This window comes from Coleofasciculus sp. G2-EDA-02 (assembly GCF_040226375.1).
Classification (GTDB): Bacteria; Cyanobacteriota; Cyanobacteriia; order Cyanobacteriales; family Coleofasciculaceae; genus Coleofasciculus.
Genome location: NZ_JAVKEW010000095.1, coordinates 1 through 48,949, shown reverse-complemented (window position 1 = coordinate 48,949; position 48,949 = coordinate 1). Strand labels below are relative to the sequence as shown.

The following is a 48,949-nucleotide window of genomic DNA, read 5'->3' as shown; positions in this document are numbered from 1 at the left end:
AGTGGTGATGTCTTAGTTGAGGGTGAGGATATGGATACACTGTTTCCCAGTGCTCTGAGAACGGATACTTTTGGTAAGGGGGATGCAGGAAGCTTAACCGTGAACACACCCGTACTGATTATGGAAGATGGTGCTTTGATTTCTAGTAGCACTTTCCCTGGTAGTAGCGGTTTTCCTGGTAGTACAGGTGATGGAGGAGATATAACTGTCGTTGCCTCGGAATCGGTGCAACTGAGCGAGAGCCGTTTAACCTCTCAAATGGGAGGGGAAGGCGATGCGGGTAACGTGAGGATTAATACCGCTCAACTACAACTCGATAGCGGTGGACAGATTGAAAGTGGTACGTTGGGTGAGGGGGATGCTGGAGACATTTTATTACAGGTGGAAGACAGCTTAACTATCTCTGGAGATTTCAGTGGAGTGTTTGCTGATACAGGAGGAGACTCGAGTGGTAATGGCGGCAGTATCATTATTGATTCAAAAAAAGTAGTGGTTCGGGATGGAGGGCAAATCGCTGTTGAAAGTCAAGGAACAGGCGATGCAGGCAACTTAACGGTAATCGCTGAATCTATTTATTTAGAGAATGGACGACTAAATGCTGAATCGGCTAATGGAAGAGGCGGAAACATCCAGCTCAAAGTAAAAGATGTACTCCTGTTACGTGGCAATAGTCTAATCTCTGCATTTAGTGGTGTTGAAGGCAACGATGGAATTGATGGCAATATCACTATCGACACAACCTTTTTAATCGCCATACCCAACGAAGATAGCGACATAGTTGCCACGGGATTGGGGCGTAGCGTTGGCAGTAATATTCAAGTCAATGCTCAACGAATTTTTGGCACGCAATTCCGCCAACAACTCACCCCCGACAATGATATTGTGGCGACGGGAACTGTGGTATTAAACACCCCGGATATTGACCCCACCCAGGATTTAGCACCCCTCCCCATCACGTTCATCGATATGTCCAATCAAGTTAACAACAGTTGTTCACCGTATGGCAGACTAGCATCTGGAGAGAACAAATTTATCATCACTGGACGCGGTGGTATACCCGCATCTCCGAGTCAGAGTCTCAATCCTGAGGCGATTTGGGAAGACTGGCGCTTTGTCGATGAAACTGAGGGAACTGAGCCGATACAATTGTCACCGAGAATGATAAACAACGAATCAATTTCAGGTGACAAACCCCGGCAAATTGTTGAGGCTCAAGGGTGGTACAGAGATGCTCAAGGTAATGTAATTCTTACCGCAGATTCAACGATGGTAACGCCCCACGAAACCGGGTGGAATTCAGCGAATTGTCTGTCGGAAAAACCTTGATAAATGGTGCCTGGGGCGAGTCGAGAAAATTCATGGATTTCCTCTTAACGATAGTGCAGCGACTCGCCCCTACAGGACAGTAACACATAGAATAGGTTCCCAAAAATAATAGAATTAGGGCTTGACTTTTACGATAAGTTTAAGTAATTTTATATTATGAAAAAATGTACCGTCCTATAGACCCCGTTCAACCTTAACCTATAGTGGATTGACACATCTAAAATTGTGGAGTAGATTTTACCATTGAATAGGGCGCACGTCGGTCATGCGTGTCAACTTAAGCCACAACCCTTGCCAATTATTGGTTCGAGCAGTTCGATACAAACTGGGGCGTGTTGCTTGCTCCCTCTACTTCCCCTGCTCCCTCTACTTCCCCTGCTCCCTCTGCTCCCCCTGCTCCCTCTGCTCCCCCTGCTCCCCCTGCTTTTAGCGCTTAAGTTGACACCAATGCACGTCGGTGCGCCCCTACGGTTTCCGGGCGTAAGATTAAATGAAGGGTTCCCTACAGATGGTGGTTCAATAAAATGGCGTCAATCCTGACCAGGTTTGAACGGTGCGCCCCCTAATCTTTTGCCCAAACCACGGTGTATTTCTAGAGAGGGATTGCAGGGTATCTTGTGCAATTATCCAACTCTGCTGCGGGTCAAATAAAACCAGTTCGGCGGGTTGCTCATTGGCAATCTTGGCGGGGGATTGACCTAGACAAAACGCTGGATTTGTGCTGATAGTTTGCCATAGTTGCAAAGCTGAACATACGCCAGTTTCAACCAAACCTTGCCAAAGCAAGGGTAACGCTAATTCTAAACCAATGACTCCTGGTGGCGCTTCGGCAAAGGCAACGGTTTTCTCTTCGTAGGTGTAAGGTGTATGGTCAATGACAATAGCATCAATCACGCCATCCCGAATTCCTTCGATTAGGGCGATTCGGTCATCGGGATTACCTAATGGGGGTTCGATGCGTAAATTGGGATTATAGTTACTTAAATCTTGAGTATCCAGCAGCAAATGCATCCAAGAGGTACTCGCGGTTACCGGAACCCCTCGTGCTTTCGCTTCTTGAATCAGTTCCACGCCGCGACGGGTTGATATACGCATCAAATGTACCGGAGTCGCGATCGCACCTACTACTTCTAAGATGGCAGATAATGCGGCTGATTCTGACATAGAGGGATTTCCGGGGATACCAAAACGGATGGAGTTTGCCCCTTCGCGCATCACACCATTTCCCTTTAACTTCAGATCACACGCCCATAACGCCACAGGTATTTGCAACGGGCGCAAGTATTCTAACACTCGCCTCAGTAGAGCCAGATTAGATAAAGGACGCCCATCGGCAAAACCCACGATGCCTGCTGCGGCTAACTCAGCCAGTTCCGTCATCTGTTGTCCTTCCACGCCTTGGGTTATTGCACCCCAGTAATACAGGTGAGGGGAAGATTGGCTAGGATGGGAGATCTCCTGCTGGCGCACACGGGCAAGTCCAGAAGGATTATCTAACGGCGGTACTGTATCCGGCAAAATGGCTAGTCGGGTAAAGCCTCCAGCAGCAGCCGCCGCCAGCAGTGATGCCCAAGTTTCTCGTTCTTCATATCCGGGTTCCCCCGAATGACTGTAAAGATCGACTAAGCCAGTCCCTAAAATTAGACCTTGGCAATCCCGCACCACAGTATCGCTTGACCACTCCGCAATTTTTGGTGCAACAGCTTTGATTATGCCATCTGTAATCAGCACATCAGCGAGTTGGTCGGTTCCGGAAACCGGATCTAATAGTCGGACTTGTTGCAGTAGTTCACTAGTCATGGGAAACACACAATGGGGGATTTAAGGACGGAGGGTTCAGTCATTCATCGTTCGGTTGCCAGACAGCCAAATACTTGACAAATCAGAAATCCTCGGATTTGATGATTGTTGGTTGTTGAACAAAGTCAAAAATATTAGCCGTGCGGAGAATATTTGTCAAGGCAAGTGTTCAAGGCAAACGTAATGATCGAGTAACAAAAACTCAGGCTCAAGAATGGCTTGCCTGGTTTCCATACCGAAAAGTATTGCAGCAGAAGACCGATAAATGGGTGAACCTTCCGGAAAACTACTGCTATCAACACTTCTGGAGTAGAGAATTTCGTCTAACGGCTGTAGACTTTAGTAAAAGTTCACAAAATCTTTGGTGTTATCCTACCCCGGTCTTTCTATTTGAATCTCTTATATCTCAAATTTAGGGAACGTCATTCATCATTTGTCCTTTGTTTGCTCCCCGGCTCGCCCTAGTTCCACGCCTTACGTTTCTACAACCTCTGCCCTGGAGCCTTGGAGCCTTGGAGCCTTCTTGGAACACGGGTATGAGATATTCTGACAAGGTAAAAGCATCCACACCTAACTCAGTGCGTTCCTGTGCGGCTAAAATTCCAGCTTGGGCATGGCACCAAGCCGCCGCTGCGACGGTGGCGTCTAGGGGAAACTTAGCTGTAGCAGGCTGTGCGACTAAACCACCGATGAGTCCCGTGAGAACATCCCCACTTCCACCACGGGCTAGGGCGGGTGTACTTTCTGGCACTAGCCAAACCGATCCCTGGGAATTCGCGATCGCACTTCTGGCTCCTTTTAATAAAATCACGGCTCGACTCAGCACAGACGCCTTTTGCACCGCACTCACGCGATCAGGAAGCAACTCAGCCGAATCGGGAAATAACCGCTTAAACTCACCAACATGAGGCGTTAACACCGTCGCCCCCTGACGCCGGATTAACGTGGGAATCGTTTTCAGTTCCGCTAAACTATTTAAGCCGTCGGCGTCTAAAATCAGAGGACATTCTACCCCCATTAATCCTTGTACCAAAGACTTAGCATCCAGAGTCAAACCCGGACCACAGGCGATCGCACTAAATTTACTTAAGTTTACAGAATCAGGAAGTTGTGCGATCGCGCCACTGTTCGTTTCCGGACAACCAATCACCAGCGCTTCCGGAACATGACTGACTAATAAAGGTTTCAGCGATTCCGGGACAGCCACAGACAGCATCCCTACCCCAGACGCCCGCGCCCCCAGTGCGGTTAAAATCGCGCCGCCAGAATATTGGGTTGAGCCACAAACCAATAGCAGATGCCCTTCTTTATACTTATAAGTAGCGGCTGGACGTTGTAGAGGTAGACAATCCCGCACCATGGAGGGAGTCACCCGCATTAGTCCCGGTGATTGACCCAAAACTGCCCAAATATCCGCCAAGGGAATACCAAAATCAATTAACTCCGCCTCACCCAGAGAATCCAATCCTTGATCTTGTAAAAATGCCTGCTTCCATAACCCCAAGCAGAACGTGCGAGTTGCCCGAATCGCTGTACCCAAGACTTCTCCTGTATCCGTGTGAATCCCAGAGGGTAAATCGATACTAAGGATGGGTAGGGATAGTTGATTCAATTGCTTAACCGTATCCGCCAGATTTCCTTCCAGCGATCGCGTTTGCCCAAATCCAAACAATCCATCAATAATTACATCACAATCCAGCAACGGCTGAATCTGCTCATAAAAGGGAATCCCCAAACTCTGAGCATATCGAGCATGTTGGCAGGTTAATTCCTTGAGCTTATTAATCGGACGATAAATCAGCACCTCATAGCCCTGACAATGTAACTCCCGCGCCACCACCAAAGCATCACCGCCATTATGTCCTGGACCCACTAACACACCCACTCGCCGTGTTTGCGGATAGGGATAAAGGGTTTGAATCCGCCTCGTAATCAACCCCGCCACCTTTTCCATCAATGCGGCGACAGGCATTCCCGCATCAAAGATACGCCCTTCAATCTCGCGCATCTGCTCAGCGGTAACTACGATTTGTTCAATTTGTTCGCGTCGCTTTGTCGGTTGCACAGCAGTTATTCCCCATTTCGCCATCTTTGATTATTGTGCCGTCAAATGCTGATTTGCATCAGCCCACTGAAAGATTAGCAACTTGCCAACCGAAGTAATCCCCTTTTTGCCCTGGAGCCTTCTGCCTTTTGCGATAAACCCGGATTGGGTGTGACAAGCAATTTTTTAGACTATCAATAGATTAGCTAGAAAATAACAAGATGAAAACAACCAATAAATCGTCTCCAGCTGAGGATATTTTTCTTGACTGTTCACGACATTGATCCTTCACGTCGCTAGTCGGACATGGTGCGTGACTCTTCACAACCTTCGAGGGAATCAAGCACGTTTGTAGGGGCGGGTTTTACTACTATCTTTTCGGTTGCACCTAGATGTGACTAAACCCGCCCCGACTTTCGCCGGTTTCGAGGCTTCCCGTGAAAAGTAAGCCATATAGGGGGTCAACAGTAAATTTGTGTAAGTCCTGATTTGATTTATGACACCGTGAATGGTATTAATTATCCCTTGATCCCCACTTCCCTCACTCGCTGTAAACTATCTGATACAATAGCGCTTACGTGTAAAAAGACCCTCGATCGCGAAATGCATGAGTCAGTTAAACAACGCCTTTACCCTTTTCTTGAGTTTGCTGGTCGAAGCCATCCCATTTTTACTCATTGGCGTCTTATTTTCCGGCTTGCTGCTGTTGTTCGTCGATGAGGGACGGCTGATTGCTTCCTTACCGAAGAACCCCTTCCTCGGGGCGGTTGTGGGGAGTTGTGCGGGTTTTTTCTTCCCGGTGTGTGAATGTGGGAATGTTCCTGTGTCACGGCGGTTGCTGCTACAAGGGGCACCTGTATCGGTGTCAATCGGGTTTCTGCTAGCCGCCCCCACGATTAACCCGATTGTAATTTGGTCAACCTGGGTAGCATTTCGAGATCAGCCGGAAATTGTGGTCTTACGGGTCTTGTTTTCCCTGGGTATTGCCATAGTTATCGGTTGCGTCTTCAGCGTTCAGAAAGATATGCGCCCCCTGTTGCAACAGACTATCACCCGTTCCATGGTGCTTCCCAAAGAACGCAAAGTCAAACCTTCTGTGCAAAATGAACCCCAACCCGCCCTCCTGCAATCAGGTACATTTTTATTAGGTCAACCGGGAACCCCTCTGCGGATGGATGCGACAGTTCTCCAAGCCTCACTCGCCGCTACCCCCCCCCGTAAGCCTTGGTCCGATCGCTGGCGTTTGTTCTTAGACAATACCGTGCAAGAGTTACGGGAATTAGGCGCGGTGCTAATAATTGGGAGTGCGATCGCGGCGACGATTCAAGTCGCCGTTCCCCGTGAAATCATCCTCAGTTTGGGTTCAGGTCCACTCACCTCAATTCTGGCGATGATGGTATTAGCCGCCGTCGTTTCAATTTGTTCAACCGTTGACTCCTTCTTCGCCCTCGCCTTTGCTTCCACCTTTACCAGTGGTTCATTATTAGCCTTTTTGGTATTCGGTCCAATGATAGACATCAAGGCAATTGGTTTAATGTTCTCCGTCTTTAAAGCTAGGGCAATTTTTTACTTATTTGCCCTCGCCGCCCAATTAACCTTTTTGCTCACCTTAATGGTTAACTTACATTTAAGCTAGTTATAAAGTTGTGAGTTTTCAATGTGTAGGGGCGGGTTTCACTACTATCGTTTCTCACCTAACCCAGATGTGACTAAACCCGCCCCGACTAAATTTTGAACGAGAGAATTATTTGACAAATGACAAATGACAAATGACAAATGACAAATGACCAATAACAAATGACGAATGACCAATGATAAAAAGACAAAATATTTGGCTACCCATACTCGATATTATCACCCTAGGCATTTGGGGGATTTTATTGATTCAATACTGGGTCAGTGGCGAGTTAAATTTACTCATTCACCCGAACTACTTTGCCTTAGTTCTGGGAACCGGGATACTGTTGCTAGTGCTGGCGGTGTTAAAAGCCATTCAAGTCATCGGTCAATTACCACCCCGAAATCCCAAAACTATGCCGATGATGCAACATATTAGCTGGTTTCCACCGGGTTGGAGTACAGGATTGTTGTTAGCCACGGCGATTTTAGGACTATTGGTGGAACCCAAAGTCTTTACCAGCCAGACGGCTATTCAACGAGGTGTCATGGACTCCTTAACCGCCACCCGCACCCAGCCCCAATCCTTTCGCAGCGCTAGCAAACCCGAAGCGCGATCGCTGATTGAATGGATTCGCACCTTGAGTGTTTATCCGGAACCTGATGAATATGCGGGTCAAGCGGTTAATGTTAAAGGGTTTGTAGTTTATCCTAAAAACCTATCCTCGAACTATTTATTAGTCACTCGCTTTGTGATTACCTGCTGTGCTGCGGATGCTTATCCAGTCAGTTTACCCGTGAAACTTCCGGGAAATCGTCAGGCTTATAAACCGGATACCTGGATACAAGTGAAAGGTAAAATGATTACGGAAACATTACAAGATAAACGGCAATTGGTGATTGACGCGAGTGAGGTGGAAAAAGTCCCTGAACCAGATAATCCTTACTATTACTAAGTTCCTGATTACCCCTCTTTTAGGATTAGTCATATTCGCTTTCCCAATCTTCCCCATCTAGAACTAAATGAACCTTTAATTGTCGTCACAACCTTTATTTTTGTCTACGTAGGGGCGCAAGGCTTGCGCCCTATCTGGCAAGGCTTGCGCCCTATCTGGCAAGGCTTGCGCCCTATCTGGCAAGGCTTACGCCCTATCTGGCAAGGCTTACGCCCTATCTGGCAAGGCTTGCGCCCTATCTGGCAAGGCTTACGGCTTAAGTCGGTTGTCACCGATTGATATCCTCCCGTCCCCCTTATCTATCCCCCTCCCGTCCCCCTTTTTAAGGGGGAAGCCATCCGATTTGATTTTGTCCGACTCCTACGAATCAGTCACTTCAATAATTCCACAGCCAACTCGCCCACCAGCATTACCCGTAGGTTGACCGAAATCATCGGACTTTTCATGAAGAATCACCGCCCGATTCCCAATAGCATATTTCCCTTCAGTAAACGTGAGTCTCTCAACCGTCATACTTTTTGTACCAGTACCATCTTCAGCCATCGTAATATTGCCTAAATCTCCCGCATGAGCATTCTCAAACCCATCTTCGGTAATTAATCCATGTTTCACATCATCTGGATTAAAATGACCGCCAGCCGCATTCCCTTGATCCGCACAACTACCCGATTCATGGATGTGGAAAGCACGTTCTCCCGATGGAGCATTTGTCATCGTCACTTCAATCAACATACCATCCGCAGTGTTGGTAAACTCAGCCTCTCCCAAGACTTCTGAGGGATCAGTTGTGCTGTTGATGACGGCTGTGGCGATGCTAGCTTGTTGTTCCGCGACTTCTTCTTGGGGTTCTGTCACAGGTTCCTCAGTCACATTGTTTGTTGGCTGACAGCCGTACACGAACATCAGCAGCGTCGAAAAAAACGCGATCGCGATAATTCTTAGGGGTCTATTAATCAAGTTCATCTCCAGTTAAATGGTAATGCACTACAATTTGAATCAAACAAGTCAAATTCAAGCTATTATTAATCCTCAGCTATTTTCTAAAAAATGTCAATTTCCATAGACTCCACCTGAGTCACCCCGGCGGGCGGATAAAAGGTAAAGGTATCAGTAGCAACAATAGGAGATGGCACACGGCGAATAATGTTTTCGGTCATCTTGATATCCATTCCGTCAGCTTTCCCACTAATTTGAAGCTGATCAACTTCGGCTGTATTCGGTTCCACCAAAAATGTGAACGTAAATCCGGCTTGGCGATCCTTATAGCGATAGGAATAGTAGTCTTGTCCCTCTAAATTTAGGATATTACCCTGCAATGGCATATCATCTTCCGCCTTAAAAACCGATTCAAGCTGATCAATGACTCCCTCTGCCGTCACTACACCGTCAGCAAAAGCTTGCCTAAAAGGAGCAGACATTTCTAGAAATAACATCGAAGAAAAGCCAATAAAAAAGCTATCATTCGACTGATTAAAGCGTTCATAATCCATAACTGTGTATTGCTTTAATTCCGGCTTATAAATCCATACCTGATCACCATCAGAAACCAGAATATAAGTCGGTTGGGCAAATCCACCTGACTCAGGTGTAGAAATTTCGGTGCGAAACTGCTGAGGAGATTGGGCAATTGTTTTAACCAACACCGAAAATTGACCGGTAAAACCCTGCGCCTCAAAACTGAATTGCATTTCGGAATCAGTTTGATAGCGTTCGGCTTGAATAAAATTAGCAACCGTTTTAGCTAAAAGACTGACATCAAGTTCATCCGTCAATGGACGGCTCATTCCCGGTGTCGGATTCGACTGAGTGAGTTGATTGGGGACAGCTGATTCTGACGGAGAAACTTGAACCTCTCTAGATAGAGGCTTGACCCGAACTCCCGGTTCCCCATCTTGTCCCGTCTGAGCAGTAGCTATACTAAATAGTGTCCCGTTGTCGCAGAAAGAGGGAATGATACCCCAGGCATTCACCGTGGCAGTTATGCAGAAAATTGTAATGGCTTTTTGCAGTCGGTTCATTGTAAGAGTTAATCGTTATTCCTTTTACCCTAAACCAAAGCAGGCACGATGAATGATGAATTTCCTGTTTCCTGACAAAGGACAAATGACAAAGGACAAATGACAAATGATACCCTTTGATCTGCAAGCCCCCTTTGAAGCCAAGGGCGACCAACCCCAAGCCATTTCCCGCCTAACAACTTCTCTGACAGCGGGTCATCGTTTCCAAACCCTCCTCGGTGCGACGGGAACGGGTAAAACCTACACCGTAGCCAAAGTCATCGAACATACGGGCAAACCCACTCTGGTACTGGCGCACAATAAAACCTTAGCCGCCCAACTCTGTAACGAGTTGCGGGACTTCTTTCCCCAGAATGCGGTGGAGTATTTTGTCTCCTACTACGACTACTACCAACCGGAAGCCTATATTCCCGTCAGTGATACCTATATCGAGAAAAGCGCCGCGATTAACGATGAAATCGATATGCTGCGCCACTCCGCCACGCGATCGCTCTTTGAAAGGCGAGATGTGATTGTGGTAGCCTCGATTAGCTGTATCTATGGCTTGGGCATACCCTCAGAATACCTCAAAGCCGCGATTCCCCTGCGAGTGGGTACAGAATTAAATCAGCGTCAACTCCTGCGCGATTTAGCCTCCGTACAATATTCCCGCAATGATATAGAAATGGGGCGGGGACGGTTCCGAGTCAAGGGAGATGTACTCGAAATTGGTCCAGCTTATGAAGACCGAATTATTCGCGTCGAATTCTTTGGTGATGAGATTGATGCTATCCGCTATGTTGACCCCGTGACAGGTGGAATTATCCAAAGTCTCGACGCCCTCAATATCTACCCCGCCCGTCACTTTGTTACCCCAGATGAACGATTAGAAGAAGCCTGTAACGCCATTGAAACGGAACTCCAAGAACAAGTCACCCAGTTACAACAGGCTGGCAAATTACTCGAAGCGCAACGATTAGAACAGCGCACCCGCTATGATCTAGAACTCTTGCGCGAAGTCGGATATTGTAATGGTGTAGAAAACTATTCCCGTCACCTCGCCGGACGTAGGGCGGGAGAACCCCCAGAATGTTTAATTGATTACTTCCCCAAAGATTGGTTATTAGTCGTGGATGAATCCCATGTCACCGTACCCCAAATTCGGGGGATGTACAACGGCGACCAAGCCCGGAAACGGGTATTAATTGACCATGGGTTTCGCTTACCCAGTGCGGCGGATAATCGTCCCCTGAAGGCAGAAGAATTTTCGACAAAAGTTAACCAATGTATCTTTGTTTCCGCTACTCCTGGAGATTGGGAAATTGAACAGTCCCAAGAACAAGTGGTGGAACAAGTAATTCGTCCCACGGGGGTTGTTGACCCAGAAATATTTGTCCGTCCCACCGAAGGTCAAGTGGATGACTTATTCGCGGAAATTCAGGAACGGGCATTCAAAAAAGAACGGGTACTTATAACCACCTTAACCAAGCGCATGGCGGAAGATTTAACTGAATATTTACAGGAACGCGGCATTCGCGTGCGCTACTTACATTCGGAAATTAATTCAATTGAACGGATTGAAATTTTGCAATCATTGCGGGAGGGCGCTTTTGATGTACTTATTGGTGTGAATTTGTTGCGCGAGGGGTTAGATTTACCAGAAGTATCTTTGGTGGCTATTTTAGACGCCGATAAAGAAGGATTCCTGCGGGCTGCACGATCCCTAATTCAAACCATTGGTCGAGCGGCGCGTCATGTTCGGGGACAAGCCATTCTCTATGCTGATAATCTCACCGATAGCATGGCAAAAGCCATTGATGAGACAGAACGGCGTCGGGGAATTCAATTAGCATATAACCGGATGCATGGAATTACTCCGCAACCGATTGTCAAAAAATCCAGTAATGCAATTTTGGCATTCTTGGATGTATCGCGGCGGTTGAATCATCAACAGTTAATAAAGGTTTCTGAACAGGTAGAGGATTTACCCCTCGAACAGATTCCTGAGTTAATTAGTCAACTGGAAGCCCAGATGAAGGATGCGGCGAAGAATTTAGAATTTGAGGAGGCTGCCAAGTATCGCGATAAAATTAAACATCTGCGGGATAAATTGGTGGGTCGGTAAGGGAAAATGAAATGGTTAAACAATATAATCCTCAAATTCATCATCGACGTTCAATTCGCCTGAAATCCTATGACTATAATCAGGCGGGTGCTTATTTTGTAACAATCTGTGTTCAAAACCGTGAATGTTTACTTGGCACGATCATGAATCAAAGGCTGCAACTCAATGAATATGGCGAAATCACTTATCATGTTTGGAACCATCTACCCGATCATTTTGACAACCTAGAAATTGATGCTGCCGTTATCATGCCCAATCATTTTCACGGCATCATCATCTGTACGGGTTTGGTCTCCAAACCCCCCAATCCTCCCAATTTCTCCAATTCCCCGAATCCCCCCAATTCCCCGAATGCCTGTACGGGTTTGGTCTCCAAACCCCCCAATCCATTTTTTGTGCAAAAAACACAACTCGGCAAAATCATCGCTTATTTCAAATATCAAACAACTAAATTAATCAATCAAAAACGAGATTCAATCGGAGCTAGATTTTGGCAACGAAACTATTATGAGCATATTATCCGTAATGAAAAAACGCTCAACATTTTGAGGCAATATATAATTGACAATCCATTGCGTTGGGGAAATGATCAATTACATCCAAACAACCCATCAAAATGGTAATCATTCTGTAGGGATTTGGTCTCCAAATCCTTATATAAATCCCTACGGCGGGGTGGGGAAATCCGGGGTTGGGAAATCGGGGTTGGGAAATCGGGGTTGGGAAATCGGGGTTGGGAAATCGGGGTTGGGGGGTTTGGAGGGTTTGGAGACCAAGAGGGTTTGGAGACCAAACCCCTACGCCAATTCAAAATGTTTCGATGTTCTTATCGTTTAAATGCATAACTTCCTATTTTAACTTAGAATTTAATAAACCACAGATGCAACTCAACCCGCCCAGACCAAATTTTAAGTGGTAGAACTTTAAAAAGCTTAAGTGATATGAAACCCCTAAACATAATTATTTCCCTATTAGTTTTCAGTACACCTGCTTGTACTGGAGTGACAGTCGAACAGACAAACTCTGAAGTTCCAGCAAAGATAGCCAAAGCGAGAGATTGCCCTGGCTGTGACTTGAGTAATGTCGATCTCAAGGGTGCCAACTTAAAAGGTGCTAACCTCAAGGAGGCTATATTAGATGGTGCGAATCTGAGTAATGCCAATTTAGCAGAAGCAGATTTGAGTGGAGCCTCTCTAAATGGCGCTAATTTGAATGGGGCAAACTTCAACAGTGCGAACCTTAAAGGCGTCGATTTAAGTAATGCTTCGTTAATTAGTACCAACTTAGTCAACGCTAATTTACGCCAAGCCAAGATTAAAACCGCCAATGTTTATCTTACCAACTTTTGTGGAGCTACTATGCCAAATGGGAGTCGGTCAATGCAAGGGTGTAGTTAGCAAAAATTGTCATCGTTACTCTTTTAGCTAAAATCATCTGGCTGATCATCCTGTTTCAACTTTCTCCCACGTTCTTTTTTACCCGTGATTGACATGGGTAACTTGCAAAGCTGAAAGATAGGAGGTTTTTAGCTTTCCTGTACAGGTTCTCTCTAACACTTCTCTCATACCGGAAAATAAGGAGGTTCGTTGCAGCGAATCTAACTTTATGTAGGGTGATATTGTACTCAAAAGTGTCAAATACTCATCAATGCTATGAGTCGTATCACAAACTAACTGTTCTGACAAGAAATTCGGGAATAAACCTGAGTTGATAAAATCTTGTTCAATTTCTTTTAGGTTGGCTTGATGGGTTTCTATAGATCCATATCTGGCAAATTTGGGAATAGATGGCGCTTGAGTTTGATAAACTTCATCTAATTGATGACAAATTTCATCATTGGGGTGCGGCGGTGTATTCCACAACATAATTATAGACCCATTCTCTTGCAAAGCCTCAGCAGATTTTTGCACCCTAATTTCGGGTGAAACCCAGTGCATGGAAGTCGCGGCAAGAATAGCGTTGAATCGCCCAGGCTCTAGCTGCCATTCTTCAAAGGTTGTATTGATAATCTCCACATTGGAATAGGCTGAACAGTTGCTTTTGGCAAGTTTGCACGCTTCTTGGCTTGGCTCAAGACAAACCATGGAGAAGCCTAATTCAGCAAATTCTACAGTGGCAATTCCTGGACCACATCCTATTTCTAGAATGGTAGCTTGATCGGGAAGTCGAGCTAACTCAACAGCGCGATGGATTAAGGTTTTAGGATAGCGGGGTCGGGCTTGATGATAGATATTGGCAACCTCACTGTACCAGTGTTTTCGTTGTTCTAAGGTATAGGCGGCTGTGATTTCATTGCACCATACTTTGACTGATTCCGAATCTTTATCTGTCATAATACTCAATCTGTCATAATACCCATAATACCCAGGTGTGGTTAAAAAACCTACAAGGGATTGTTGAATTCATCCACTTTGACGACTTTGGGATGATGTAAAAGTGCTTCTTCCGGTGTCATCTGAGCGTAAGCAATCACAATCACGTTGTCTCCGACAGCATTCAGACGAGCCGCCGGACCATTCAAGCAGATGACACGACTTCCCCATTCGCCAGGAATGGTGTAGGTTTCCAGACGGGAACCATTATTAACATTGACAACCTGTACTTTTTCGTAGGGCAAAATATTTGCCGCTTTCAGGAGTTCTTCATCAATGGTAATTGAGCCATCATAGTACAAGCAGGCATCGGTTACTTTTACCCGATGCAACTTGCTTTTAAACATGGTAATCAGCATTATTAAATAATAACTCTAATTCAATTTTACAATATTTTCAGGTTTCTCGGTGACCTAGCTGCCCTACCGATAAGTACCTGAACATAAATTGGGTTAAGTGAGTAAAAAAAATCAATCCCTGTTCCCTATTCCCTAAAAATGGGATGCACCCGGTTTACCCTTACACCAGAAATAAAATTATGCCATTGCCAATTTAACCGCACGATTGAGTTGCTCTTGAGAAAAAGGCTTCGTCAAATAAGCTTTAGCCCCCTGTTTCATACCCCAAAGACGGTCAATTTCTTGGTTCTTAGAGGAACAAATTATAATAGGAATATTAGCTGTAGCCGGATGACCTTTAAGTTTTCGACACAACTCAAAACCACTCATTCCTGGCATGACAACATCTGTAATAATCACATCGGGTTGTTTGTTCGTTGCGTGAGTCACCGCCTCTTTTGGCTTAGACACTCGGATAACAGTGTGACCCCCTTGGCGCAGGTAGTTCTCGATCAGATCCATCTGACTGGCGTTGTCTTCAACTAGTAAAACTGTACTCATGTTGGCTGATTCCTATCAGAAAAGTCGGGACAAGTGAAACCTTAGCCTCCTGGTCAAAATGTAGGACTACGCGATCGCAGCATCAGTTTTCAACTCAGCCGTTTGGCTTGCGCCTCTGAATGGTTACCGACTAGAGTTGTAACCGGACAAGTGTAAAATGCAACCTGAGATTAACACGCCTACTGTTTCCATCGCGCCTCTTATGCTGCGTTTGGCTCGCTTAAAAATTAAGATGCATTCCCAAATGAAGAGATAATGGTTTAGGCTTCAACAGACAATCATAGCACTGGATAATCTTGTAGTGGAAGGGCATTTACGAATCTATTACAAAAAATGATCCCATCCTCATTTGTCCTTTATCCTTTATCATTGGTCAGGGGTTGAGGGACGTTTCCACAATTTATTATCGTTAAATTGATTTCGACTGACCAACTTACCTATCCTGCAAGAGTTCATCGATTAAGGATTGTAAGTCATCAAGGGAAGGTGTGTCAGTCTCCTGTGTTGACGCGGCTTCCCCCTTTGCAGACGACTTGTGGCGCGATCGCTGAATTAACCCTTTGAGGTGAGCCTTGAGTTGTTCCCGCTTCGACTCGGTTTTTGACATAATTTGCGTCACCTGCTCATCCGTTAAGCTAGAGGGTTCATTCATCGCCTCAATTAATTTTTTCAAGGCATAAAACACCTGCATTAACAAATCTTGCAGCCTTTGGTCAACCTGGAGTAAACCCTGCTGCTGAATCAAATTAACACAGTCCACCAAACATAAACCGATTTGATGAATGCCTTGAATATGAAGCTGACTAATCGGCAGTAGGTTCGCCCCCCCTACGATACCACAACGAGCCGCTTGGCACAGTTCATTCACTTGGTCTGGGTTTTTAAGCGTGCTTCGCAGATGCTGCAAATGCTGCTCGATGAGTTGCAGGTGTGCTTCAGCAGCCTCAAGATAGTAGCCTTTTATTTGCTGTAGCTGTTCTGGCTGCATAAAGAATGTCCTTGCTAGATGCCGGATTTTTAGTCGGAGATAGCATTGCGGCTAGCGGTCAATCATTAGGACTCCTCCGTTGTGGGAAACCCCGTGTCCCTTCGTTTCGCTTATCGGGCAAGCTTCAAACCGGGGAGGAAAACTCGGTAGCGGTTTCAACCGCCTACCCCTTTTTGGGGCGGAGGGGTATGGTTGCCCCTCCAATGAGGTATGGTTGCCTCAGTCTCCCGTTTCCGGGGTAAAGTTAGCTTCGCCAATGTTATCGGTCGGTAACTATCCAAAAAGCACTGTTTCAGTGACCTTAAAACTGTTTAACTTTTCGGTTCTAGAGCAGTAGACTAGCGGGAGCATCTACTGGTAGGTCTTGAACACTTGCCGATAACGTAGTCAGTGAAGACTTAGGCTGGTAAGCACAGCTTCAACTTATTTGGCTTTTGCTCCGTGTCTTTAGACCGGGGTTGCTTACTCTCAATCCTTGCTCAAATAAATAATCTTACTCTAAGTTTTAGAGCAGGTCAATCGCGAATTTCTGTTAAAAAATGATTGCTCAGCTTATCATAGTTCAGGGTGTTTTACGTTTCTTTTCTTCGTCAATACGGTGTGCCAATCTGGTATCGACGATACGGCCCTTGAACTCCCCCCAGTTCTCCTGAGTGAAACCAACCGCAGCCCTAAATAGCGGAGTTTTTCCGGTTTCAGGTATGGAGTCAGGGACTTCCATCCTTGTGTGCGAACTTTCCGAGCATAAAACAGAAGGCTGCGGAAAAAATCTTGAAATCGCCTTCCCCAATAGTTTTTTTGAATTCCTCCGGGATCAAGGCGTATATTATGGGGATTATAGTTATTTCGATTTAAGGGATTCAGTGTCGTGAGTCCTTCCTTTTGAGCAAACTGCTGGTATGTAATGCCCTGTTTTCGGGATTGGGGATGAGTGTGGGGATAAATCCATTCCCATATTGCCCAATCCAGACCAGAAAACAAAAATTCCGGCATATCTTTAGTCACTTGACAATATTTTAAGCGAATACCGATGGGAATTTCTGCCCAAGGTCCGTGCTGCCACACAAAGTCGGGATCAAAAAATGCTTTAAAGGCAAAATCTTTGCCATTGATCCTAAGACGAGCGACCCGACCAATCATCCCCGCCCCAGCTATTTTTAGTTCAATTTTCATGGCTTGCTTAAATAGGGTATGTGGGGAATACTCCCCTACTTTTCTAATTAATATTATTGTCTGAGTTTTGTGTTTTAGCCGGAGCCTGCCTCGTTTGAGGTAGAATATAGAGCGATCGCCCTCTTGCACAGTCCCCCGTACATATTGGGCTAAATAGTCGAGAAATCGTCTGATTTCCCGCGCTCCAATTCTGTTTTTTAAGTCAATGAACGTTGAATCAGGAGCATAGAAGTATAATCGTGTCTGTGTCTGATCGGATTGCTGACGCGCTTGTTGGCACAGACGATAGAACTGACGAGGCGCTAACAGTTCCTGCTGGGCTTGCCAAAGGATAGAGGCTGGGGCAGATGCATTCAAGGGAGGGCGATTGCTCATAGTATCTTCAGATAGTCCGCATCAGCGGATTTAGGTTAAGATAGTATGATCATCGCTCACAAACAGCCAATTGGGAAAGAGATAACGTGCTCAGCGATCGCTAGCCAGAATCGGGCATTTTTCAGGAGTAGCTTGAGCGCGGTAAGTCTGGCTGACTGGCGATCTAAGCCATTACCCAGAAAAATTCGGACTATCGAGCTTGGTGGTTTGCCTTTTGCTGATTACTCATTAGACTTAACCGATTCAGAATTCTCTTGTGAGAGATTCCGCAAATTGGCGCAGATACAATCAAACATCTGGCTGAGGTAAAATCGGCAAAAAAACCTTCACAATTTGAAATAAAGACTATAATACCATGCCATGGCAACGACAATCCGAAAATCTCCCTATTTCATTGAAAGCCGCTCATCTCGAATTGGATTTAAAGATAGAAAATCATTGGACGGGGGAAGTAGGGGAGTGAAATCAAAACTCAAAGTAAGGGCGTAATTTTCAGCTATCGCTCTTGAAAAAGAATCAACAGTACTCCCTAAACCCTCCCCAATTAACTAAAAGCTTGCCAGTTTTCCCTCTCTTTTCCTGGTCAATAGCTGTTTAGGCTGTATAGAGTTATAATGACGCTTTTAAATTATTCCCATGAGTTAAGTTCAGATTATGAATTTTGATAAGAATTATCAGAAATGTTTGCATAAGCTCATCTGGGCAACCCATAAGCTAGACGTTAAAGTTCCCCAAACTCAGCTTGCTCATATTGCCCGAATCATCGTGCAAACAATGATGGGTCCCTGGCGCTATTTTCATTCCGTAGAACATATTCTAGAAGTCGGTGGATCGACGGACGCTATTGAAGTCCTGGCGGCTTTGTTTCACGATATTATTTACGTGCAAGTTGATGGATGTATTCCGTTTAACCTGACACCCTATCTCGCTCCTTTTATTGAGGAGGAGAGAGGAAAGTTTTTTGTCCGAAAAGAAAATACAGGTGAACAGGATACCCTTTTTGAGATAGTCGCCACTCTGTTTAAAGTTACTCCAGGAGAGGAACTATTTCCATTTACCGGACAAAATGAGTTTTTAAGTGCGATTGTTGCGGCTAAACTACTAGAGCCTTTACTGACGCCGGGATTGATTGTGCAGGTTATAGCTTGTATCGAAGCGACTATTCCCTTCCGCACTCAATCCGATTTTGGGTTAAGTCCTAGCGAAGAATTATATCAGTGTTTGAAGTTTACAAATCAGCGATTTAATCTTAACTTAACGGATACAGAAATCATAGAAAGCGTGAAGCGTTCAGTAAGACTTGCGAATCGCGATGTTGGTGGGTTTGCTCATCCCAGCTCGGCTGTTTTTTTATCCAATACTTGGAATTTATTACCCGAAACTAATCATAATCTCAACAAATCCGGTTCCTATACGGTGCGGGATTATCGAGTTGCTATCCAAAAAATGGCAGTTTTTATGAAATTCCTTAACGCCGAACTTATTTTTAGACAGTTCCGAGGCGAACCCAATGATTTAATTTATCTCCATTTAGTAGAGCAAGCTCGCCGTAATTTAGAAGTGGCGCGGCTATATTTAGACAGTAAGTTGGTGGCTAATGCTATTTTAGAAGCCTTATCATTGCGTTTAGGTTCAGATGTTCCCTTAACCATTATGATGGGAGATTTTGGAGATGAACACAGTTCAATCGGTCGTTTGGGCGATTCGTTTCCCACTCTGATTAATCCTTATCGACCTAAAACTGTTCTGGAATGCGAAGTGTGGCAGTTATTGGTAGGGGGACGCGCTCAAGGCATTTCATTCGATTTCAAAACCTCTCCTTTGACTAGCTTTGTTGTCCAGTACATCGGATTTGAGGGGATTTGCCAGATGTGGCAACGCACCCAGGAGTTTTTTCAAGGAACAATAACGTCGGAAGAGTTTTTAGCTAGCTGTGATACTGATTTGGTGGATATTGTTATAAATGAAGTGGCTAAACTTTTGGAAAAGCGAAAAGTTGCCTTATGTCCTCTCTATCAACCTCTATCGATTAATAGGGTTAAGCAATTGCAACATGATTAGGCATCCGTTTTTTCCAGACATCCAAACCTTGTAGAGACGTAGCATGCTACGTCTCTACATCATATATAGAGAGATTTAACCTAAAAATTCTGGCGGTTGGCGATCGCACTCTCCATGCGTTCTAACACCTGCGCCACGGGAATCGCCCCTAAGTCTTGGGAGGGCTTAAAAGCGGTGCGAGTCCGGACACTGAGACTATTCGACTCAACCTCCTTCGCCCCGACAACCGCCATCACCGGAATTTTTTCCTTTTCTCCATTGCGAATCATCTTCGGTAAGCGATCGCCACTGGTATCGACTTCGACTCGAACCCCCACTAGGCGCATCTTCTGTGCCACTTCCTTGGCAAAGGGTAACTGCTCATCACTCACAGGTAACAGTCGTGCTTGCACCGGAGCTAACCAGAAGGGGAAGTCTCCCCCATACTCCTCAATCACAATGCCAATCAGCCTCTCCAATGAGCCAAAGGGCGCACGGTGAATCATCACAGGGCGCTGGCGCGTCCCATCTTCTGCCACATACTCTAAATCAAATCGCTCTGGCAGGTTATAGTCCACCTGTACCGTCCCCAATTGCCATTCGCGATCGAGGGCGTCATGGAATATGAAATCCAGCTTTGGACCATAAAACGCGGCTTCGCCAATGCCTTCAAAATTAGCCATTCCCAAGGTTTCGACTGCCCGACGAATGGCGTTCTCTGCCTTATTCCACGCCTCATCTGAACCAATATATTTGTCTTGGCTGGGGTCACGGAAACTTAAACGGGCTTTAAAGTCTTGCAACCCTAGGGTGCCAAACACCGATAGAGTTAAATCAACCACCCGCAAGAACTCATCATCCAGTTGTTCGGGGGTGACAAATAGATGAGCATCATCTTGGGTAAAGCCCCGAACTCGCGTTAATCCGCCCAGTTCTCCCGATTGTTCATACCGATAAACCGTGCCAAACTCCGCTAGGCGCATAGGCAAATCTCGGTAGGAACGCAGTTCATGCTTATAGATTTGCACATGAAACGGGCAGTTCATCGCTTTCAGGACAAAGCCCTCGGCTTCTGACTCACCCATCATCGGGAACAAGTCTTCTTTGTATTTCTGCCAATGTCCGGAGGTTTTAAACAAATCGACGCGACCAATATGAGGTGTAACCACCGGTTGGTAACCGCGCTTAATTTGCTCCTGCTTGAGGAAGTCTTCCAGGGTACTCCGTAATACGGTACCTTTGGGCGTCCACAAGGGCAATCCCGGTCCTACCGCGTCGGATAAGATAAACAGTCCTAGTTCTTTGCCCAGCTTGCGATGATCACGCTTGAGGGCTTCTTCTTTGCGCCGCTTATATTCGGCTAGTTGTTCCGGCGTCTCCCAGGCGGTGCCGTAAATTCGCTGGAGTTGTGCCTTGGTCGCATCGCCGCGCCAGTATGCCCCAGCGACACTTTCTAGGTCAATTGCTTTGGGATTAATGTCAGCGGTTGTTTCCACATGGGGACCAGCGCACAAGTCCCACCAAGCGTCTCCGAGATGGTATATCGTAATTGGGTCTTCTAAATCCTGAAGGATTTCTAGTTTGTAGGGTTCTCCAAGTTCTTTGATCCGGCGTTCGGCTTCCTCACGAGTGACTTGTTCCCGAATCAGGGGCAGTTTGCGCTTGAGGATTTTGACCATCTCTTTTTTGATGGCTTTTAGGTCTTGCTCCGTAAAGGGTTCGGGTTTAGCGAAGTCGTAATAAAAGCCATTCTCAATCCACGGACCAATGGTCACCTGTGTCCCCGGAAATAGCTTCTGCACCGCCATCGCCATGACGTGGGAGGCGGTGTGGCGAATTTTTTTTAAGCTCTCGGATTGACTAGTCCGAGGCAAATGGATTTTTTCGGGTTTTTGGGGGGCTTCTACGTTGGACATGGGTGAGTGTACCATTGAGTTGAGATTGAAAGCAGTTCTTATGCAATCGGGTTTAAGCTTATCCCACGAAAAGATGGGGGATGCCAGCGTATTCCGGCAAACAGAAGCAAGCTACATGGATCATGGATCATGGATCATGGTACTCGCTTCTCTCCGAGCCAGCTACATGGTTCATCGGGTGAACAAAACGATTAACAGTGAACCCAATTAGCCCGGTTTCCCTGGTTCCCTTGCTCCATTCCATGATACCTACCTTATTCAATCAATGCAGGTTGCTCAGTTGCTTGTGTATTGTAAAGAATTGTAACTAGCGTTAAGATAAGTTTACAGATGAATTAGCGCTTAAGATGCATGCCTCAGTCTCAGCCTCACGAGCAAGATCTGCTCAAGTCAATACTGCAACCGCTCTTGGATGATTTTCGATATTGGTTTTCGCGATCGCGTTTTTTACTCGAATCCGAGGAGATCAGCTTTTTAAGCCGACAGCAGCAGACGGATTTACTCGATCGAGTCAAAACAGCTCAACGGGAAGTCAATGCGGCGGTGACACTGTTTCAAGCAACGGATGGTCAAGTGGGGATTGAACCCGCTACATTAGTGCCATGGCATCGATTAGTCAACGAATGTTGGCAGGTAGGGATGCGCTGGCGCTCATTGAAATCGGGAGAATCTGAGTCGGAGGTTTCCAAAAATGTGAATATTGAGTCGAGGGAGTGATCAAATTTCTGCCGAGATTTGATAAGCTAAACGGATTACTGATAAAGACGTAATTCTTGACCCATCTAAGATAATCTATTAACACATCAACGGTTTAGTCTGGAGGATGATGCCATGTTACACCTACTCTATGTAATTGCCTTTACCGTTATTGCATTTCTTGCGATCGGGAATTTGATTCGCAGCTTGCTGAACTTGAGTATAGATGCTCAACGGCACTACTCCCCTGCGGGAAGACAATCATTTTCTGCGTCTGGCTTTCGTCACACTGGTGTACCCCATCCAGAACTGTTGGATGATGCAGGTAAACCGACAAGTGAGCCGCTGATGGTGATGAAATCAATGACGGTTGAAGACGCCCGCACCCAGCTTGATGCTTTATATAATGCCTCTCCCAGCCGTAGCGTGGATAAGTCGGAAGACATTTAGCTTAATCGCCAAGAAGCCCCACCTCATAATCTTTGATTTTATCTGGGATGACACAAATTATAGTTCCATTTTGAATCATCAAAGATAGGCAAATGAAAATAGGTAAGTGTTGACCCTTAACAACCGTTGAGGGAAACTTTGTTTCGGTGTTTAAATTAAATGATCCACTTTAAAGTCAATAATGGGTTTTATTTTCAATTGTTAGCTGCTTTGAAACTTTTCAACTTTTCCGGTTGGGTTTCTAGGTCAATATACAGGAAGTCAATGCCTTCTTTCTCCAAAAGTTCTAATATAGCTAGATTTAATTGGGTTTCTGCATCAAAGTAGAGATTATCATCATAAACAAAAGCCCTAATTTCTATCACCCGCGCATTCTGCTCAATGCGGGTAAACCGAGCCAACCCCGATGGAGACACGCCCTTAATAGTGGGTATTATCTCTCGAATGCCCTGGCAAATTCTCTCGGTTTGCTTAGCGGAAATCCCGTCAATTTTTAGGGTTAAGTTAAGCCCCCACTTCAACTCATCACCCGGATTTTGTGACCAATTCTCCACAATTCCGGAAATCATTTTAGAATTAGGCATTTTCACAATAGAACCCCAATTCGTGATATGCAGTGTTGTGGTTCTAAATCCAATCTGCATGATTTGGACAAAACCATTCACTCCTTGTATTCCTACCCAATCCCCTTCTCGATAGAGGTTATCGGAGTAGATAATAAAGGTGCAGAACCAGTCGTAAAGAATGTCTTTGAACAGTAAACCTAAAGTGATTCCGGCTCCGCCTAATAAACCAGCTATTGCAGCCGCCGATTGCCCTAACAGCATCTCACTGACTTTAATGGCGAGTAGAATAATGGCGACGGCTTGGAAAATCTTGGGGATTAAGGGTTTAAGAACCTCATCAACATCGCTTTCCGAATGGAACATTACAGCAGCAATTAAATTGCCAAAAAGATAAGCGCCTCGGTAAACCAAGTAGGCAATGACAAAAACCAAGAGTAAGTTGAGCGTCTTCTCTATTGTTTCAGTCAGTTTAGGTCCCAATTCATCCGCCAAAATGAGTTGTGATATCCATAACCCCGCCAGGGAAATTATCCAGCTTAATGCTGGTTTCAGAAACGCAATTAACTCATCATCAAGGGTAGTGTCGGTTTTTCTAGTAAAACGCTCTATGGTTTTAATGACGACTGAAATAAACAGCCGTCTAAATACCTGTATCAGTGTCAGTACGAGAATGACAATCACAGTTTTGACAACAGGAATGCCAGAGATATCAATATTGATATTGTTTAAGAATTCCAAAAATGATTCCATAATGACTTAAGTTCATTTGAATTTTGAGCGTAATTATCAATTTATTCTATTCTCATGTTTTGAGACAATAGATAGATTGAGTGTTTTGGCACAACAATACTGACAAAAAAAAGACTGACAAAAAAAAGACTGAATCCAGTTTGACTTCCCCTTTGCCGTCAACTTCACCAAGAGCGTCGGTCAAGTATTCCTAGAAACCGGGAAAAGGCGTGAGGATGACAACGCCATATCAACCTTTCACTTTGCTCGCAGTCGGTTTGTTGACTGATGTCCTAGGTAAACAGGAGGCAAGTGTGACGCCGTGACGTCCAATGGGTGGGGTGAAAAGAGGGCGACGAAAATGGATTTCGCCTGACTCAATATTATATGAGGTGATTAGGACTGTTTGTCAAGAGAAAAAAGTCTCTAAAATCATTCAATCAGAATATTGACAAATTAAACTAAATATGTATATACCATAACAAAGCAAAGGAAGCCTACACTCTAATCTTTGATTGAGTGTAGGAGACTCTCACATCAGCTCGGTTCAAAGCGGCTGTGTCAATGTACTGAACCGGACTATTTCAGTTGATGCTTCGCTAATCTTGATCACCCAGATGACTTCCGATTTTTCCAAATTACGGTTCAGCGCCGTTCCCCAGTAAAGATGCCTTTGAAGATATCCTGAATATCCTCCTGTTTATAATCCTTAAATTCCCCAGCATCAAACCAGATACCATAACAGATCGGGCATTTTTCATACCAAATATGGTGCTGTTTTAGGTCAACCATTTTGGTCATTCGGGTTTGGCATTTCGGGCAATTAATATCTTCGATGGCATTAAATTTACTGCCGATTTGGGGATCACCCGTATCGATGGCTTCAGATCCCTCTATTTCTTTGAGAGTTTGAGCCTCTTGAGAATCAAACCAGATGCCATAGCAATCCGTGCATCGGTCTACTTCAATATCGGCATAAACGACAGATTCTAGGTTTCCTTGGCATTTAGGACATTTCATTGAGGTCATTTTTCAACCATTCCATTTGAGATTCTTTTAAGATGGTTGTAGTTTAGCAATTTTATGGGCAACCTATAGAGTTTTATTTTAAAAAGTTAACGAAAATAAATCCTCAAATTGTAGGGGCGGGTTTAGGGAATCAATTGTAGGGGCGGATTTAGGGAATCAATTGTAGGGGCGGGTTTAGGGACTAAATTCAGCTCCCCACTGATAAATGAAAAACAAAACCCGCCATCCCCACTGATAAATGAAAAACAAAACCCGCCATCCCCACTGATAAATGAAAAACAAAACCCGCCATCCCCACCGATCAGATAGGGAGGCGAGAAAGTGACCAAAGTCTGTGGTTTCTCCACTTAACAAGACATCCCCATTGAGTTTTCCTTGAAATTCTCCTTCAATATACTCTTGGTGATAACCTGTTGCGGTACTCCATAATCGGCTTGTATAGTTTTTCCGGGTATAGCCGCGCAGGATATTGGCAATTTGATAGGCTGATTTATCAGGGTTTTCCCGTTCAACGTTTCGGATAAATTCTAAGGCGGTTTCAAGTTCAGACATAAATTCGTCATTTGTCATTTGTCATTTGTCATTTGTCAATTAGGACATCGCTTCCCCGTTGGATGTCATTAAATCTTATATTCAAAACGGCTTGTTGCAATCGTGGGGACAACCAATTATTATACTGCGGGTAAACGGGTAAGCGTGGTGATAGATGCCATCCGGCTGGTTCGACGATATTTTTTAGTCGCTGAATGTGAGGATGGGGATAATCGGGATTTACCTCGTCTTTGGGTCCAATTCCCCCCAAATCTCTCGCCCCTGCTGCTAAACAAGCGAGTAACCATTGATCATCTGAGATTAAATTGGGCGGAATTTGCAGGGTGATATCGGCGGGTAAAATTTGACGTGCTTTAGCAATGACTTGGGGTAACTGATGCGGATCAAAGGCGGGGGCTTGCCAATTTTGTTGATGACCGGGACTGTGGGGTTGTAAGATAACTTCTTGGATGTGACCATACTGATGATGAAGCTGCGCGATCGCATCTAAGGTTTCCCACCAGTCAACAGGTGTCTCACCAATACCCAACAATAAGCCTGTGGTAAACGGGATCTGCAACTCCCCCGCCCAAACCAGTTGTTGTAGCCGCACCTGTGGTATCTTACTCGGAGCATGACGGTGAACGGTTTGCTGGAGTTGAGGTGTTATCTCCTCCAGCATTAACCCCATTGAAACATTCACCGATTTTAGCGATCGCATCTCCTCAAACTGCAACGGTCCTACATTAGTATGGGGGAGAAATCCCATAGATAAAGCGAGTTCACATAGATCATAAATCCGTTGGAACCAAGCTTGACGGCGTGGTGAGTGGGGATGCACCTCACCACTGAGGATGAGGATTTCACAAATTCCCTGAGGTTGAAGCTGTTTTAAGCGCTCACCAGCCTCTGTTAAAGTCAACCATGGACTTTGACCCGGATTTGCGCGAAAGTTACAATAGCTACAACGGTTAAAGCATTCGTATGTAGGCACCAGGGTGTAAGCGGGACTATAGGTAATAATTCGAGAATCGGTCATTGCCATTGTGGATGACGTTAAACTTTATGCGATCTATATACACCTGGTTGGTAGGGGCGGGTTTGACTACTAACATTTTTTGTCACCTAAATGTGACTAAACCCGCCCTGACAAATGATGAATGACAAATGACTAATTACTAATGACGATTAAATCTCAACCATATCCTCGGAACGCTCCAACCAAATCGCTCTCAATCCCGCCGCTTTAGCCCCCTGATAATCCTCCCGCAAACTATCACCAATGTGCCATGCTTGTGAAGGTTCACATCCATGTTTATGTAAAGCCTGGGTAAAAATTTTGGGATCAGGTTTAGCCGCCCCCGCTTCTGTGGAAATGGTGATTGAACTAAAAAAATCATCCAGATTCAGGGCTTTTAATACTAAGTAAAGGCGAGAATCAAAATTGGATAAAACACCCAGTTGAATACCAACCCGCCGCCACGCCTCCAGGGATGGGATCACATCCGGATAAATAAACCACGGTTCGGCTGTGGCAAAGTGGGTGTAAAGGTGGTCAAAAAAATCGGTAAAGTCGGCAAACTGTTCCAGAACACCGACTTTTTGGAATGTGCGAAGGGCAATCACGCGCCACCATTCAAATTCACACTGAGGAATCTCTTGTGATTCTGTGTCTGGAAAAACTAAGGGATCAGCCGCAGCAAAGGCTTGAAAAAAGGCATCGTTAACCAGTTTTGGTGGTACATTGACGTTAAACTGACGAGCTACGCGGCTGTAAACCTGACCCACACTCCCGCGCACCCCAAACAATGTACCGACGGCATCTAGTAAAATGACTTTTGGATTGGTCATTTGTTATTTGTCATTCGTCATTTGTCATTTGTCAAATAGTCAGGGCGGGTTTAGTTGCATCCTTTGTGAGGTAAAAAACGATAGTAGTTAAACCCGCCCCTACACAACATTTAATCAGGGCGGGTTTTGAAAAAACATTATCGTCAACCGGGAAACGAAAATTCATAAACCCGCCCCTACATACCCTCATCTTTGAGCAGATTTAATAAAGGTTGTGCCATCCAATTTAAACCAACTTTGAGCTGATGGTCTAGGGTGGGCATACGATAAAGATAGGCAAGACGCCGTGCTACGTGGGCGAAGACCCCATCAAGTTTTAATCCTAACCCGGTCAGTGTCGCGTTGTCTGTCCCTAATGTCATCATCTCGCCTAAATGCTGGTAGCGGAAGGGAAGTAAGGGACGCCCAGTCAGGGATGCCCAGATATTCCAAGCGGCGTAATCGGCTTGCTGGAAGGCTGATTGAGCGGTGTTGGGGACTTGTTGACCTGTGGCGTCTCGACAATCGGCGAGATCCCCTAGAGCATAAAGTTCTGGATGATCAACTACTTGCAGGGTTGGGGTGATCATCAGCTGACCCCGGTGGTTTTGTTTAAAGGGGAGCGATCGCACCAACGGCGCTACTGTGGTGCCAACTGCCCATAGTACGATATCTACAGGAATGGTATCCACCTGTCCTTTGTATAGCAGAGAAATTGTGTCAGCGCTGATCGAGTCTACTGATGTTTCTAGGTCAATCCACACATCTCGCTCATTTAAAGCCTTCCGTGCAGCTTCACGGTTGAATTCGGGAGAGGTTTTCAGAATCATCTCACCCTGTTCAATTAACCGGAGGCGCCCTCGTTCTCCTAAGCGTTCAGCGAGTTTGCAGGCGAGTTCTACCCCACTGTACCCACCACCCACAACCGCGACACGAATTTTTTCCCTGTGGGATTCTTCCAGAATTCGTAACCGTTCTTCTAGACGATAAGCATCTGCGATCGCGCGGAAAGAAATAGCATGTTCAGCGACACCGGGAACGCTTTCCACAGGTGTAACTCCGCCTAAGGATAAGACCAGGCGATCGTAAGCAAACTCTACACCATCCTGCAATTGTACCTGCTGTTGCTCACTATCAATACCCATCACCGTGGCTTGGGTAAAGCGTACCCCTGTATTTGCCAGGAGTTCTTCAAAAGGTGGGGCAATTTCCCAGGTTTGCAGTTCACCTGTGAGGAGTTCATACAGCAGGGGCATAAATACGAAGCGATCGCTTTGATCAACGAGTATAATTTCTGGCTGCTGTAATTTGTCCCAAGGGAGTTGGCTTAAGCGCAGGGCAGTATAAAGCCCCCCAAAGCCTCCACCGAGAATACAAATGCGGGTCGGTTGGTCACTCATCGTTGAATGGGCAGATTAGCCATAGTAGGGCAACTCTCTTCAGGATAGCAAGATACCCAATGTAGAGACGTAGCATGCTACGTCTCTACAGGCAGGGCGGGTTTTGAACAAAGGTTATGATCATATAGTGAAACACGATTCCCTTGGCACCCGCCCCTCTGCTTTAGATATCGCCGCGAATTTCTTCGACTACGCCATCTCGCAGGAGAATTTCGACCTGCATTTTGCGAACTAGGTTATCTCCGGCTTCGACGCGGAAGAAGCTTTCAATCTGACCTTGATTGACTTCTTGGTCAAGTTCGAGCATCTGTACCTGTTGAAGTTGCTGGAGTTGCTGGTTTTTCTGTTCTAGTAGCTCACTTTTCTTTTGATTGACCTGTAGTTGAATACTGTCGATTTGCTGCTTGACTTGAGGACCTGGAGGTTGCACACTTTGCTTTTGGATTTCCGCGATCGCCCGTTGCCCCTGCATGTCTAACTGTTGAAGTTGAGAGTCAAGTTGGTTAATTTGTCCCTGAAGTTGTTGTTGCACCTCCTCCTTCCAACGGGGTGTGACAATGGCTTTAATATTAACCGGTCGCTTCAAGAGTAGATTTGATTTAGATTCTTCTGTAGTCATATAGCTCTTTCTCGGTAGGTCTGAAACATTAAAAGGATATGGGTTAATCCGGGTAATAGCATAACCCAAAGTTTGGGGCATGAGGATTAAGATCAACAGGCAACTTGCCAGCAGACTCTTTCACCCTATTTCCCATCAATCAGGCGAACATCCCGTTAATGATATCGTGATATCGTTGAGTAACAACGGGTCGCCGGATTTTCATTGTTTGAGTCATCATGCCATTTTCTATGGAAAAGGGTTCTAAAATCAGCACGAATTGACCAATCCGATCATCAGGGCGATAACCTGGTCGATTTTTGACTTCCCGGTTCAATTCTTGCCGGAATAGGTTCTGCACCTCTTTACTTTTGAGTTCAATAGTCGTCCGGAACGACTCGCTGTTCTCCTCTGTATCGGAGTTGGGCAAGTTTAGGGTAACATTTTCAGCGGCTGCCCACTGTTGCAGGGCTTCTAGGTTCGGCACAATTAACGCACCGAGCGATCGCTGATCTTGACCCACTAGCATAATCTGTTCAATATAAGGACTTCGCAAACAGGCATCTTCAATCGGTTGCGGCTCGATATTTTCGCCGTTGGTCAATACGATTGTATCTTTTGCCCGTCCCGTTAATACTAAATCATTGTTGGGGGTAACCCATCCCAAATCTCCGGTATCAAACCATCCCTCGGAGTCAATGGCTTTTGCTGTCGCCTCTGGGTTTTTATAGTAACCTTGCATTACTTGGGGTCCTTTAACCAAAACTAACCCCCGTTCGCCTGGAGGTAAGGGTTTCCGGTTTTCTGGATCAACAATCCGAATCTGGGTTCCGGGCATGGGTAATCCGGATGAACGGCGCAGATTACGTTCCATCCGGCGAACGTTCGTCACAGGAGAGGTTTCGGTGAGTCCATACCCCACCAGAATCTCAATCCCGGCAATTTCAAAGAAGTTTTCTAAATGCATTGCCAGGGAACCCCCACCACTGATAATGGTTTTGATTTGACCCCCGGTTGCCGCCCGCACAGTTTGATAAATTAGTTTGTCGGCTAATTTATGGGCGGGTAACAGGAGTGAGGCTTGGATGCTGGCGCTGATACGTTCTAAAGGACCAGGATTAAGCTGGTTCAAGTCTAACCCTTGAGCGATTCGCCGCGCCTTAATATAGCGCTGACTGATATCGAGTAAGGTGGACACCAGTTTTTGCTTGTTCGGCGGTTGCTCACGAAATTGCTTTTGCACCCCCTCATAAATGGATTCCCACAGCCGAGGAACACCGATCATGTAGATGGGTTTAAAGGCTTTGAGATCGGCTTTGACATGGCGAATGGTGGTGTAAATTTGGGTACAGCCTTGGGAGAGGAGGAAGTATTCTACGGTGCGTTCGTAGACATGCCAAGTCGGTAAAATACTCAAGATGCGATCGCCTCCTTTGGGTTGAAGGACGGTACCAAAGGTGGTGACTTGATGCAGCAGGTTTCCATGACTTAACATTACCCCCTTGGGTTTACCTGTGGTGCCGGAGGTGTACATTAAGGTGGCGAGGGTTTGACGGGTTGCCTGAATCGGTTGTAGGGTTGTTTTTGACCCCAGACTCATCACCTCAGAGAAATTAAGCACCTTGAGCTTGTCTTCAGCAGGTGGCTCTTCATCGGAGAGTAGGATCACAAACTGAATCGGCAAATCGTCAAAATAAGGTCTGAGTTTAGTTAGTGTTTTAGTATCTTCGACAACTAAAGCAATACTGCCACTGTGTTCTAAGATATACCGCAGTTCATCAGGATCAGCTTGGGCGCTGCGAACCACATTTGCCGCCCCAGCCGTCATAATCCCCTGATCGGCAATCAGCCAACGGGGGCTGTTATCGGCAATTAATGCTACACGGGGAGGAAGATCCGAAGAGTCTTGTTCCTGTTTGATTACTGGATTATCGAACAGGGTTTGTAACCCCGCCGCGAATTGTTGAATCTGGCGCACCAACTGGGTATACGTTAGGATCACCTCGGTTTGGGCATGGGGATCTCTCAGGGCAATGATTTGTCCAAATCGCTGCGCCGCAATCGACCAAATTTCTGGCAGAGACTGGATAGAGGAATAGTCAACCAGGTGCTTGAGCAGGTTACGCTCTTGGGAACTCATCGACAATGACATAGAATCAGCCGGATCTGTGTTTAACATCTATTACAATCCCTTGCTTTTTTTACCATACTCTTTTGCTGTAAGTCAGAATAGGAGTCTCAGTGGACAGAATGTCTTCTGTCTGTTGATAGATTTTCTGCCTATGCCCCCTCTCTGTGTCTCCTGAAAAATTATCCAAAACGATGTCGGAAACGCTGAGGTTCAGGTAGGGGAGGATTTTCCTCCATCAGAACTAGGGGGGTATCAAGGGAAGATTCAGGATCATCTATTGTTCAAAGGGGGAAGACAATGAAACTTTTATTTGTTGAGGATAATCCAACCTTAGCCAAAACCATTATGGCAGGGTTAACTCAACAAAACTATGTTGTTGATCTAGCAGATGACGGTGAGACAGGGTTGGATAATGCTTTAGCCTATAACTATGATCTGATTCTGCTTGATATTAATTTGCCTCATCTGAATAGTATTAGCCTTTGTCGCCGTTTAAGACAAGCCGGAAATACCAGTCCGATTGTTTTATTAAGTGCATCAGTAGCGACTCAAGATATGGTGGCGGGGTTAGATGCGGGCGCTGATGATTATATTATTAAACCCTGTCCCGTTGAAGGGTTAGCGGCTAGAATCCGGGCATTACTCAGACGTAACCGAGAGGCTAGCACCCCAACTTTGCAATGGGGAAAGTTAGAATTAGCTCCTAGTGCTTGTGAAGTGACTTGTCAGGGACAGCCCTTGCGTCTATCTCCCAAAGAATACAGTCTTTTATATTTGTTGATGTCATCTCCAACCCGGATATTTAGTCAAGATTATATTATCGAAAAACTTTGGCCCCTCGGAGAGCCACCAAACCGGGAAACGGTTAAGGCACATGTTAAAGGATTACGACGCAAGCTTAACCAAGCGGGTGCCGGTGACATTATTGAAACTGTGTATGGGTTCGGGTATCGTCTGAAGGAGCTCTCTGAACTTCAAACTTCGTCATCAACCCTCAATCCTATTCTGGAACGGTTTGTGGCAATGCGTCAGATGGAGTATTTAATCCTCAATCCAGATTTAACGATTCGAGAGATTTCTGAGCAGGTTAAGAACTTTTGTGATTTTCCCGAAAAGTTAACGGTTGGACAACTGGTGAGTGTTAGTTTTCCAGAGTTAATTGGTTTAGACGATATATTATTGGCTGTTTTGGCAGGAAAAACAGAAGATTTTAGGCTCGAAGGTGTAGCTCGTTCCCATAATCCTAATCGACCGGAGTATATTGATATCTATAGCATGAATGTTGATAATCAGTTATTTATCCTATTTGAAGATGTCTCCCCGGAAATGAGCTGGAGACAAACCGTTACTCAACAAGAAAATGAAACCTATCTTTTATTGGGATTTTAAATGCCTCTGATGTTGATGTCAGGGAGACACATCATACTAAATCCGCCTTTATTACCCCATGGAAGAGGAGGCGATTGAAATCGCTGCTACACTTGCCTTTCGTCCGCCTGCGCGGACTGGTTTATAACAGGGGTAGCGTTCCCCGGATTTGGTATCATTTGGTAGAGACTCCTCCGGCGGAACGTCTCTTGTCTATATCTAATAAAAAATTGGTCTTGTGGAAGATAACAAGACCAATTTAAGCAATAAAAACTCCGTTTGATATTGACGGAATATTTATTAATTTCTGATTAATTAAGAAGGGAGTTCTTCGAGGGCTAAATCGAAGGTAATCTCATGAACACCAGGAATGTCTTTAACCTTCTCAACGATCTTACGAGCCGTTGCTTGATCTTTAACGGTTCCGGTGAGACGAACCGCACCACTAGCAACGCCAGCGACTAGGTTCTCGGAAATATCGGACTTAATCTTATCTTGAATCTGGGAATCAGTCAGTTCGTTTCCACCTTTGCTCGATTCAACATATTCAATTCCTTGATACTGACTTCCCACGGCAGAGGTTGTCAACTTCTCCCTTTCTTGTTGCTGTTGTTGGGAGTTTTGAGCGGAATCAACAGCAGCTTGAGGGGGTGCGGCTAAGGCAGGAAAAGCACTATTAAATGTAAAGATGACAACACCCAGCAGCATCATAGCTGAGCGGAACAGGCGATTCGGCTTAGCCAGAACAAGAATCGCGATCGCGAAGGCAGTGATGACCATTAATAAGTTGATCATATTCATAACTATCATCGGAAATTGGGGTTGGTAAGGGGGCGAATGGAAACCCCTGTCATTTATGTATGGGGAGGAATTCGCCCTCTTACATAAACAGCAGTCCGACAGGACTTCCTTTGAGAAGCTGTTGGTATCCATTTCCCTTGTGTACACGACTGCATATTTGAATGGAAACCCCTACCGCCTTGGATTGACTTGCTGACGTTCGATGTATTGCGTTCACATGAAAGTCTGGGCAATTACAGACTCGTGCTTTTAATCTGTACGCATAAGGGTTGCTTGATTGGGCTTACGCCCATCCCGTTTCCGGGGTAATGTTAGCTTCGCATAAGTTATGCCTCGGTACTATCTCCAACACACTGGTTTAACCCTGTAAGCCTTTTTAATGCTGGAGTTGTAGAGCTACAAACTAGCTACGCATTTGTAGGTACGAACTTTAACTCTTGGGCATAACGTAGACCACGTAGGTCTTAGGCTGGTCAGGTATGGGCAATTTCGATGCCCCCGCCTAAAGGCGTGGGGTTCCTGACTTTCTCCGTACTCTACAGCTAACATTACCGACTTCTGCAAAAATAGACTTCATTCTATAGTCATAAATTACTTTTCTATCCAAAGATAGATACAAAATGAAAGAAACAGAGATACAGGGGAATCCCTGGAGACGCGCCCTGACGTAGAGACGCGCCATGGCGCGTCTCTTTAAGCAACACCTAAAGCCCCTGCACCTGCGGAAGCCAACGCCGAAACCAGCGCCGTAGCAAACAGCCACCAAGCAGCTATCGCAGCGGCTTTGCGAGTTTCTTCGGCTTGGCGTTGTGCTTGATACTTGATCTGTTCTAGACGCATTTGAGCTTGTTGTTGGATACGTTCTGTCCGTTGTAGCAAACGAGTGCGAACCTGCTCAATCTGGTCAATCATCCGATTAGCATCGGCTTCGGAGATATCATCACGGGAACTGATAATAGCGACTAGGGTATCCCGATCAAAGTGAGACAAGCGATCGCGCAGTGCATCAAACCCAGCTTCTGGGTCATCAAATAACGTCTGGATATCTCGCTTGATGCCATCATAATTCAGCTCAGGACGCTCTAAATTATTGAAGTAGTTGCGAATGCGCTCAAAAATACCATCAATAACCGACTGGATGCGATATTGCACCGTTCGGATTTGGGTGATCACTTGGTCGCGCACATTCACAATTTGATCGACAATTCGATTCACATCTTCTTCTGAAATATCCTCCCGTTGGGATAACAGCGCCACCAGCGTCGAGCGATCAAAGTGGGACAGGCGTTCTTGCAGACTTGACATCCCTGCTCCAGGTTCATTCAGCAGCAGTTGCACATCCCGCTTAATTCCTTCAGGATTGAGTTCCTCTTTGCCCGTAGAACGCAGATAATCAGCAAATGCGGCTTGAAAATCTTGTACAGTTTCCTGAGTCCGTAGCGCCCAGCGTCGGGGGGCTTTGACTACGCCGCGAACGGTGGAAAGAACTTGATCAATGATCTGATTCACCTCTTGTTCACTCAGATCATCCCGTTGGGCGAGTAACTGTACTAGGGTATCGCGATCCATTGAAGCTAACCGATTTGTGATTAAACGGACTCCAAGCTGTGGATTATCCAGCAGTCTGGTTAAATCACGCTGAATCCCGTCTGGATTGAGTTCTGGCTTCCCGGTGTTCCGCAGATACTGAGCGATCGCCGACATGGTTTTATCGTATTGCTCTTTAGTTGTATCCACCATTTTTTGGGGGATGCGGCGAACACGAGTCCAGGTACCCTCAACCTGATCAAGAACTTGGTTAATTTGCGTTTCACTCAAATCTTGACGCTGACTTAACAGTTGTACCAACGTATCCCGGTCAAAGCGTTCGGCGCGTTTACGCAGCAGTAGCCATCCCACCTGGGGTTCATCCAAGAGTAATTTGAGTTCCTGTTCAATGGCTTGAGGATTCAGTTGATCTTTACCCGTGTTACTCAATATAGACTGAACTTTCAGCCACTGAGCTTCAACTTTTGCCTTAAGCGCCTCTTGGGTTTCTCTGGCTGCATCCAACACGCGATCGCGGGCTTTTTCCAGCTCAACGATTACGGCTTCCTGTTCAATAGGCGTTAAATCTTGGCGTTTCTCGACCAACCGCTCAAATAAGCGACGGTCAAACTGAGCCAGACGATTGCTCAGGTGTTCGTAATCGGCGTCCGGATCACCGAGAATATCCCTGATATTCAGTTGAATTTTCTCAGGAGTGATTGCTTCTTTCGGCGTAGAGAGGAGATATTGCTCCATCGCGGCTAACCGTGCGATCGCCTCGCCGCGTTCTCTGGCTGCGATCGCCACAGATAATGCTTCTAAGCGAATAATATCCAACCAGGTAGAAATTTCTCTGATCCGTTCTTCTGTAAAAACACCCCGCTGTCTCAACAAATCAGCAAAATCTGACCGATTTAGCTGCTCTAATTCCTGCACCATGGTTGCTGGGTCAGCTTCTGGATCATATAGCACATCTCGGAATTCCCGCTCCAGCGTCGGTTGCTGCATTTGCCAAGAATATTTATTGAGCAGGTAATTTTCCACATCTGCTCGCACGGTACTGTAAACTTCATCCTTACTACCACCACTGATTTGAGCGGAAACTTTATCAACCTGTTCAGTGACTTGGCTGCCGACGCTTTTAAGCTGACTAACAATTTTCTCAACATCAAAGTCTGACAGATCTGTGCGTCCCATCACCAATCCAATCAGACTATGGAAACCTGTGGATGCAGCCTGAGCCAGAGGTCCTGGATTTTGGGCTTTGCGGCGCTTGCGGAGTTCTGCTATCAAATCATCTAGCTTTTGGGTAAACTCACCGCTAACGAGCTGATCCGGTGTGGCAGACTGAAGATACTCCCTAAATTCTGCCATAGCATCTTGAGAAGAAGGCAGCCGATTCACCGTTTTCTTCCAGACGTTTTCGAGTTGGTCAACAATCCGATTCACATCCCGTGGGGCTAAATCGCTGCGGCTGCTAACTAATTCAATAAATGTCTGCCGATTAATATCACGCAGGCTTTCACTACCAGCAATCTCTTGTAAATTTGGGTCATTGAGTAAATCTTCTAATTCCGTCCGAATCTTTTGCAGATTCAGTTCTGGAGGTCGTATAGACTGCATATAATCTTCTAGGTTCTCGCGAATCGTCTCTGGGTCAATGGCAGAACCCAGTTCTCGACGTACCGCCGCCGCCGCTGCTTCTGCAGTGTGCACCATTTCTTTTCTGACTGCATTACCCCCCATTGCGGCTGTGGCGGTGCCTAAAAGGGCTTGAAAACCAGAGGTAGCGGTACTAATTACTGAGCCGATTAAAGAACCAACCGTTGTCGAACTCACCCAAACCAGTAACGAAAAGTAAGTTGCCCAAATCACCAACCCGACGATCGCACCCAAGCCGGGACTCTCCAGCAAGCTTAATTCTACGGCAAATAGACAGGCAAAAAATAACGCTAGGGTAACGCTAATTAATGTTCCTAACCCTAATGCCATACCAATCTTGCGAATCGTCCCCTGCATAGTCTCTGATGACTTCTTATCAGACGAAGACGATGATGAGTCTCCGCCTCCAGCAAAGGAAATTCCCAACGCGACACCCAGATTCGTTAATAGCATCTGGAAAGCAAACGCTAAGACTACACCAGCGACTAATGTGGTAAAAAATTGGGGTCCGTCAAAGATGAGTGCAGCATCTTCGACGGTATCGAGTCGTGGCTCTATCGGTATCTGTGCTATCCAAGCTGCCCAACTCGTGAGTCCTATTACTAGTCCCACACTCTCAACCATAATCTTCTTCCTCGTTGTTTCGGTTGTGTTAACGATGACTGGAATACAACTGCCTGTTTCCTGGCAGATTCTCCTGTCCTTATGCCAGAATCGTTGTCTAAAGGCTGAAAATCATCTCCCCAAGGGGTGAAACTTATGGGCAAGTTGCAAATTTATGCCTACCGATAGAGTGACTTGCGAGTTCATTTAGATCTCTTGTTCCTGTTCCCTGTTCCCCAATCTCACCTCAAAAGTCAACTTTGATTGTGTCTGTACTTAAAGGATGAGATAGTATGTTAGCGAGGCGCACGGGTATTAGGAGTCTGACGTGGGTTTATTTGAGGATCTCAATAGCTTTCTGGAAAATCGTCTGGATGAATTTCTCCGCAACAATCCCCATCTAGAGTTACAAGCACTCGAAGAGCAGTTACGGGAGCAAGAAGAAGACACGTTGAAACTGATTGCTGATTTGCAACTTCAGCAAAAGCGCCTCCAGGACGAAATATTAGGAGTTGCCCAAGAGATTCAGCGTTGGCATGAACGGGTGAGTAAGGCTCAATCGAAAGGCAGACTTGATTTAGCCCAAGCCGCTCAACAGCGAGAAGCCGCGCTTTTACATCAAGGTAATCAACTCTGGGGCAAGATGGAAGGGGTTAAACAGAGAATTGCTCAGACTAAAGCATTACAGCGTCAGATTCAAACCCGTCGTAATGAAGTGCATACCAAAGCAAGAGTTGCAGAAGCTGCCCGCGCTCAAGCCCAAACTCAATCTCAGTGGCAGACATCAGCTTGGAACCAGAATTCTAACTACAACATTGGATCAGGTGTAGATCCGTTGGAGTCTCAGTTTCAGCGCTGGGAAACCGATGAGGAGTTAGATCAAATGAAACGGAATATGGGGCGCTGAGGGGGCACACAGAAGTTTGAGTAGACATGGCTAGGTATGGCTAGGTATGGCTAGATATTAGTTAACCCATCCGCATTTACCCATCCCCGGATGAACGGCTAGGAATCGTAAAGGAAATCGAACGAGGCAGTTTAGGCATTGGTGTGGATGACGAGGGATTAAGTGCCTTGGATGCTGGATTGGCACTCTCCACAGAGGGAGCCTGAGTTTGATTAGTTGGGAATTGCCTGGATTGTAGAGAGACAAACCAACCGGGAGATTTACCGTAGTTAGATGCGATCGCGAGTAAAGCTCCTGCCAAAATTAATACTGGCATGGGCAAGGTAAAATGGCTCACCCACTGAGACAATTCTATTAGACTAAATAATACCACAAAGGTGGTAATTACAATTCTCATATATCTGACTTGAAATTAGCGCCGCCGCCCTAATCATAAACCATGCAAATTTTTGCGCTTCGCTTAAAACCCAATGATGATTTAAGGACAAGCTTAAGGCATTTCGTCGCACAGCACCAGATTGAAGCTGGGTTTATGATTACAGCTGTGGGCAGCCTACAACAAGCCACCCTGCGCTTTTCGGGTCAAAATTATGCTCAAGCCTTTAAGCGACGTTTCGAGATTGTTTCCCTCGTTGGCACTCTGTCTATCCATGGTATCCATTTACACATTGCCCTGTCGGATAAAAAAGGGAAAACAATCGGGGGGCATCTCCTATATGGATGCATTATCTATACGACGGCTGAAATTATTATAGGCGTCAGCGATAATTTAATCTTTCTGCGAACAATAGATGAAACGACGGGATATAAAGAGCTAGAAATCAAACCTAAATAAAGTTTACTATAGGACAAGCTGAAACCTGTCTTCCTCAAATCTAGCCAAATCAGTCTATCACAGTCATTTAGGGTCATAAACTCAAAACGGATGAGCTTAATGCCCACTCAGTCAGACAGTCGCACAAAGCCGATTGGATAATAAAAAACTATTCCTCACCTAGAATGAGCTGAAGCGCCCGATGTGCTTCCTGTAGGGTTTGGAGTTCTGAATTAAACTTCCATAGATAGGGCTTAACTCTATTTCCTCCCACAATAGCGGGTTCCCAAGCCGTCAGTTGCCATCCTTGCTCAGTCGCGGTGAGGCAATAATCAATCCGGGGAGGAATAATCGGGGTGTTGGCGTTAGTAATCATCATTGCTTGCTCGTAATACCCTTAGTGGTCAAAAAAATTGTGATTTAGGGTAAGGAAGCGATCGCCTATAGCTTACTGGTGATGCCCTGATTCCTACCAATCATCATGCCACCCCTTTCGGGAGTTGGTAAGGCTTACCCGTCATCTTTACTGAAATATCATAATCCAGTCGGAACAAAACACGAGGTTATGGGAGGTTGCCGAAGTCTGTATGAGACTGAGCTTCATACAAGCTTCATATAACCCGGTTGAGTGAATATACTTATCTTACGGATTTTAAGAAAATAGGCAACAGGGAATAGGGAACTCTTAACGGAGAACAGGGCATTCTCTATTATTCAACTTCTCCGAGTATCTCCATGTATCCAATTGTGTTAATAATTCCTCCTTTGCTGAAAGAGCGTTTAACCTTATAGTGCAAAATATCAGTTGAATCAGCTTTTTGTCCAGTCAGGGTAATCTGCGTGTCCAGTTCAAAAGAAAAGAAGCACTCCCAAATCAGGGAGCCTCTCTCCCAATCAGTGTCCCCTCTCAAACGTCTATTTGCCTATGGTCATAACTATCGCACCCAAATCTGGCAGGCGATCGCATGTTCGGTTCTGAATAAAATCTTTGACTTAGCGCCACCTGCGTTAATTGGTGCGGCGGTGGATGTAGTTGTCCAACAAGAGGATTCCCTCATCGCCCAACTCGGCGTCACCGACATCTTCACACAACTGTTGATTCTGGCGTTGCTTAGCCTGATCATCTGGGGATTAGAATCCATCTTTGAATATGCCTACAACCGACTCTGGCGTAATCTAGCACAGACGATTCAGCATGACTTGCGCTTAGATGCTTACGCTCACTTACAATCCCTCGACTTAGCTTATTTTGAGGATAGGAGTACGGGCAGGTTGATGTCTATTCTCAACGACGATATCAACCAACTGGAACGCTTTCTTGATGTTGGCGCCAATGAAATTCTCCAGGTATCCACAACCGTTGTGATTATTGGCGCCACCTTCTTGATTCTGGCACCTGGCGTGGCTTGGATGGCACTTCTACCCATGCCCTTTATTCTCTGGGGTTCCATCACCTTCCAGCGCCGCCTTGCGCCCCGTTATGCTGATGTGCGGGAAAAGGTGAGTTTACTCAATGGGCAATTGGCAAATAATCTGACAGGAATAACCACAATTAAAAGCTTTACGGCCCAAGTTTATGAAATCCAGCGAATCACCGCCCAAAGCCAAGCCTATAGCCAAAGTAACCGTCGTGCGATCGCACTATCTGCGGCATTTGTGCCATTAATTCGTATCCTCATCTTATTGGGCTTTGTCGGAATTCTCCTCTATGGGGGTATGGAAGCCGTAGCTGGGAGATTAGCCGTCGGTACCTATAGCGTGTTAGTATTTCTGACTCAGCGCTTGCTGTGGCCCCTCACCCGACTTGGACAAACCCTCGATCTCTATCAACGGGCGATGGCGTCTACAGCCAGGGTGATGAATCTGTTGGATACACCGATTACTATGCATTCGGGCGAGATTTCTTTGCCTGTAACTCAGGTGCGGGGTGAGTTGGCGTTAAAAAATATTACTTTTTCCTACCAGGGACGCCATCCTGTGATAGAAAATCTTTCCCTTCATATTCCGGCGGGAAAAACCATTGCCATTGTCGGTGCGACGGGTTCGGGGAAAAGTACGCTGGTCAAGTTATTATTGAGACTCTATGAAGTCCAAGAAGGAACCATAACCCTCGATGGTATTGACCTGCGCCAGCTTCAGTTAGCTGATTTACGCCGCGCCATTGGTTTAGTCAGTCAGGATGTGTTTCTGTTTCATGGCACGGTGCGGGAAAATATTACTTATGGTAGTTTTGATGCCACGTTATCTGAGGTAACGGCAGCCGCAGAAATTGCTGAAGCCCATGAATTTATCTGCCAACTCCCCCAAGGATACGACACAATTATTGGGGAGAGAGGACAAAAGTTATCCGGTGGACAGCAGCAGCGACTGGCAATTGCTCGTGCTATCTTAAAAAATCCCCCTGTGCTGATCCTCGATGAAGCCACCTCAGCCGTAGATAACGAGACAGAAGCCGCTATTCAGCGATCGCTAGAGAAGATTACCCAAAACCGGACAACGATCGCGATCGCTCATCGCCTGTCTACAGTACGCAATGCCGATTGTATTTATGTTATGGATAAAGGTAAATTAGTTGAACAAGGCACCCATGAACAACTACTAGAGCAACAAGCTCTTTATGCGATGCTCTGGCAAGTTCAGTCTGGGGTCAAATAAGTCATTCGTCATTGGTCATACTCGCTGTCCTTGAGAAGCAAGCTACGTCATTGGGAATTGTAAACCATGATCATGTTCAGTAAACCTCAGCCGAATAAGCCAGAGGATCAGTGGAAAGTTAAGCTAAATAAGTTTGCCAAAGAAAATAGCAAAGAACTTGCGGCGCTGTCATGGGGACTATTTCTGGAGAAGGGCGAAAGCGACGAAACTTTGGGAATTGACCTGAAACCCCAACCCCATTTTGTCTATTGTCCCAAAGCGGCGCTGGAAAAACTGAATCAAAAGGTTGATAACTATCTTCAGGAAATGATAGGTATTGTGAATGCTCACCAACCGGATAAAGAAGTTTTAATGATTGGGATTGGTAATGACCAAATTAAATTAATTCATTTTGAACCCGAATCCCCACCCCCCGTGTGTTTTGAGCAAGTGGGTAAAGATGTCGATACATTAATTGAAGAACTAGAACAGCGTATGATCAAATTTGATATTCGTCCTTAGTTATTGGTTAGTAAAATACAGCTTAATATAGATTTTTTAGTCAATTCACTTCTGCACAACTAGAAAACTAAAGACGATTTGGTTTAATCCGGTTAATGCAACGGCTTACGCTTATCTTGGATTACTAAGACCTCATCTAGGCTTATTTAATCATCCTAGAGCGTATCATTGAGACTCCTGTGTACACCTATAGCGAACAAGACGAGTAAGTTCAGACTTGAGTCGTGGGATTGACGGTGACTCCTGCATCCTCTTCCCGCGATCGGTACAATAGTTAACAAACTACAATCCAACTGTGCAAACTGATGACGCCTGACGTAGAAACGTTACCCCAGCAACCTGCTGACACGAGTGAAACCAACTACCTCGACGAACTTCCCAATGATGCCGAAATGTCACTGTTCGATCATTTAGAAGAGTTGCGGCGGCGAATTTTCTATTCGCTGCTTGCTGTCGCCGTTGGTGCTACTGGCTGCTTTGTCGCGGTTAAATACATTGTCCAGTTATTGGAAATCCCCGCTAGAGGCGTTAAGTTTTTGCAATTGGCTCCCGGTGAATACTTCTTTGTTTCCCTGAAAGTGGCGGGTTACAGTGGTTTGCTGGTTGCGACTCCTTTCATTCTGTACCAAACTATTCAATTTGTCTTACCTGGGCTGACTCGCCGCGAACGACGTTTGATTGCACCTGTGGTTTTAGGATCTAGTGTTCTGTTTTTCGTGGGGTTGGCATTTTCCTACATTGCTTTAATTCCAGCCGCGCTGAAATTCTTTATTAGTTACGGTGCTGATGTCGTTGAGCAAGCTTGGTCAATTGAACGGTATTTTGAATTTGTGCTGCTACTCATGTTCAGCACCGGGATAGCCTTTCAAGTGCCAATTATTCAGATTCTTTTGGGAAATTTAGGAATTGTCTCATCCTCACAAATGCTTTCTGGTTGGCGGGTTGTTATTTTGGGTGCAGTGGTTTTAGGCGCTGTGTTAACTCCCTCCACTGATCCTCTGACTCAAAGCTTACTCGCTGGTGCTGTCATCGGTCTTTACTTTGGCGGAATTGGTTTGGTTAAGCTGTCAGGAAAGTGATTGACTATTAGCGTGACAGCGATAGTTCAAGACTTGATCAAAAGTGACGTTAAACTCCCTCATTTCTGATGCTTGTTTGGGCATTAGATGCAGCACTGGGAGTATTTGCTGTCATTTAAATCAACATTACTTGTACTTTTGTAAGTTTTTATTAAAAATAGACGATGATTCCAGGGGAACAAATCATCCAAAAGGGAGAGATTGAACTGAATGTGGGGCGTCCAACCTTGCGCCTGTCGGTAGCGAATACAGGCGATCGCCCGATTCAGGTAGGTTCTCATTTCCATTTCTATGAAGTGAATGACGCTCTATCATTTGACCGAGAGCCAACCAAGGGGATGCGGTTAAATATTCCGGCGGGTACAGCCGTGCGCTTTGAACCGGGAGATGAACGGGAGGTTGAGTTGGTACCGTTTGTGGGTAGCCGTCAGGTTTATGGGTTTAATGGCAGAGTGAATGGGGCGCTGGATAATTATTGACGTCTCCACGCCAAAAGAATGGTGGAGAAACCGGACAAAACTCAAACAATGATAAACTGGCAGGATATTGCTTTGATGAGGCAGATGAGTGAAAAACAGAGGATGTTAGCAGGAGAGCTATATCTAGCATCTGACCCTGAATTAAAAGCATTACATAATCGAGCCTGTCAACTGACGCGCTTGTACAACTCCACAATGGAAGACGAAGTAGAGACGCGATCGCAACTTTTACAGGACTTATTTGGCAAGCTGGGATCTAATCCTCAAATTAGTCCTCCCTTTTACTGTGACTATGGCAGTAATATCTATGTCGGCGATAATCTCTATATGAACTATGGTTGTGTGATTCTCGACTGTAATACGGTTCATTTAGGCGATAATCTGTTATGTGGACCTTATGTGCAGATTTATACAGCCTATCATCCTACTGATCCAACCCAAAGACTAACCGGACGCGAACTCGCCAGACCGATTAATATTGGTAATAATGTTTGGATTGGTGGCGGTGCAATTATTTGTCCAGGTGTCACGATTGGCGATAATACGACTATTGGTGCCGGTAGCGTTGTTACCAACAATATTCCTGCCAATGTTATTGCCGCCGGAAATCCCTGTCGGGTTATACGAGTGGCAAGTACGACTCAACCTCCAATCCTGGAAGTGTAACCGTAAAAAAGCGCGATCGCTATCTCTTGTTGAAAGAGAATGAGTTGCGATCGCGCATTCTTACTATCAGTGGCGTTATTTAAATAAAGACCCTTATCAAACACGTCACATGAACCTGAAAATGCACCCTAACATTCATCTGCTATCACTAACGTTTCACTTACCAATACCTGTTCGGGTAGAGCCATCTCTTTCAACCAATAGCTCCATCAATACAGGTTTTGCCGTTGCACAAAGCTTTGTCTAGCTTAAACAAACAAAGCTTAAAAAACCTAACGGCTTTTTTGGTAAATGCTCCCTAGATCAATGTCGTCAACATCAATCGTCAGCAGCAATGGGATTTTCTTCTTGCTGTGAGAGCAAATTCCATTGCTTGTAATACGTCCTAGTAACCTTTTTTAGAAGGAATACTAACTATGGTAAAGAAGAATACAACTATTGTCAACGCTTTCGTAATACACTGTATTATTTCAATGCCGACTTTCCCGATAGTTATCTAATTGTCAACGACCCGCCGCTAACCCCTTAGGGGTATAGCGTTCGCTTCTTTTGAGTGAGTCCTACGTTGACCAGTCTCCCTCAATCAACGGCTTTTTGAGGGTAATCGATATCTTGGTCACAACACCTACGAATGCGTGTCTAGCCAACTTAAGCCAGTTTGTAGCTCTGTTGTTCAACATTAACCAGCAAGTACGGGTTGACGAGCCGTGTGTTGAGCGCAAAAAGCCGAGATATCAAAGACGAGGCAAACCTAACCAGTAATGAGAGGTGCAGTAATGCGCGTTTTCGTTCTAGACAAAAACTTGAAACCTCTTGACCCTTGTCATCCAGCACGGGCGAGAGAATTATTGAACAAAGGGAGCGGCTGTCAACGCTACTCGTTGGGAGTTGTACAGAAGAATTCAATCAACTGGCTTACCTGTAGAAGTTGGTTCTGGTGGGCGAACTAAGTTCAACCGACAAACCAGAGGGATTGAAAAGCACCATTGGACAGATGCTGTCTGTGTAGGGGCATCTACGCCAGAGCGATTGCTTCTCAAAGCTGTCAAACCTTTGATTGTCAAAGCTAAAGGACATGGCAGAAGGCAGCGCTGCGGTACTGACCGTTACGGCTTTCCTATTCGTCATGCCCCTGCTCAAAAGTTTTGCATGAATTTCCAAACAGGTGATTTGGTCAAAGCTGATGTCCTGACTGGAAAGTATGCGGGAACCTATACGGGTCGAATTGCTATTCGATTTAAGCCAAGTTTCAAATTAACTACAGGAGGTAAAAGTTTTGATGTGCATCCTAAATATTTAAAAACAATTCATAAGGCTGACGGTTATGAATATACATACTGAAAACATGGAAACTGCCTGTGCAGACGGTGTACCGGGGACTCAAATGTACTCGTATGAGTCTAGGTAAGTGTCGAAATCCCGCAAGGCTTCCGCCGTGAGCGTCAGCCGAACGGGAAAAACCAGGAAATCCAAGTTTTGAAGATTGGAAGCCCACACCAAATCAAAGATTCTGGTGTGGGAGGATGTCACGTAGAGCGGCTAGGACAAACGGCAACCCCTAGTCCTCTCTCCTCAAACGATTCCCACTAACTTGGCACTCAACTCCCACATCCTCTCCCCTTTTTCATCATCGCGGGCTTGGGGAGAAACCCTTTGCACAAAGGACTTGCCCTCTTTCTTCTGTCGGTTCCCCCAACTCCAATAGACACCGGATTGGCTATATTCAGGATCGGCAACGACGGCAGCAACCCGTTCGCCTGCTAACTCCTGGGATACGTACCCCCCAGTGATGTGTTTCTGGAACAAGGGAAAGAGTTTCTGAAACAGAGGATAGTGATTTCGGAACAGGGGTGTATCGGCGACACATCCTGGATAAAGGGAACTGAAAACGATACCTGTTGACTCGTGATAGCGCCGATGCAGTTCTCGCATCGTCAGCAGATTACAGACTTTGCTGTCTTTGTAGGCTTTGACGGGTTCAAACTTTTTGCCGTCAATCATAGAGTGAGGTTCTTTGAATCCTGTTTCAAAGCCTTTGAGTTCCCCTAAATCTGGACGCGGTGGAATCTTCCCACCCAATTCATCGGGATTGTGGGTTACCGTTCCCAAAATCACCAGCCGGGGAGACGAAGCCGAGGAATGCTTCAAATCCTCTAGCATCAGGTGGCACAGGAGGAAATGTCCCAGGTGATTTGTAGCAACGGTTAATTCATACCCTTCTGGCGAGCGCTGGGGTTCCTTTATTAAAGGCATATAAATGGCGGCGTTGCACACCAAAGCATCTAGAGACTTGCCACTTTCCCGGAATTTGGTCACAAACTGGCGCACGCTCTCTAAGCTACCCAAGTCAATCGGCATAATTGTGTAGCTATCCTGGGGGATACCTACCTCTTGAGCCGCGTTCTGGGCTTTCTCTAAATTCCGACACGCCATCACGACATGCCATGTTCCCCTTTGCGCCAGGGCTTTGGCAGCATACAAACCAACCCCTGATGAGGCACCCGTAATCACAACCGTCGATTTCTGATGTTGTTCCATTCTCTTCAGACTCCGTTAACCGCCGTTAACTGTTTTTAGACTCTCTTACCACTGAGCTACTTGATGATCTTACAGTTGAGTTGATTCAGTTGCTCAAAAAGTTTTCAGTTGATCCGGTAGAGGGGCGGGGTAAGAAACTGTGACCTCGCTCACTCAAGGGCTTTTGTCTGGTCACGCTGAAGGTTCATTGAAATTACTTATTGATACTATACAGTATCACCAATCGTCTATTGAATCATCACCTGAGTTGTGTTATTGAACGCCTAGATTTTTTCTTTACAATTCAATATATTTGTTAAAAGAAGTTTAGAAAATCAGTGGTTTTGAGTTAACTAATAATTATCGGGAGATTAAGAATGACTTATTGCAGATTCTCTCATAGCCAATCTGTGCGCTGGGATAAATTGTCGTTAAAACTGCGGTACAAAATGTTCAAAGCCGGAACTGAGGATAAGTTTGAGGCGTGGATTACGAAAATAGAAGATGACTGGAATGATGAAATCGCTGCCTGTCTCCAGGGTCAATTTCCCGATTGGCGTGGCTAAGTGAAAAGTTGTCTTCGGCACGGTAAGTTCACAAATTGACAATGGATAATGAACAATGGATAATGACCTCTCCTTAAAAGAAGAGGATTGAAATGAAGGAAAATCTTTTTTAATTTCTTCGTAAACGAAGAGGTCTTAGACCCAATTAATCAATTGTCAATTATCAATTATTAATTATCCATTGATAAAGGAATAAACCTGGGGTATGAGGCTAAAAGTGAAGGCATCTAGAATGGCGGAATTTTGCCCAATCAGAGGATTCCGTCATCCTGTTAAAAGAGAGTGAAGCCGTGAAAAAAGTACCCTGAACTTATCTTCAGCTAATCTTAAGAGCTAAGTTATAGAACTCAAGCTATGCCTATTCGACTCAGTTATACATCTAGAAAAACCCGAGCGTGAGAGAGCGCTGGGTTGAGAAAAATGAGATGGTAGGTATTCTTAGAATAGCACAAACGGCAACGGCATTGAAATGGCGGTGCATTGGCATCCTGGGGAATTTGTTAAGTTCCACGACGTTATCAGTGTTTAGAGTCGATTGATGTGAACCTCCAAATCCTCTTTAACCACTAGGAGGCTATTGGTTGGGAAACTGTGCCAATTTCCAGCAAACAAGGGTTCAGAGGCAATCATGACAGCGTTAGGGTAATTGGGATCATCCCTTAACCAGTATAGGGAAGGTGCACTGGTATCCAATGCATAGCGACTGGCAACTAGGCTATGCCCATCACTGATAACCACATTGGCAGAAAAGCTGACTTGATCGGATTGGGCTAATTGTGTCAACTGGATCAAGGTTTGTGACAAGGCTTTCTCTATGGAAGCATCAGGAGCCGTTTGGACTTCATTGACAAAGAGCGCAAAAATATGCTCAGAATCGGTTGTACCGTGAATTGATTGATAAATTTCATCACTCAGGCGATCGCGAATGGCTCGATATAGGGTTTGGCGGAAATGTTGGATAAAACCGTTGTGAATGAATAAGGTGCGATCGCGGCGAAAGGGCTGACAGTTTCCCATATGCAAGGCTTGACCTGGTGTAGCACTCCGAACATACGCCAGTATACAGTCCGATTCCACTTGACGCTCCCATCGCTAAAAGCGAGGGATTCTCAGTTCAATGAGTGAACTTACCCAAACTAAGTTTCCTTACTTTGAGCAGAGGTTCTTCTCTCCCTGAGCGTTAATTTCTGTTCGCCCAACAGTATTTTTAGTGCTA

At 45.5% G+C, this 48,949-nt stretch carries 44 protein-coding genes and 2 pseudogenes; 22 read left to right on the top strand and 24 right to left on the bottom strand.

From position 1 onward, the window contains the following. Positions 1-1,326 (top strand): annotated as a pseudogene (locus tag RLO19_RS10515) (hypothetical protein); the annotation flags it as partial. 516 nt (positions 1,327-1,842) lie between these two features. Here RLO19_RS10515 and RLO19_RS10510 read toward each other — a convergent pair. Both RLO19_RS10510 and RLO19_RS10505 read right to left on the bottom strand, forming a co-directional pair. Continuing rightward, positions 1,843-3,126, bottom strand: coding sequence for a dihydroorotase (locus RLO19_RS10510; RefSeq protein WP_446356163.1), 1,284 nt, complete (start codon positions 3,124-3,126; stop codon positions 1,843-1,845). Positions 3,127-3,538: 412 nt separating this feature from the next. Further along, positions 3,539-5,215 (bottom strand): NAD(P)H-hydrate dehydratase, encoded by a 1,677-nt coding sequence (locus RLO19_RS10505; protein ID WP_446356161.1) that lies wholly within the window; start codon positions 5,213-5,215, stop codon positions 3,539-3,541. A gap of 562 nt (positions 5,216-5,777) precedes the next feature. Between RLO19_RS10505 and RLO19_RS10500 the strand changes: the two genes are divergently transcribed. From RLO19_RS10500 to RLO19_RS10490, 3 genes are all read left to right on the top strand, one after another. Beyond that, positions 5,778-6,806, top strand: a complete 1,029-nt coding sequence (locus RLO19_RS10500) for a permease (RefSeq protein WP_446356159.1) — start codon at positions 5,778-5,780, stop codon at positions 6,804-6,806. Between the two features lie 175 nt (positions 6,807-6,981). Next, positions 6,982-7,743, top strand: coding sequence for a TIGR03943 family putative permease subunit (locus tag RLO19_RS10495; RefSeq protein ID WP_446356157.1), 762 nt, complete (start codon positions 6,982-6,984; stop codon positions 7,741-7,743). 123 nt (positions 7,744-7,866) lie between these two features. Then, on the top strand, positions 7,867-8,022 hold the full coding sequence (locus RLO19_RS10490; protein ID WP_446356155.1) for a hypothetical protein: 156 nt from the start codon (positions 7,867-7,869) through the stop codon (positions 8,020-8,022). An 81-nt stretch (positions 8,023-8,103) separates the two neighbouring features. Here RLO19_RS10490 and RLO19_RS10485 read toward each other — a convergent pair whose 3' ends face one another. After that, complete coding sequence (locus RLO19_RS10485) at positions 8,104-8,706, bottom strand: superoxide dismutase family protein (protein WP_446356153.1); 603 nt, start codon at positions 8,704-8,706, stop codon at positions 8,104-8,106. 77 nt (positions 8,707-8,783) lie between these two features. Beyond that, positions 8,784-9,761: a hypothetical protein gene (locus tag RLO19_RS10480; protein ID WP_446356151.1), complete on the bottom strand. Its 978-nt coding sequence runs from the start codon at positions 9,759-9,761 to the stop codon at positions 8,784-8,786. A gap of 106 nt (positions 9,762-9,867) precedes the next feature. Here RLO19_RS10480 and uvrB point away from each other — a divergent pair, with 106 nt between their 5' ends. The 3 genes from uvrB to RLO19_RS10465 all read left to right on the top strand — a co-directional run bounded on the left by uvrB (position 9,868) and on the right by RLO19_RS10465 (position 13,262). Continuing rightward, the gene (uvrB, locus tag RLO19_RS10475; RefSeq protein ID WP_446356150.1) at positions 9,868-11,865 is read left to right on the top strand and encodes an excinuclease ABC subunit UvrB; all 1,998 of its coding nucleotides are present in this window, start codon (positions 9,868-9,870) and stop codon (positions 11,863-11,865) included. 11 nt (positions 11,866-11,876) lie between these two features. Then, a complete protein-coding gene (locus tag RLO19_RS10470) occupies positions 11,877-12,488 on the top strand; it encodes a transposase (RefSeq protein ID WP_446356148.1) in 612 nt (203 codons plus the stop codon). 318 nt (positions 12,489-12,806) lie between these two features. Beyond that, positions 12,807-13,262, top strand: a complete 456-nt coding sequence (locus tag RLO19_RS10465; RefSeq protein WP_446356147.1) for a pentapeptide repeat-containing protein — start codon at positions 12,807-12,809, stop codon at positions 13,260-13,262. Positions 13,263-13,340: 78 nt separating this feature from the next. Here the strand turns inward: RLO19_RS10465 and RLO19_RS10460 are convergent, their stop codons facing one another. From RLO19_RS10460 to RLO19_RS10440, 5 genes are all read right to left on the bottom strand, one after another. Beyond that, positions 13,341-14,198, bottom strand: a complete 858-nt coding sequence (locus RLO19_RS10460; protein WP_446356145.1) for a class I SAM-dependent methyltransferase — start codon at positions 14,196-14,198, stop codon at positions 13,341-13,343. 50 nt (positions 14,199-14,248) lie between these two features. After that, complete coding sequence (gene panD, locus RLO19_RS10455) at positions 14,249-14,596, bottom strand: aspartate 1-decarboxylase (protein WP_446356144.1); 348 nt, start codon at positions 14,594-14,596, stop codon at positions 14,249-14,251. A 177-nt stretch (positions 14,597-14,773) separates the two neighbouring features. After that, on the bottom strand, positions 14,774-15,136 hold the full coding sequence (locus RLO19_RS10450) for a response regulator (RefSeq protein ID WP_446335487.1): 363 nt from the start codon (positions 15,134-15,136) through the stop codon (positions 14,774-14,776). A 433-nt stretch (positions 15,137-15,569) separates the two neighbouring features. Continuing rightward, complete coding sequence (locus tag RLO19_RS10445) at positions 15,570-16,124, bottom strand: hypothetical protein (protein WP_446356142.1); 555 nt, start codon at positions 16,122-16,124, stop codon at positions 15,570-15,572. Positions 16,125-16,679: 555 nt separating this feature from the next. After that, entirely contained in the window at positions 16,680-17,672 is a 993-nt protein-coding gene (locus RLO19_RS10440) for a hypothetical protein (RefSeq protein ID WP_446356141.1), read from the bottom strand. A 654-nt stretch (positions 17,673-18,326) separates the two neighbouring features. On the opposite strand from RLO19_RS10440, the gene RLO19_RS10435 reads away from it, so the two are divergent. After that, entirely contained in the window at positions 18,327-19,733 is a 1,407-nt protein-coding gene (locus RLO19_RS10435; protein ID WP_446356140.1) for a hypothetical protein, read from the top strand. Positions 19,734-19,813: 80 nt separating this feature from the next. Here the strand turns inward: RLO19_RS10435 and thrS are convergent, their stop codons facing one another. Continuing rightward, a complete protein-coding gene (gene thrS / locus RLO19_RS10430) occupies positions 19,814-21,643 on the bottom strand; it encodes a threonine--tRNA ligase (RefSeq protein WP_446356138.1) in 1,830 nt (609 codons plus the stop codon). 10 nt (positions 21,644-21,653) lie between these two features. On the opposite strand from thrS, the gene RLO19_RS10425 reads away from it, so the two are divergent. From RLO19_RS10425 to RLO19_RS10415, 3 genes are all read left to right on the top strand, one after another. Beyond that, positions 21,654-21,839 carry a hypothetical protein gene (locus RLO19_RS10425; RefSeq protein WP_446356137.1) on the top strand — a complete coding sequence of 62 codons (186 nt, stop codon included), beginning with the start codon at positions 21,654-21,656 and terminating at the stop codon, positions 21,837-21,839. A gap of 140 nt (positions 21,840-21,979) precedes the next feature. Continuing rightward, positions 21,980-22,345: a DUF2605 domain-containing protein gene (locus tag RLO19_RS10420; RefSeq protein WP_446356135.1), complete on the top strand. Its 366-nt coding sequence runs from the start codon at positions 21,980-21,982 to the stop codon at positions 22,343-22,345. 114 nt (positions 22,346-22,459) lie between these two features. Next, entirely contained in the window at positions 22,460-22,774 is a 315-nt protein-coding gene (locus RLO19_RS10415; protein WP_446356134.1) for a DUF2973 domain-containing protein, read from the top strand. Positions 22,775-22,968: 194 nt separating this feature from the next. On the opposite strand, the gene RLO19_RS10410 is transcribed toward RLO19_RS10415, so the two are convergent. The 8 genes from RLO19_RS10410 to RLO19_RS10375 all read right to left on the bottom strand — a co-directional run bounded on the left by RLO19_RS10410 (position 22,969) and on the right by RLO19_RS10375 (position 31,636). Then, positions 22,969-24,090, bottom strand: coding sequence for a mechanosensitive ion channel family protein (locus RLO19_RS10410; RefSeq protein ID WP_446356132.1), 1,122 nt, complete (start codon positions 24,088-24,090; stop codon positions 22,969-22,971). A gap of 624 nt (positions 24,091-24,714) precedes the next feature. Next, positions 24,715-25,098 carry a zf-TFIIB domain-containing protein gene (locus tag RLO19_RS10405; protein ID WP_446349155.1) on the bottom strand — a complete coding sequence of 128 codons (384 nt, stop codon included), beginning with the start codon at positions 25,096-25,098 and terminating at the stop codon, positions 24,715-24,717. A gap of 174 nt (positions 25,099-25,272) precedes the next feature. After that, a complete protein-coding gene (locus RLO19_RS10400) occupies positions 25,273-25,668 on the bottom strand; it encodes a hypothetical protein (RefSeq protein WP_446356130.1) in 396 nt (131 codons plus the stop codon). A gap of 10 nt (positions 25,669-25,678) precedes the next feature. Beyond that, positions 25,679-26,674, bottom strand: a complete 996-nt coding sequence (cofG, locus tag RLO19_RS10395) for a 7,8-didemethyl-8-hydroxy-5-deazariboflavin synthase subunit CofG (RefSeq protein WP_446356128.1) — start codon at positions 26,672-26,674, stop codon at positions 25,679-25,681. A gap of 143 nt (positions 26,675-26,817) precedes the next feature. Further along, positions 26,818-27,480 (bottom strand): HAD-IA family hydrolase, encoded by a 663-nt coding sequence (locus RLO19_RS10390; protein ID WP_446356126.1) that lies wholly within the window; start codon positions 27,478-27,480, stop codon positions 26,818-26,820. Positions 27,481-27,656: 176 nt separating this feature from the next. After that, the gene (locus tag RLO19_RS10385) at positions 27,657-28,859 is read right to left on the bottom strand and encodes an NAD(P)/FAD-dependent oxidoreductase (protein ID WP_446356124.1); all 1,203 of its coding nucleotides are present in this window, start codon (positions 28,857-28,859) and stop codon (positions 27,657-27,659) included. A 163-nt stretch (positions 28,860-29,022) separates the two neighbouring features. Beyond that, complete coding sequence (locus tag RLO19_RS10380) at positions 29,023-29,478, bottom strand: YlqD family protein (protein ID WP_446335472.1); 456 nt, start codon at positions 29,476-29,478, stop codon at positions 29,023-29,025. Between the two features lie 139 nt (positions 29,479-29,617). Then, complete coding sequence (locus RLO19_RS10375) at positions 29,618-31,636, bottom strand: AMP-dependent synthetase/ligase (protein ID WP_446356122.1); 2,019 nt, start codon at positions 31,634-31,636, stop codon at positions 29,618-29,620. 249 nt (positions 31,637-31,885) lie between these two features. On the opposite strand from RLO19_RS10375, the gene RLO19_RS10370 reads away from it, so the two are divergent. After that, complete coding sequence (locus RLO19_RS10370; protein ID WP_446356121.1) at positions 31,886-32,977, top strand: response regulator transcription factor; 1,092 nt, start codon at positions 31,886-31,888, stop codon at positions 32,975-32,977. 294 nt (positions 32,978-33,271) lie between these two features. Here RLO19_RS10370 and RLO19_RS10365 read toward each other — a convergent pair whose 3' ends face one another. Both RLO19_RS10365 and RLO19_RS10360 read right to left on the bottom strand, forming a co-directional pair. Next, positions 33,272-33,757, bottom strand: a complete 486-nt coding sequence (locus tag RLO19_RS10365; protein WP_446356119.1) for a BON domain-containing protein — start codon at positions 33,755-33,757, stop codon at positions 33,272-33,274. A gap of 693 nt (positions 33,758-34,450) precedes the next feature. Continuing rightward, entirely contained in the window at positions 34,451-37,570 is a 3,120-nt protein-coding gene (locus RLO19_RS10360) for an MFS transporter (protein WP_446356117.1), read from the bottom strand. Positions 37,571-37,877: 307 nt separating this feature from the next. Here RLO19_RS10360 and RLO19_RS10355 point away from each other — a divergent pair, with 307 nt between their 5' ends. Beyond that, the gene (locus RLO19_RS10355; RefSeq protein WP_446356115.1) at positions 37,878-38,456 is read left to right on the top strand and encodes a TIGR04376 family protein; all 579 of its coding nucleotides are present in this window, start codon (positions 37,878-37,880) and stop codon (positions 38,454-38,456) included. 76 nt (positions 38,457-38,532) lie between these two features. On the opposite strand, the gene RLO19_RS10350 is transcribed toward RLO19_RS10355, so the two are convergent. Next, positions 38,533-38,853, bottom strand: coding sequence for a hypothetical protein (locus RLO19_RS10350; protein WP_446356114.1), 321 nt, complete (start codon positions 38,851-38,853; stop codon positions 38,533-38,535). A 42-nt stretch (positions 38,854-38,895) separates the two neighbouring features. Between RLO19_RS10350 and RLO19_RS10345 the strand changes: the two genes are divergently transcribed. Beyond that, on the top strand, positions 38,896-39,291 hold the full coding sequence (locus RLO19_RS10345) for a PPC domain-containing DNA-binding protein (protein WP_446356112.1): 396 nt from the start codon (positions 38,896-38,898) through the stop codon (positions 39,289-39,291). A 148-nt stretch (positions 39,292-39,439) separates the two neighbouring features. Here RLO19_RS10345 and RLO19_RS10340 read toward each other — a convergent pair whose 3' ends face one another. Beyond that, positions 39,440-39,649 carry a hypothetical protein gene (locus RLO19_RS10340; protein WP_446335464.1) on the bottom strand — a complete coding sequence of 70 codons (210 nt, stop codon included), beginning with the start codon at positions 39,647-39,649 and terminating at the stop codon, positions 39,440-39,442. Between the two features lie 518 nt (positions 39,650-40,167). Between RLO19_RS10340 and RLO19_RS10335 the strand changes: the two genes are divergently transcribed. The 7 genes and pseudogenes from RLO19_RS10335 to RLO19_RS10305 all read left to right on the top strand — a co-directional run. Continuing rightward, the gene (locus tag RLO19_RS10335) at positions 40,168-41,925 is read left to right on the top strand and encodes an ABC transporter ATP-binding protein (RefSeq protein ID WP_446356110.1); all 1,758 of its coding nucleotides are present in this window, start codon (positions 40,168-40,170) and stop codon (positions 41,923-41,925) included. Between the two features lie 72 nt (positions 41,926-41,997). Further along, positions 41,998-42,426, top strand: a complete 429-nt coding sequence (gene ccmS, locus RLO19_RS10330) for a beta-carboxysome assembly chaperone CcmS (RefSeq protein ID WP_446356108.1) — start codon at positions 41,998-42,000, stop codon at positions 42,424-42,426. Between the two features lie 305 nt (positions 42,427-42,731). Further along, on the top strand, positions 42,732-43,505 hold the full coding sequence (gene tatC, locus RLO19_RS10325) for a twin-arginine translocase subunit TatC (RefSeq protein ID WP_446335461.1): 774 nt from the start codon (positions 42,732-42,734) through the stop codon (positions 43,503-43,505). A 164-nt stretch (positions 43,506-43,669) separates the two neighbouring features. Then, the gene (locus RLO19_RS10320) at positions 43,670-43,984 is read left to right on the top strand and encodes an urease subunit beta (protein WP_446356106.1); all 315 of its coding nucleotides are present in this window, start codon (positions 43,670-43,672) and stop codon (positions 43,982-43,984) included. A gap of 48 nt (positions 43,985-44,032) precedes the next feature. Beyond that, the gene (locus RLO19_RS10315) at positions 44,033-44,650 is read left to right on the top strand and encodes a sugar O-acetyltransferase (protein ID WP_446356104.1); all 618 of its coding nucleotides are present in this window, start codon (positions 44,033-44,035) and stop codon (positions 44,648-44,650) included. Positions 44,651-45,411: 761 nt separating this feature from the next. Further along, entirely contained in the window at positions 45,412-45,600 is a 189-nt protein-coding gene (locus tag RLO19_RS10310; protein ID WP_446356103.1) for an RRXRR domain-containing protein, read from the top strand. After that, positions 45,512-45,991: pseudogene (locus RLO19_RS10305) on the top strand (RNA-guided endonuclease IscB); the annotation flags it as partial. The gene RLO19_RS10310 and the pseudogene RLO19_RS10305, both read left to right, overlap by 89 nt. A 231-nt stretch (positions 45,992-46,222) precedes the next feature. Here the strand turns inward: RLO19_RS10305 and RLO19_RS10300 are convergent. Then, positions 46,223-47,188, bottom strand: coding sequence for a protochlorophyllide reductase (locus RLO19_RS10300; RefSeq protein ID WP_446356101.1), 966 nt, complete (start codon positions 47,186-47,188; stop codon positions 46,223-46,225). A 356-nt stretch (positions 47,189-47,544) separates the two neighbouring features. Here RLO19_RS10300 and RLO19_RS10295 point away from each other — a divergent pair, with 356 nt between their 5' ends. Beyond that, positions 47,545-47,733 carry a hypothetical protein gene (locus tag RLO19_RS10295; RefSeq protein WP_446356099.1) on the top strand — a complete coding sequence of 63 codons (189 nt, stop codon included), beginning with the start codon at positions 47,545-47,547 and terminating at the stop codon, positions 47,731-47,733. A gap of 525 nt (positions 47,734-48,258) precedes the next feature. Here RLO19_RS10295 and RLO19_RS10290 read toward each other — a convergent pair. Continuing rightward, the gene (locus tag RLO19_RS10290) at positions 48,259-48,810 is read right to left on the bottom strand and encodes a class II glutamine amidotransferase (protein WP_446356097.1); all 552 of its coding nucleotides are present in this window, start codon (positions 48,808-48,810) and stop codon (positions 48,259-48,261) included. Positions 48,811-48,949 lie beyond the last annotated feature (139 nt).

Coding starts and splice junctions, on each gene's coding strand:
- RLO19_RS10470 (WP_446356148.1), top strand. CDS start 11,877: ATGGTTAAACAATATAATCCTCAAATTCATCATCGACGTTCAATTCGC.
- RLO19_RS10485 (WP_446356153.1), bottom strand. CDS start 8,706: ATGAACTTGATTAATAGACCCCTAAGAATTATCGCGATCGCGTTTTTT.
- RLO19_RS10360 (WP_446356117.1), bottom strand. CDS start 37,570: ATGGTTGAGAGTGTGGGACTAGTAATAGGACTCACGAGTTGGGCAGCT.
- RLO19_RS10340 (WP_446335464.1), bottom strand. CDS start 39,649: ATGATGATTACTAACGCCAACACCCCGATTATTCCTCCCCGGATTGAT.
- RLO19_RS10380 (WP_446335472.1), bottom strand. CDS start 29,478: ATGACTACAGAAGAATCTAAATCAAATCTACTCTTGAAGCGACCGGTT.
- RLO19_RS10310 (WP_446356103.1), top strand. CDS start 45,412: ATGAGAGGTGCAGTAATGCGCGTTTTCGTTCTAGACAAAAACTTGAAA.
- RLO19_RS10410 (WP_446356132.1), bottom strand. CDS start 24,090: ATGGAATCATTTTTGGAATTCTTAAACAATATCAATATTGATATCTCT.
- cofG (WP_446356128.1), bottom strand. CDS start 26,674: ATGGCAATGACCGATTCTCGAATTATTACCTATAGTCCCGCTTACACC.
- RLO19_RS10365 (WP_446356119.1), bottom strand. CDS start 33,757: ATGAATATGATCAACTTATTAATGGTCATCACTGCCTTCGCGATCGCG.
- RLO19_RS10435 (WP_446356140.1), top strand. CDS start 18,327: ATGAATTTTGATAAGAATTATCAGAAATGTTTGCATAAGCTCATCTGG.
- RLO19_RS10385 (WP_446356124.1), bottom strand. CDS start 28,859: ATGAGTGACCAACCGACCCGCATTTGTATTCTCGGTGGAGGCTTTGGG.
- RLO19_RS10465 (WP_446356147.1), top strand. CDS start 12,807: ATGAAACCCCTAAACATAATTATTTCCCTATTAGTTTTCAGTACACCT.
- RLO19_RS10400 (WP_446356130.1), bottom strand. CDS start 25,668: ATGACAAATGACGAATTTATGTCTGAACTTGAAACCGCCTTAGAATTT.
- RLO19_RS10480 (WP_446356151.1), bottom strand. CDS start 9,761: ATGAACCGACTGCAAAAAGCCATTACAATTTTCTGCATAACTGCCACG.
- RLO19_RS10440 (WP_446356141.1), bottom strand. CDS start 17,672: ATGAGCAATCGCCCTCCCTTGAATGCATCTGCCCCAGCCTCTATCCTT.
- RLO19_RS10375 (WP_446356122.1), bottom strand. CDS start 31,636: ATGTTAAACACAGATCCGGCTGATTCTATGTCATTGTCGATGAGTTCC.
- RLO19_RS10300 (WP_446356101.1), bottom strand. CDS start 47,188: ATGGAACAACATCAGAAATCGACGGTTGTGATTACGGGTGCCTCATCA.
- RLO19_RS10420 (WP_446356135.1), top strand. CDS start 21,980: ATGCCTCAGTCTCAGCCTCACGAGCAAGATCTGCTCAAGTCAATACTG.
- RLO19_RS10405 (WP_446349155.1), bottom strand. CDS start 25,098: ATGACCTCAATGAAATGTCCTAAATGCCAAGGAAACCTAGAATCTGTC.
- panD (WP_446356144.1), bottom strand. CDS start 14,596: ATGCTGATTACCATGTTTAAAAGCAAGTTGCATCGGGTAAAAGTAACC.
- RLO19_RS10345 (WP_446356112.1), top strand. CDS start 38,896: ATGCAAATTTTTGCGCTTCGCTTAAAACCCAATGATGATTTAAGGACA.
- RLO19_RS10370 (WP_446356121.1), top strand. CDS start 31,886: ATGAAACTTTTATTTGTTGAGGATAATCCAACCTTAGCCAAAACCATT.
- RLO19_RS10390 (WP_446356126.1), bottom strand. CDS start 27,480: ATGACCAATCCAAAAGTCATTTTACTAGATGCCGTCGGTACATTGTTT.
- ccmS (WP_446356108.1), top strand. CDS start 41,998: ATGTTCAGTAAACCTCAGCCGAATAAGCCAGAGGATCAGTGGAAAGTT.
- RLO19_RS10500 (WP_446356159.1), top strand. CDS start 5,778: ATGAGTCAGTTAAACAACGCCTTTACCCTTTTCTTGAGTTTGCTGGTC.
- RLO19_RS10445 (WP_446356142.1), bottom strand. CDS start 16,124: ATGCAGCCAGAACAGCTACAGCAAATAAAAGGCTACTATCTTGAGGCT.
- RLO19_RS10350 (WP_446356114.1), bottom strand. CDS start 38,853: ATGAGAATTGTAATTACCACCTTTGTGGTATTATTTAGTCTAATAGAA.
- RLO19_RS10315 (WP_446356104.1), top strand. CDS start 44,033: ATGATAAACTGGCAGGATATTGCTTTGATGAGGCAGATGAGTGAAAAA.
- RLO19_RS10460 (WP_446356145.1), bottom strand. CDS start 14,198: ATGACAGATAAAGATTCGGAATCAGTCAAAGTATGGTGCAATGAAATC.
- RLO19_RS10295 (WP_446356099.1), top strand. CDS start 47,545: ATGACTTATTGCAGATTCTCTCATAGCCAATCTGTGCGCTGGGATAAA.
- tatC (WP_446335461.1), top strand. CDS start 42,732: ATGACGCCTGACGTAGAAACGTTACCCCAGCAACCTGCTGACACGAGT.
- thrS (WP_446356138.1), bottom strand. CDS start 21,643: ATGGTACACTCACCCATGTCCAACGTAGAAGCCCCCCAAAAACCCGAA.
- RLO19_RS10450 (WP_446335487.1), bottom strand. CDS start 15,136: ATGAGTACAGTTTTACTAGTTGAAGACAACGCCAGTCAGATGGATCTG.
- RLO19_RS10320 (WP_446356106.1), top strand. CDS start 43,670: ATGATTCCAGGGGAACAAATCATCCAAAAGGGAGAGATTGAACTGAAT.
- RLO19_RS10495 (WP_446356157.1), top strand. CDS start 6,982: ATGATAAAAAGACAAAATATTTGGCTACCCATACTCGATATTATCACC.
- RLO19_RS10505 (WP_446356161.1), bottom strand. CDS start 5,215: ATGGCGAAATGGGGAATAACTGCTGTGCAACCGACAAAGCGACGCGAA.
- RLO19_RS10415 (WP_446356134.1), top strand. CDS start 22,460: ATGTTACACCTACTCTATGTAATTGCCTTTACCGTTATTGCATTTCTT.
- uvrB (WP_446356150.1), top strand. CDS start 9,868: ATGATACCCTTTGATCTGCAAGCCCCCTTTGAAGCCAAGGGCGACCAA.
- RLO19_RS10510 (WP_446356163.1), bottom strand. CDS start 3,126: ATGACTAGTGAACTACTGCAACAAGTCCGACTATTAGATCCGGTTTCC.